The organism is Nitrospina gracilis 3/211 (genome assembly GCF_000341545.2).
GTDB lineage: Bacteria > Nitrospinota > Nitrospinia > Nitrospinales > Nitrospinaceae > Nitrospina > Nitrospina gracilis.
Genome location: NZ_HG422173.1, coordinates 1,458,978 through 1,499,398 on the forward strand (window position 1 = coordinate 1,458,978; position 40,421 = coordinate 1,499,398).

The following is a 40,421-nucleotide window of genomic DNA, read 5'->3' on the forward strand; positions in this document are numbered from 1 at the left end:
AGCGGCAGCACGATGAATCCCGTCAGCTTGGTGGCGAAGGCGCAGCCGGAAAACAGGCACAGGAGCCCGAACCAGAATCCGTGCCCCGTCTCGCGCCAGCGTTCCCAGGAATAAAACGCGAAGAAAACAAAGCCCGCCAGGGGCAGATCCACATAGGCGGAACCGGCGATTTCCGTGAAGGTCGGCACCGAAAAGAAGACGGCGGGCACGAGCCAGCCGTAGCGGCTCCCCAGGTAGCGTCGGTAATAAGCTACCAGCCCCACCGCCAGCGTCGCCGCCTGCCCCACACCCAGAAGCGCGGGCAGACCTTCAATCCCGAGCGTCAACCCGAACAGGTACACCATCTCGAACAGCAGGGGAAAAAAGGAATACATGTTGTTGGGCAGGTTCACCACACCGTGGTGTTCCAGGTAGGCCTGGGGAATGGCAAGGTGGTAAACCAGCGCATCGGTGCGGACCGGCGGGGCCCAGGCCAGGGTAATCGCAAATACGGCCAGCCCTCCCAGCGCCAAAATGGATAAGATTTCCAACTCGAACCGGTTTCTCCAGAACGGCCACATGGAAGGGTTTCGCAAAACTTTCCACAAGGCGGCGAGAAAAGGAGGAACGCGGTTCCGTGCCAGGAGGAAAAGGAAAAACAGCATCGCCCAGCCGGTGACCGGATGGAGAGCCCCGAGAAAGGCAAGGGCCATCATCAACCAGGCGGTGAGGGTCATCCCGAGTGTAACGGAGACGGCCGCCGCTTCATGCGGGGACGCCCATCGAACGCCAAAAATGGCAGCGATCCGGGCGCCGGCGAGGCCCCAGGTAATAACCGTTAAGATGGTGAGAATGAGGGCCATGCAACCACCCGTGCAAAACCGAAGACCGTAGAACGCCCCCGGTCCACTTTAAAGCCTGCTGTTGTAAGGTTTTGATTGTAAAACGGTTTACTGGGATTACCGAGCCCCGGGCGGGAGAACGGTGGACACGCAGGGCGCTCCCCGAAAGGGTAATTTTTTATTGACACTGAACCAAGATGGAATATAATTTGGTCCTCATTTTTGCCAATGTTCAGAGTGCCCGCTGAACCGCCAAGCATTGGTACTATAACAGATTTTTCCCGGTAACTTGTTTGCCGTCTTATTATTCATTTGGATGCCTGTTAAATTCCCTTCAGAAAGGATCATTTCAATGAAAAAATCACTGATTGCATTGGTTGTAGCCGTATTGACCATGTTTGTGGCAAACGCGGCTTTCGCAGGTGGTGACTGCCCGCAGAAACGCAAAACCAAAAAAGCTCCGGGTTCGGTTTATTCCAAAGATAAGACCGCAAAAGCCGATGCAAAAAAAGGCAAAGCGTTGTACACCAAAAAGGCCAAGCCGATGGCCTGCCAGATGTGTCATGGTAAAAAAGGAGCTGGCGACGGTCAGCTGGGTAAAGCGCTGAAACCCGCTCCGCGCAACTTCACCTGTGCCAAGACCATGAAAGACGTGACCCCCGGTCAGATGTTCCACATCATCAAGAACGGTTCTCCGGGAACCGGTATGGCTCCGTTTGGAAAAACGCTGAGCGACAAGGACATCTGGAACGTCGTCAAGTACATCCGCGAAGAACTGATGAAGTAAACCGGTTCTTTGGGTTATAGTTTTAAGAGGGCAGGGCGCTACCGGCGCCCTGCCCTTTTTTTATTTCTCAAACCGCCTCCTCATCCCGGTATGGTATGGTGACTTGACTTTGGAGGAGTGGCCCGACCATGTTCCGAGCGGTTTCCATTTTGATTTTCAGTTCATTTTTCTGGGCCGGTACCGCCCAGGCAGATGAGCCGGGAAGCGCCGACCGGCCCCTCACCATGATGTTCGTGCCCTCCGGTGAAGCGCAGGTGATCCTGAAAGGCGGCGAGGAGATCGCACGTCGCCTCACGGCCGTCACCGGCCTTCACTTCAAAGCGTCCATCGCCACCAGCTACGCCGCCGTGGTCGAAGCCATGGGCGCTGGCAAGGTGGACATCGGCTGGCTCACCCCCTTTGCCTATGTGCTTGCGAAAGAGCGTTACGGAGTGGAGCTCCTGCTCATCGTCCAGCGTTTCGGCAGTCCCTTTTACCGGGGCCAGATCGTGACCCGCACCGACAGCGGCATCCGAACGCTCGAAGACCTGAAAGGAAAACGCTTCGCTTTTGTCGATCCGGCCAGTACCTCGGGTCACCTCTACATCAAGACGTTGCTCAAGTCCCGCGGCCTTTCCCCGGAAAACCATTTAGGAAAAACGGTGTTTGCCGGGTCGCACAACGCCGTGGTGCTTTCCGTGCTGAAAGGCGAGGTGGACGCCGGGGCCACGTACGACGACGCCCGCGCCGAACTGGTCAAATCGTTCCCCGACATATTCGAGAAAATCCGCGTCATTGCCCACACGAAGGATATTCCCAACGATACCGTCTCTGTGCGCAAACAACTCCCGGCTGAAATCAGAGAGCGCATCAAGGAAGGGTTGATCCACCTCACCAAAATCCGGGAAGGCTCGAAGGTTCTGAAACGAACTTACGGCGTGAGCGGTTTCCTGGATTTCGACGGATTGTACGATCCCGTGCGCGAGGCCGGACGCCTGCTCAACATCGATCCCACCCGGGTGGAAGGAAAGTGAGGCGTTGCCATGCTGATCCTCGACCGCGTATCCAAAACGTATGGCGACGACACCGAGGCGGTGAGGGAGGTATCGTTCGAGCTTCAGCCCGGAGAGTTTGCGGTGGTGCTGGGCCAGAGCGGGGCGGGCAAGTCGACGCTTCTCCGTTGCATCAATCGGCTGGTGGAGCCGACGGCGGGCCGCATCGCACTGGACGGAGAGGACATCACCGGCGCGCCGCCGGACCGGTTGCGGACCCTTCGCCGCCGGATCGGTATGATTTTCCAGAATTACAACCTGGTGGGAAGAAACAGTGTGCTGACAAACGTGCTGGCCGGGAGGCTGGGCTATACGCCGCCGTCCTACGCTCTTCTCAATCACTTTTCCCCGCAGGATGTGGAGGAGGCGCATGCCACACTTTCGCGGCTGGGCATTGCTGACAAGACGCATCGCCGTGCTGACAGCCTGAGCGGCGGTCAACAGCAGCGCGTCGGCATCGCCCGGGCCCTCATGCAACGTCCCAGAGTCATTCTGGCCGATGAGCCGGTGGCCAGCCTCGACCCCGCCACCGTGGAGTCCATCCTGGAAACCCTGCTGGATATCAACCGGAAAGACGGCGTCACCATTTTATGCAATCTGCACGTCCCGGAACTGGCGCGCCGTTTCGGCAGACGGATTCTCGGAATGAAGGCCGGCGACCTGGTGTTCGACACAACTCCGGATGCCCTCGAAGCGGCCCAGATTGATGTGCTTTACGACATGCCCGTCTCTTTGTAGATTTTCCTTGTCTCAGACCCCGTTCAGTTATACATAATAAGAGCGGCCCAACCTTATTGAGTTGCCTGAATCGCTCCGACGGACTCTCACTCCAGGAATGCATGAACAGTTACCTGCGCAGCGGCATCGACACCGAATCCACCATCGCTTACTTCAGCATGGAAATCGGCATCGCCTCGGACATCCCGACCTACAGTGGAGGACTGGGTGTTCTGGCTGGCGACACGTTGAAGTCGTGTGCCGACCTGGGTTTGCCGGTGGTCGGCATCACCCTCCTTTACCGCAAGGGCTATTTCCGGCAGGAAATCACCGGGCAGGGTGAGCAGAAGGAGCACCCCGTCGACTGGCGGCCGGAAGACCACCTGCAAAGACTGCCTGGCAAGATCGTGCTGGATGAGATTGAAGGCCGTTCGATCATAACGCAGGCGTGGCTGTATATTTACACCGGCACCACCGGCAAACCAGTGCCCATTTTGTTTCTCGACACGGACCTGGAGGAAAATGAGGAGCCCGACCGCCGCCTTACCGATTCTCTTTATGCCGGTGACTCGGAGTTCCGCCTCAAGCAGGAGATACTGCTCGGCATCGGTGGCGTCAAGTACCTGCGGGAACTCGGGTTCAACCGCATCCACACCTACCACATGAACGAGGGGCATTCGTCCCTGCTCACACTGGAACTGTTGCGTGAGCACCAGCGCACGGTGTTCGAAACGTGGGACGAGGAAACCGTGTGGGACGTGGAGAAGGTGAAGAGCCTGTGCGTGTTCACCACCCACACCCCCGTCTCGGCAGGGCACGACCGGTTCGGCTTCGACCTGGTTGAGCGCGTGCTCAAGACCGGCATCTCGATGAATGTGATCCGCAGGCTGAGTGGCGAGGACTGCCTCAACATGACGACGCTAGGACTCAACCTGAGCCGCTTCGCCAACGGCGTGGCGTACCAGCACGGCGACGTGTCGAGCGGCATGTTCCCCCATCACCAGATCGATTTCATCACCAACGGCATTCACACATACACCTGGGTGCACGAATCGTTTCGCAAACTGTTCGACCGACACGCCCGTTTGTGGAAGAACGATCCCAAGTACCTGCGCGAAGCGATGTCCATTCCACGCGATGAAGTGTGGCAGGCACATCTGGAATGCAAGAACGAACTGTTCGACCGCGTCTCCAAAATGATGAGCGAAACCTTCGATCCGAATATCCTGACCTTGGGATTTGCCCGCCGCGCGGCGGCCTACAAGCGGGCGTCGCTGATGTTTCGTCACCTCGACCGGCTGATCGAAATTGCCGAGAGCAGTCCCGGTTTGCAGATCGTCTATGCCGGTAAGTCTCACCCGAAAGACGAAGCGGGCAAACGCCTGATCCGGGAAATTCACGAGTTTCAGAAGAAAATCGAACAACGCACCAAAAAACTCAAGCTGGTGTACATACCCAACTACAACATGGATTTGGGGTACTACATCACTGGCGGGGTGGACGTGTGGGTGAACACCCCGATCCGCCCCCACGAGGCCTCCGGCACCAGTGGCATGAAGGCGGCGCTCAACGGAGTACTCAACCTGAGCATCCTTGATGGCTGGTGGGTGGAGGGTTGCATCGAGGGCGTCACCGGCTGGGCGATCGGCGACCTCGACCCCCGCCTCGACCTGTCTCCCGACGACCGCGACGACCTCGACTGCAAAAACCTTCACGACACGCTGGAGTCGAAGGTGATCCCGAAATATTATGAAGACCGCACAGGCTGGGCCGATATGCAGTGCCAGGCCATCGCCATCAACGGGTCTTTGTTCAACACCCACCGGCAGATGGAGCAGTACGTCACCAAGGCCTATTTTTCCTGCCGCTGAGTTCCCATTTGCGCCCAATCAGGCGGTTTCTTCCCCGTCTATCCTTGAGTTTCATTGGTTAGGGAATTGTGATACCTTAACTTGGAATAAAATTTACAAAGGTGCAGGGTGCAAGACAGGCAAGGGGGCTCCTGCAAGGGAGTGTGCATGTGGCATCGAGCCAAAATCTGGATGGCGGGAGCGGCCCTGATTCCTGTATTGCTGGTGGTCACCTCGTCGGCACGGGCGCAAACGTTTGAGAATCCGGGATTCCGTCCAACGGTGGACAATCCCATCCCGATTGAACCGGGGTGGAAGGACCCAACCTACCGTGGTTGGGAACTGCTCAGTGTGCCCGGTCTCATTGCCACTTATTACGACCTGGACTTGGATGGCACGCTGGACTACCAGGTCATCCGGAAAATCATTCGCAAAGCGGCGAGTGAAGAATTAACTATTAAAGAAGCCATCCAGAACGCCCGGATCGATAATTTGAGCGTTTATGTTTCCTACCCGGTCATTTACTTCACCTCGAAGTATCCCCTGTTTTACTGCCTGGGCGTGGACTTCCGCAAAAATTGTCTCAACATCTGGGTCGATATCGCCGAGGACGGTTTGAACGGCAATGAAACCAAATACACGTTATCCGATCCCAAACCCCTGTTCCGCTAGCAAGTCCATCTTCGCGCTGGGTCTGATTCTCGCGGTGACGCTTCTCGGCTGGCGCGGCGAACCCACTTCCGTCCTCGCCCATGGCGGGGAAACGCACAAGGAACAACCGAAGGCGATGCCCAAGGAGGTAAAGCAGGATCCATCCGGGCACTCCCATTCCGGCTCCGCTGAAAGCGGTCATTCCCATTCGCATGGCCAGGGGCGCAGTGTGACCGTCGGCGCTACGGTGTACAAGCACATGTGCATTTTCTGTCACGGGGAAGACGGCAACGGCGGCGGCAAAGCGATGGCGTACCTTTATCCGTGGCCGCGCGATTTCCGAAAGGGCGTGTTCAAACACCGTTCCACTCCCACCGGGTCGTTGCCTCTCGACAAAGACATCTTCGATACCATCACCAAAGGCATTCCGGGTACGGCCATGCCGGCCTGGGAAAATGCGTTGACGGAAGACGAAACCTGGTCGGTGGTGGAATACCTCAAAACCTTTTCCAACCGGTTTAAAAACGAAACCCCGCAAAAACCCGTCACACCCGGGCCGGTGCCGCCCTCCACCAAGGAGAGTATCGAAGCGGGCCACCAGATTTTTCAGGAAATGCGATGTGCGCGTTGTCACGGGACGGATCTCAAGGGAGACGGGCCCATCGCCGACAGCCTGTACGACATTTGGGACCACCGTGTGTTCGTTTATGACCTGACCAATCCCAACACGTTCAAGTTCGGTTTCGATAAAGAAGACATATTCATGACTCTCAGCACGGGGATCGACGGCACCCCGATGAAGGCGTACAATCACCTCACTTCGAAAGAACGGTGGGACCTGGCGTCGTTCGTGCATTCCCGAATCCAGACGGACCGCTACCGCAAAGCCAAATATGAGGTCACGCTGAAATCCGAAATGGTGGAAGGTGACATCGGCATCGATCCGTATAGCGAGTTGTGGGACCCGGTCCCTGCCACCAACGTGCATCTGATTGTGCTCAATGCCCGGCGCGATCCCATTACCCGCGTGCAGTTTCAGTCCGTGACCAACGGCAAGCAGATTGCCTTCCGTGTGCAGTGGGAAGACCCGGTTCCGAACCGGTCATCCAGCCGCCACCAGGATTTCAAGGACGCGGTAGCGCTGGAGTTTGCGCTGGGCGATGTGCTCCTGCACACGCACGGGCACAACGAACCCTTTTTTGGAATGGGTAACCGTGAAAAGCCGGTGAACATCTGGCAATGGCGCGCGGACTGGCAAAAAGAGATTGAGACCAAGGAAGAACTCGAACAGGCCACGGAAGGCCAGGGCATGGATATGGACGTGATGATCTTCGGTGGCGAGGTCAACCCTGTGGAATCGCTGAACCCGTTTCGTGAAGTTCCCATTGAAGAAATGAATGCAGAGGGCTTCGGCACGCTCACACCCCAGCCGAAAACCAAGCAGAATATCCGCGGCAAGGGGCTGTGGAAAGACGGCAAATGGACCGTGGTGTTTATTCGGGATATCGAATCCCTCAATAAATGGGACATCCAGTTCAATAAAAAACAACCCATTCTCATTGGTTTTGCGGTGTGGGACGGCCTGCACAAGGACCGCAACGGCCGTAAAACGGTTTCCATGTGGCAGAGGTTGATTTTGCCTTGAACAATGGGTTGGTATAGGATATGTATTTAAGAAAAAGCCTGATAATTGAACCGTTTGAGATGCGCTGCCGGAAGGCAATCCGGCGCCGGGGATCCTACGGAGATCGTTTGAATTTTGGGAGGTGGTTCCATGTCTGACGACCAGACCAGAAAAGAGGAAGAAGCCCGGGAGAAGGAAGAATCTCTGGAGGTGGCGGAATCCGATGTCGATGAGATTGAAGAAGAGGAAATCGATGAAGACGTCCTGACCGAAGACGAACTGGAAGAGGTGGATGAGGTCGAGGAGGTCGATGAAGGCCAGAAGGAAGTCGGCGCGATCATGGTCCTGGGCCAGAGCGGGTTTGAAGAAGGTCAATCCAACCGGGGCGCGGACGACCCCAGCGACAACACCCTGTCCGAACCGCAATTTGTCATGAAGTTTGGCGAAATGCTTTTCGTGGCAGACCGTGGCAATCATCGCGTGCTGGGCTGGAACACGTTTCCAGAAGAAAACGGCGAACCTGCCAGCTTCGTGCTGGGGCAGGAAGACTTTTCCGACTGCCTGGAAAACCGCGGTATCACCACCACCCTGGACGAAATGACCTCCGGGCTGGGTGACGAAAGCCTGGACGGATTCACCATCAGTAAACCGGAAGAAGATACTTTGTCCCAGCCTGCGGGCATGGAAGTGATCGACGGCAAGCTGTACGTTGCAGACAGCGGCAACCATCGTGTCCTGCGCTGGAATGGGTTGCCCTCGGACGATGGGGAGGCGCCGGGCCTGGTGCTGGGACAGGACAACCTGGAATGCGGAGAGGCCAATCGGCGCGGGCTGGTTGGTTCCGGTTCGTTGTTTTTCCCGTTCGGGGTGCGTTCGGGCGATGATCAGCATGTGTTCGTGGCCGACAAGGACAACCACCGCGTCCTCATCTGGAAAAAGATCCCCTTCAACAACGGCTGGAACGCGGATATCTGCCTCGGCCAGTCCGATATGGACGAACGCGAACCCAATCGCGGCGATTTCGATAACGTCACCCCCGATTCGATGAGCTTTCCCACCGGCGTGTTTTACCACGCGGAAACGGGAAAAATTTTCGTTGTGGACCAGGGCAACAACCGTGTCCTGATCTGGAACAAGATGCCCTCGCACAACGGCGTTCCGGCGGACCTGGTGCTTGGTCAGCCGAATTTTTACAGTCGCGATGTGAACGCGGGGCAGGGCGGTTACCGCTGTGACGCGGTGGGTATGTATTTCCCAACCGACGTGGTGTACGGACGAAAAGGCCTGTTCGTTTCCGATTCCGGTAATAATCGTGTGCTGGGGTGGAAGGAACTGCCTACGGAAAACGGCCAGCCTGCCGACTTTGTAATCGGACAGAAATCGTTTTACGAAAACAAGTTCAACCGCAACAGCGATCCTTCTCACTGCTCGCTCAACGACCCGTATGGCCTCTTCCTGGAAGAAGATCCCGAGGACGAGGACGATCCGGGTCGCCTTTACATCTGCGACCGTGGCAACGCGCGGGTGGTGATCTGGGAAGAACTGCCGATTGCGGAAGTGGAAATGCCCGAAGAGGACGAGGACCAGTTGCACGCTGAGGTCGAGGACCCGGAACTGCTCATGGGTGAGGACGAGGACTTCTTCGAGGAAGACGAAATGCCGCCGGAAGAACTGGAAGAAGAGACGGCATAACGGTATATTTCCAAACACACAATCCAAAAACCCCCTTGCCCGTCCGGGCGAGGGGGTTTTTTCGTTGAGCGGGATACGGGTGCGGCGGTCTCAGCGCAGGGTCAGGCGGCAGAACTGGATGGGTGCATCGTTTAAGGAAAAACTCCGCTGAATGTCTTTTTCCCGGTAGCCCAGTTTGCGCAGGGGCTTTTCCACGGCGCGCACCTCGCTTTCCGTCACGTACGCCACCGTATCGGGCACGCCACGCGTACTCAGGTTTTTCACCAGTTGAGCGATGAGCTTGCGCTGTTTCTTGGGCGTACCGGGAAGCGTCGGGTAATCCATCTTGCTGGTGTAAGGGCTGCGGTAGTGCGTGTTGAGTGCCTGAAGGGTTTCCAGCATCAGCACATCCACATCCCAGGGAGCCATCTCCCCCACTTTCGGATGGTTCTGCACCAGTTCCAGGAGACTGATCAGCGGTTCTTCCAGGCTGCGGCCCACGTATGCATGCTGGGGTTCCAGTTCGATTTGCGAAAAGCCCGCGGCCTGACCGACCTCGGCGAGCAGAGGGAAGTTGACCATCGACGTGTACTGCCCACCGTAAAGCTTGAAATACGGCCGCCCCACCCGGTTGAGATGCGCCGTGGACAGCATGCCGTAATCGAACCCGGTGTAGCCCGCTGAATGCTGGGGATGGAGAAGCCGGTGCGCTTTCTCCAGCGTGCCGAACGCGCCCACGTTGACGGGCGTCGGGATGTCGTCGTCGATCGATTCCATGTGCTTGTTCACCACGTCCCCGAACGGCCAGTCGCCGACATCCGTGCGCTGGAATGCACGTTCCCAGACGATCTGGTCGAGAAACGGCGGGTGCGTTTTCAGGACGTCCAGGTCCGCGTTCTGGAATTGCCGGACGAAGGTGTCGAAGTCCCCCTGGATGACAGCGGGTTCGATCAGCGGTTGCAGGTATTCCTCGAACAGCATGCCCTGGCTTTTGATCAGAACGCGCGTGGCGAGGTCGTCCCAGATTTCATTGGACAGCACCCAGGTAAGCGAGCCTGGTTCCGCGCCTTCAGGATCGCGTGCGTCGATGAGCGCGGTGGCATAGCGCCCTGCGTGCGCCTGCAAATCCGGGTTTGCCTCGACGCCGTTTAAAATTTCCTGTGAATAGTCACAGAGCGTGTACGAAAGTCGCGGGTACACTCGGCCTTCCGTGTCGATTTCCTTCAGCCGGTCGAGCATGCGGGCTGCGAGGTTGCCGTTGCCGACTCCCCATTCCTGCACGAGCAGAGGCACCTCGGTGGGAAGGGTTTCGCAGTGTTTAAAGAAATGGTCGGCCAGGGCGTAGGCCAGACGATGATCGCGGCTGACGTAGGTCTGGAAATGCTGGTGGATGCCGGGACCTTTGGTCCCGTAGAAGATATGGTTGACGTGCACCTGCCAAACATCGGCGGGCTGGAAATCGCCGAGTGAGGCCAGTTCGGAATGGCCGGAATTCATCCTCAGTCAGACCCGGAGAAAGGCTATTGTTTTTCCGCGGCGGTTTTCCCTGTGGTGGCCACGCCACCGGGAATGCCGGACATTTCTGTTCCACCGGGGCCCTGCGGGCGGATGAGTTCCTGGTACTTGTCGTGAGCTTTCGTGGCCTCTTCGTGACGGCCGATTTCCTTGAAGCATTGGTACAGGTTGAGCCATGCGGTGGCGTCGCCTTCGTTCAGGCTGACGGCTGTCTTGAATTCCTTGATGGCGCTCTCGACACGGTTGACCGAGGCATAGAGGCTTCCCAGGTTGGTGTGCGGCAGGGAGAACTCCGGGTCCAGTTCCATCGCTTTTTTGAACGCGTCGATGGCTTCATCCACCATGTTTTTGGCGGAGAAGGCGCTGCCGAGGTTGCACCAGGCCTGCGGGTCTTTTTCGTCCAGATCCACCACGCACTGGTGGGTGGTGAGCGATTCGTCGAAGTCGCCGTTGGCGAAGTACGCATTGCCCAGTGCAGCTCGCAGTTCCTTGTTTTCCGGGTCGAACATCAAAACCTTTTTGAGCGTACGGATTTCGTTCAGGTGGTCCTTCAGCATGTTCAAACCCGCAGCCAGGTTGGCGTAGGAGGTGGTATCCGTCGGGTCCAGCTCGATGCAACGCTGGAAAGCGCGTACGGCGTTTTCGAAATAGTCCTTCAACATGTAGGCGCCGCCCAGGTTGAAGAACACTTCCGGATCTTCCGGTATCAATTCCGCCGCGCGGTTCAATTCGCGGATGGCTTCGTCTTCCTGCGCGGACAGGGCGTACGCGGTACCCAGCACCTTGTAGGCCCGGCCGAATTTCGGGTCTTTGTTGAGGACCGCCCTCAGTTCTTTGATGGCGTCCTCATAGTTGCCCCCGTCAATGTACAGTGTGGCCAGCTCCACCTTTTTTTCCAGGTTGTCCGGGTCGTTGCGCAGTTCCTTTTTGATTTGCCGGGTTTTCTTCATGATGGCGGTTTCCAGCTTGATCTGCTCCGGATCGCGCACCCCCAGCTCTTCAAAAATCTCCGGGTGGATTTTCATGGTCATCCAGTTGGACTCTTTTTTGCCCTGCTGGCGCTTGCGAAACTCCTCAACATCAAAGTCTTCGTTGACATCTATGTCTGCCATGAATGGAACCTCTATGCGAACGGTTGCTGTTGACCCCACCGCCATAGGCGGCACTGCCTGAAAGCTGATTTAATTGAATTTTAGGTTATCGGGCGTGGGGGTGTCAAACCCTAAACCCGGGGAGCGGGGGCGGAAGGCGTTGTGGAGTCAGGCCTCCACTGCTTCTGTCAGGGCTTCGTCCTGCGCCATGCGCAGGATTTCCTCGCGGCCGAATCGGTCGAGATAAAGCAGGAAGTGCTCGCGCGAGAGGTATTTCCAGATTTTGCGGGATGGGAAGCAATCATCGAGGACGGCGTCAAACTGTTCATACACGTCCATGACCTCGTCGCGGGTCATGCCTTTCTGGATATCGAAGTCGAAGACGATGGCCATGTCGCGTTCCGGGTCCTGGACAATGCGATCGATGGAGAACTTCTTCGGGTTGTGGAAGATGGCGGAGTCTTTTTCCAGCGAAAAGGTGGACTGGCCGACGGAATGAACGATCCCGCTGCCGCGCTCGCTGTTTTCCACGGTGAAGCGGATGGTCTCCTCCGCTTCTGCCAGCTCTTCCGTGGGAAAGCCGAAGAACAGGTAGAGGTGGTTCCAGATACCCGCGCGGGCGCTGTTGGTGAGAACGCGGTGCTCGGTTTTCTGGTCGCATCCCTTGTCAATGATCGACAACACGCGGTCGTTCGCGCTCTCCAGGCCATAGAACAGCATGATGAATCCCGCCCGGCAGATTTCGCGGAACAGGTCTTCGGTTTCCACCGTGTCCGCCTCGAACTTGAGCATGCCGAGGGCGCGCATGTCTACGTTGTTCTTGAGTATGGCGGCGGCCATACGCTTGAAGGCGTTGGGCGAGATGGCTTCGTCCGAGAACGTGAAGTATTTCGTGTTGTGCCGTTTGCCGAGGTAATCGATGTCTTCGGCCACGCGGGCTTCGTTTTCCTTGCGGTAGAAAGAATCATAGATGTGGCTGTGGGTGCAGAAGGTGCACTTGCCCCAGTAACAGCCGCGGCTCGCCATGTAGGGCAGGACGGGATACGGCATCAGGTATTTTTCCAGCGGCATGTCGTCAAAATCCGGCCGCGCCAGCTGGTCGTAGGGCAGCGATTCCGCTTTGGGATTGTGAACCACTTTGCCGTCCTGCAGGTGGATCAGGTTCGGCACTTCGCTGAGCGATCCCCCGGATTGCAATTGTTCCAGCAGGCGGCGGAGGGGAAGTTCCCCTTCAAACAGAATGATGCTGTGAAAAAATTCATCGAACAGGATCTGCTTGTCGTCGAGGATGTCGATGTGCCGGGTGAACACGCTTCCGCCGATGACGATGTGCAGGTGCGGGTGTTGTTTTCGTAGCAGACGGGCCAGGCTGAGCCCGGCGATCACCTGCCCGACGTGGATGATGGAAATGCCCACCACGCCGTATTCGTTCCAGTCCACCCGCGGCAGAAGGTGGTCTTCGAACAGCCGCAGGTAGGGGTTGGCTACAGGGTCGGCGGTGGCCCCCAGGATGCCATTTAAATTTTCTTCCGGGTTGCCCGGCATGAAGAACGATTCCAGGTCCACCTGGCTCGGAAAGTGCGCGAACGAGATCAGTTTCATCGCGATCTTGAGCGTGGTGTAGGCCCGCTTGTACACCGGGAACTGGAAGAACAATTCCTCCGTTCGCAGGACCTCCTTCGCTTCTTCAACACCGGAGTAAATCGATTCCAGATAGTCCGGGTCGGACAGGATGTCGCGGTACACGTTTTTGACCTGGTTTTCTTCCGGCGTGTAGGCCGGGCGGGACAGGCGCTCGCGGATGATTTCGACGCACTCTTCCAGGTACGAACGCGACAGGAAAGTTTCGTAGCCCTCGATATTGAAGTCGTACTGGTCCACTTCGTGGCCGTGCGACTTCAGATATCCGGCGAGCGTGGGCAATGCCAGGTAGGGCTGACTCGGAAACCACTGTGGTGGAAATATGAGGGCCGTCTTCATTTAAATTCCTAATTCCATTAAGAATAGGTACCGTCATCATAGAGAACCGAAGAACCTGCTGTCAATGCGGGATGAGTATTTTCCGTCAACTGGCCGAATGGCCTGAAACGGGAGATCCGGGAAGGAGGGCAAGGCGGATACAAGTGCCCATTTGACCGGGTTTTTAGGAGAGGCAATTGTCTTGACACCCTTTTTCCTATGTATATATAATGCGTAAAACCCAGAAAGGCCGTAAACTTTTATATTTTTGATGGTTACGACCATTTCCCGATTTGAACCGTTTGTTTTGAAGGAGATCAGGTTTTGAGCGAACACGATACCCAAACCAATCCTGAAGATACCGAGGCCCCGGAAGATGGTCAGGAGATGAGCCAACGGACAGACGACCCGATGTCCGATCTTTCGGAACTTGAAAAGATAAAAAAAGAACTCGAGGCGGAAAAGGCAAAGGCTGCCAAGGAACTGGAAGAAGGCGAGGAGGAGGACGAGGATTTACGCGAGGTCGATTACCTGCAGAAGGTCATCGATCTGGCCGTGAAGTTCGACCACCACGTCGGCGTGTACCTCATGGCGGGCTACATTGATTGCGGCCTGAAATACAATCACCAGTTGGCCGACAGTTACATGAAGCACCTGGCGACGATTCAAGGCTTCCTGCGTCTTCTGGAAAAAGTGGATGGCGTCACCCGCGAAATGGTGACCAAGGATTGCATCGTTCGCATGCGCAATGTCATTCAGGAGATCCACAAGCACCTGGTCAAGCCGGTTTACAAGGAAGTGTCCCTGATGAAAAAGAAACCGAACATGGAAAACCTGGACAACTTCCAGCGCGAATGGAACGAACGGTTGAATGAACTCCAGAATGCCTGCGATTTCGAGTACCAGATTCTGGACGTCAAAAAGTTTATGGTGAACTGACACCGGTCTGGCCGGTTCCGGCTGACCGGTACGCCGAACGGGTTTTTTCTTGCCGGGGTGCGTCCCGCCCCAGAGTCCGAATGCCTGAAGGAAGCCCACACGATGTGGGAGTCCGCTCTTGCCCGGTCCTCCAAAGGAATCCACACCCAGTTGTCCCGTAGCCGACCCCCAACAGACCGAATGGAAATTACAATGCTGTCACCGTTTTGAACGTTGACTGATTGAGGATGTGGCATGGCACAAGACAATGAAGCGGTAGAAGAAGTCGAGACCCAGGAGGTCGTCGGCGAATCGACCGCCATCGAGGTTCAGGATCCCGCGACGCTTCCGGAGGAGAGGCCGAAATGGGCGGACGTCGACCACACGCAGTTGTACGTGTGGGTGGCGGATGCGGGCAACGACCGCATCCAGAAGTTTGACGGCAACGGCAGGTTTCTGTTCGAGTTCGGAAAGCCCGCTGGCACCCGGCCCCCCTACCGGCCGGGGTTGTTCAAAGGGCCGTTCGGCGTGGCGGTGGACAAGGAAGGCAACATCTGGGTGGCGGACACGGGGTGTCACCGCATCCAGAAATTCGACCCGGAAGGTGATTTCATCCTGGAGTTCGGCGGCGAGGGTTACGGACAGAGCAAGTTTTACTGGCCGGAGGCTATCTGTGTCGAGCCGATGGGCACGGTGCTGGTGGCGGACACGCACAACCACTGCCTGAAACGATACGATGAAGACGGTGAGTTCCTGCTCGGGTTCGGTTTCGCCGGCAACTTCGACGGGTTCATGAAATTCCCCACCGGTCTCGCCACCGACGCCGAAGGCAATATCTACGTCGCCGACCGGGATAACCAGCGCGTTCAGATTTTCAACGAAGAGGGCCAGTTCCTCACCAAGTTCGGCGAATATGGGTTCGAGGAAGGCCGGTTCAACTTTCCCTCCGACCTCACCGTGCGCACCGACGGCACCCTGCTGGTTGCGGAAAAAAGCCAGAACCGGCTGCAGCAGTTTGACCGCGACGGCAATTTCATCGCCTCCTTTTGTGAATACGGGAAACGCGACGGGCAATTCAACTGCCCCATGGCCATCGCGGAAGACCCTTACGGATTCGTCTTTGTGGTGGATACGTTGAACAACCGCATTCAGAAATTCGACCCGGAAATGAATTTCGTCAGCAAATGGGGCACCATCGGGCGCGAGGAAAAGCAGTTTCAGAATCCCAGCGGCATCTGGCTTTCCTGGGAGCCGGATTGGGAGCCGAAAGATGAGTGAGTGGCGGGTGCGTACCGTGGCTGTGGTGGCGAATTGGGTGGTGACCACCACCATCCTGTTTCTCCTTCCCGCAATAGCATGGGCCGTAGATGAAAAAACGCAGACGTCCGACCCGGAGTTTGGGGGCCAGATCCTCACCCTCACGGAGCCGTCCAAGGCGGAATTCAAAACCGACGATCCGCGTTTCCGGGACAATGAAAACGGCACTGTGACCGACATTCAGGAAAAACTCGTGTGGGAACAGATGGATTCCTACCAGTCCCTCAAACAGTGGCTGAACTGGAACGACGCCCAGCATTACATCCGCAAGATGAACGAAAGCGAATTCGGCGGGGCGTCCAACTGGCGTCTTCCCACTCGAGAGGAACTGAAAAGCCTTTATGATGAGTCCAAGTCGGTGCCGTGGAATTATTACTGGACGAAGAACGAAGTGCACATCGACCCCATTTTCGGCAACAGCAACTGCTGTTACTGGTCTGTGGAAGAGGTGAGTGAGGAAATGGCGTGGGGATTCAACTTCATCCGCGGCAAAGCCTACCCCAGCATGAAGGGCGGCATCCAGAAATCCCTCACCGTCATCCGCGCAGTCCGCGACCTCAAGGGGAGCGAAAAAGTCAGCTTGAAGTGATTCCATCAATGCCTTTTTCGTCGGAATCGAATTGCGGCGGGTACGAGTCTGCTAAAATAAAGCTGGGTTAATTTGGGAAGGATAACCGGGTATGAATTCCGAAGAAGAAAAGAATCCGGACGAATTGGAAGAAGAGGGTGCCCAGGGCGGGGATGTGCCGGAGGGGGAGGATGACCTGAGCAGTAACTTCCGGGTGCGGGAAGACGACCCTTACGAGCGAGCTCAGAAAGAGGGGGGTGAAGAAGCCGAGTTCGATCTGGAATCGCAGATCGAGGAGTTTCGTGCCCAGATTGAGGAAGAGCCCGACAACTGCATCCACCACTACAATCTGGCTGAAGCTCTGGAGGAACTGGGTCAGCACAAGGAGGCGCGCGAGGAATACGAACTGGCGCTGGAACTGGACAAGGAAAAGGATTTCCACTCGATCATCCATTTCGGCCTGGCCAACATGCAGTTTCAGATGTTGTTGTCCGGAATCCAGTCGGTGGTGGTGAAAAGCTCTATCGGCCTGCACTCGGCGCACAAGGCTGGCGACTCCATCACCCAGGTCAACGACGACGATTATAAGGACCCGATCTACAATTTTGAAAAGTCCATGGAGTTTCTGCCGCAGTTGAAAGCGGACGAAGACCTGGTGGATTACATCTCGAAAGAAGCGCCCTCCCAGCTGGCCAATCTTTATTACAAGTGGGCGTCCGACCTGATCGACAAAAGCCGGCAGATCGACCTGTACGGCGAGGAGATTCAGGATGTGGAAAAAGCCCTCAAGCTTTTGAAAAAATCGATGGATATCGACCCCAATCACGCCCAGGCCAAGATGATGGTCACCTACGCCAAAAAGATGCTGGCCGAGGGGTGGAAGACCTATGATGAATACGGGTTCGAGGCTAAGACCATCGAAGGCCGGGGTTGACGGGACCGGGGGCTTCTTTATTGCACCTGACTTTATAAGTGAATGGAGAGAAAAGAAATCGATGGCAGACATTCGGCGACTGATCAAGGACGGTTTGAGCAAGGACGGGCAGATACTGAACCTGAAAGCGAAGTTCATCCGTGAAGTGGGAGCGAAGGAACTGGCCAAATGCGAAGAGTTGTCAAACGTCCGGTCCATGGACCTGTCGCAAAACGATATCGGTGACGAAGGGGTGAAAGCCATTGCGGAGTCGCCTGTATTCTCGAATCTCAGAAGCATCAATTTGAAGTCCAACCGCATCGGCGACGAAGGGGCCCGGGCGCTGGCCAATTCGACCACGCTCATCAACCTGCGAAGTCTGCAGCTGGTTGTCAACGACATCAGCGAAGAAGGGGAACGGGCTCTCATGAATTCGGTGCATTTGGTAAACCTCACCACCCTCCGGTTCCGGGTGTGAGCCGGGTGGCCGGCGATGCGGCGGAGAGTTTATTAAGTCTTCGAATTTAAAGGGATTTCTTGGGTTCTGACGGCGTAGAAGATAAAAGCTTGACTTAGTTTGAGGGTTCTGATATTTTTGCCACATCCTGAAGTAGCCTTAGTCTGCGCAAGACAAGGCTTTAGGGAGAATCTCCCTCAACCGGTGAGGGACGCCCGCAAGGGCTGATGTGAAATGGATTTTCCAAGTCGAAAAGGCTTTGCAGTTTAATAGTTTTATCCACATCACCTTTATTGAAAGGGGGAGCAAATGGTAAGAAAAATGGTTGCCATCGCGGCTACGGTCCTGGCTTTCGTTGCCGTCTCCACCATGGCGAGTGCCAACGAAACGGTTCTTGAAAAGGGAGAGAGCTCTGTCTGTGAAAACGCTTCCTGGATTGTTTACAACACCAGTGAAACGGAAGAGACCACTCTCGAGTTCGATATCGGGCCCTACGCTTATGCATGGGAAAAAGTGTTTACCCGGGAGATCGCTCCGGGCGGTTACCAGACCAATGCCATCGCGGCACGCAGCACCTTCACCAACAAGGGCCCGGGCTCTGTTATTGTGAACTGCCAGCGTCAGCGTTTCGATCGGCATGACTGGAAAATCGATGCCGGTGCGGGCAAAACCTATCAGTCCGACTACCATCTGGACCATGTTCGCCCGATGACTTACATCGAGCCGGGTCTGGGTATGCCGCAGGGTACGGAGCGCGGCATCACGGGTGTTACCGGTCACAAACCCGAAGCATATCGTTAAGCTTTACAGTTGTCTGAAAAAGCCGGAAGGTTTCGACCTTCCGGCTTTTTCTGTTTTCCCCATCCCGCGCCAGGCGGGGGTCACCCCTTTGTGATCAATCCCTCATTATCAGGAGTGTGATGTATGGTTGAAGGACGTTTCGTGGACAATGGCGATGGCACTGTCACCGACACGCATTCCAGGTTGATGTGGATGCAAAAGGATTCCTACCTGGAATTCAAAGACAATATCACCTACGCCAAAGCCAAAAAATACCTCAAAAGGAGGAACGAAGAGGCCTTTGCCGGCCATTCCGACTGGCGCCTTCCCAGCAAGGACGAGGCTCACAGCCTGTATTTGAGAGAAAAGGAGGCCTCCATTCTGGACCGGTATGAGATGCTGATCTACATCGACCCGGTATTCACCGAAGGGTGCGGCTTCAATACATGGACCTCCAATACGATGGGAAGCATCAACGCCTATGTGTTCTCCTTTGCCAGTGGCACCGGGGGGCATACCGACGTGGACGACATTCTTCATACCAGTGTCCGACTGGTCCGTGGGACCATGGACCCGGAGTTCAAAAAGAAACTGGGAAAAATCCCACCCCGAAAAGGACTCTACACTTCCGAACAACGCTGAAGTCCAAAAAGGCCGAAAACCTTTATATATACTGGATTTATGCCGGGGCGATTGATATTGAAAAATAGCGGTTACAGTGATATTTTAAGCGTATATTCGATTTAAATTTCTGAAATTAAACGTCTAGCAACCCCTCGTCCCAAAAAACGGGCATGGAGACTTTGAATTCAAGGGGGTGGCTTTTGAAAGTTGGCTCGATCATGTCGGATTGGAAGGAACAGTTTAAGGAAAACAACAACACGATTTCTCAATTGGATGAAGACCTGGTCTGGGCGAAGAAAGACTCCCGCCAGGAGTTGGGCAAATGGCTCAACTGGGATGAAGCGGTTGCCTACCGGGATGCCTGCAACGAGCAGAATTACCTGGGTTTCAACGATTGGCGGATCCCGACCAAAAGCGAGTTGCGCAATCTCCTCAAGAACACGGACGCCTACTGGGAACTCTTCATGAATTTGCCCTCCAAGAAAAAAAGGAACGTGTCCAATTACCAGGCGGGAGGAGAATGGAGTTTCTGGACCTCGGACACGCGTTACGACACCTATGCATGGAAGTGTTATTTCCCCTCCTGTAAGGAGGTGTGTGTGGACCAGCAGGTATCCACCACAGGAACTTCGGTTCGCCTGGTCCGTGATGAATGAAAAGATTAGATATTGAACCGGGCCGTGCCGAGCCCGCTGGGAGGAAATAAGCTGTGTCTGACGAAGATATGAAAAAACAAATCGAAGAAGACGAAGACACTGAAAACCTTTCCGACGATTTCCTTGAGGATCTCCAGGACGAAGACTTCGACGTCGATTGGATTGGCGAAGAAGACTGGGATGAAATTGAAAGTGAGGAAGATGACGAGGAAATTCCGCTCGGTCCCCAGTTTGTGGACAACGGAAACGAGACCGTGAGTGACGCCCACAACAATCTCATGTGGAAGAAAAGCGATTCTTTCGCGGAATACGGTTACGGAATCAACTGGTTTGAAGCCAACGACTACATTGAAGAATTGAACGAGAAAAAGTTCGCCGGCTTCGATGACTGGCGTCTCTGCAGTTTTGAGGAGGCCAAGCGAATGTTTTCCTTCACCGTTTCCAATTCGGACAAAGACGGTGCGGAAATACACATTGACCCTCTGTTTGCACAAGGGGGTGGACACAACACATGGACCTACGAGGAAAAACCGGATTACCAGCAGTACGCCATGATCTTCAGCTACGTGACCGGAAATGAAAAATGGGAACGCAAGGACAATGAATATTGCCACGTGCGTGCGGTTCGCGATGAAGTCAAGGAGGAGTGGGAGCCCACCTGGCGAAAGGATACCAAGAAATTCGATGGCTGAGGTTGAGGAGCGACCGGCCATCCTGATTCAGGTGCTTTGATGAGCAGTCATTACATGATTTTCGGCAAGGACGATTGTCCTTATACCCAAAAGGCCCGGACGGATTTCAAGAAACAATGCAAGCCGTTCATTTATGTCAATGTGGACAACAATCCGCACGGCCTGGAAAAGATGCTTGAGTATTCGGAAGGGCAGTACATCGTTCCGGTGATAGTGGATGTGGATAAAGGCGACGTGGTCATCGGGTACACCGATTGATTCATACAGGAGACGACATGGCAGAAGAGGAAGCGAGCAGGAAAGCGGAAGACAAAGAGGAATTGAAGCCCGCTCTCCGTGAAGATGGCGGGGAACAGCTCGAGGTTTCTGAGGACGAGGGTCCTAAACGGTTTGTAGCCATGGGACCGCACGTGGTGCAGGATACGGTGACGGGCCTTTATTGGATGAAAAAAGATTCCTGGCAGGACCGTGGCAAGTATTACAACTGGCATGAAAGCCGGGAGTACGCGGACCTCAAGAACATCCGCAAGATCGGAGGGTTCACGGACTGGCGCCTGCCCACCATGGACGAGGTGGCCACCCTGTACGATCCCGAACTCTCCAATACCGCCAAAGGGGGAGCCACCATCCACATCGACCCCGTGTTTCCGGAGGGGTCCTTCAAGCTTCACTGGACCATGTCGGACACATCCACGCGCCGTCCGCGTTTTGATTATACGGAAGGCAAGATCTTCCATGTGGATGAATATGCGTTCGGTGCGGTGCGGCTGGTTCGCAAGGAACCGATCAACCGGGGCGACAGCCGTCGTGCCCGGCCCAACAACCCGAGGCGTTAAACGGGAGCTAGCCGATGGCCGAAACCAAAACCAAAGTGAGATTCGTGGACAATGGCGACGGCACTGTCACCGACACCCGCAAAAACCGCATGTGGCTCAAGGACGACTCCTGGGTCGAAAAAGGGCACCTTATTTCCTGGTGGCAGAGCCAGGAATTCCTGACGGAAAAAAACGAACAGAAATTCGCCGGCTACAATGACTGGCGCATCCCCAACGCTCACGAAGCAAAAGAGCTGTTTGACCCGGAGCTCAGCAATACGGATATGGAAGGGTGCGAAGTGCACATCGACCCGGTCTTCACCTCCGGCTGTGGTTACACCACATGGACAACGGAAACCCGCGGGGCCAAAGCGGCAATGGGGTACGACTTCCGGGCCGATTATGAGTACTGGCTGGCAAAGGAAAACATCGGGTTTCCCAGTGCGGTCCGACTGGTGCGTCTGGTTGGGGACGCCAATCAGATGTCGGACGAGGACCGTTTTGTGGACAACGGCAACGGCACCGTCACCGATCTGGACATGAAGGTCATCTGGAAAAAGGACGACTCGTATCTGGACCTGGACAAATGGGTCAGTTGGGACGAGGCCAAGACCTTCGTTCTGGAATTGAACAAGGAGGAATTCGCCGGCCATACCCACTGGCGCCTGCCCACACGAAAGGAAGCCCAAAGCATACACAGGCCGAATAACCCGGTCACGGACACTTACGGCGATACCATCTACATACCATCCGTTTTTTCTCCCGGGGCGGGCCAAACCACTTGGACCAAGACCCTGCACAAAACGGACCCCTCGGTAGCCATTCGCTTCAATTATTTCAGCGGGGACTACAAGTTCCATAAAAAAGGGTTGCGCAGTCACGGTGTCCGCCCGGTCTGTGACCTGAAAGAGGAAGACCAGTAAAGCATGAGCGAAGCATCCGCCGCCCCCCAGAATACGCAGAACAATTCGCGTTTCGTCGAAAACGACGATGATACCATCATTGACATGAAACGCAGGTTGATCTGGTGCCGCCAGGACAGTTGGCAGTTGACGGACAAGTGGTTGAGCTGGGTGCAGGCAAGGGATTATGCCCAGGAGCTCAACAAAAAGGCTCACGGGGGTTACAAAGACTGGCGCATGCCGACTACAGACGAGGTCCGAAGCCTGTTCGACAAGTCGCAGGAAAACACGGACCACATGGGGCAAAAAGCGTTTCTGGTAAAATTGTTTCCTCCGGGCTTCGGTTTTTTGTGCTGGACCAAGGAAACACGGACAAAAACCCAGGCCGTTCGATTCAATTTCCGCAAGGGCGGCATCACGTTTGACGATGTGTACCGCACTTCCCGCGGTGCTACGCGTTATTGCAGGGATATCCCCAAATCCGAACTGTGACGGCGAGTGAAATTGTGAACCCTGTTTTGAGCAAGGAGAAGCAGCATAATAATGGCCAAGCGCTTTAAGGACAACGGTGACGGTACCGTCATCGATACCGAAACGAATCTGATGTGGAAACAAACCGATGCCTTTCAGGACGAAAGCCAGTTTCACGACTGGTTTCAGGCTGAAACTTACATCCGGAAACTCAACGACGGCAAGTTTGCAGGCTTTCGCGACTGGCGCATGCCGACCCATCAGGAAGCGGAAAGTATTTTCACCGAGGACACCTCCATTCGCGACCGCGACCGGTTTGAATTGTTCATCGATCCCGCATTTTCACCGGGGGGTGCCTACTCCACGTGGACTTCCACGCTCAAACCGCACAACGGTGCGGTGATTTTTTATTACCGGTACGGCCACGCCAACGTCAACAATCGGGACGATCCCTGCAAGGATTCCGTTCGCGCCGTACGAAACATTACCGATAACGATAAGAAGTGACAGGAGGCGTACCATCGAAGCGTACAACGTCATCAATTATCAGGAAAGCACGAATGCGGTTCTCACTTTCCGGTTTGAAGCGGAGGACTTCCGGAACCTGTACATTCTGGAAGACTACTACTGCACCAACCCGTTCTGCGATTGCAACCATGTTACCGTGGGTCTGAACGACAAGGAGAACGATGCCAACCGGTTTTCCTTCATCGTGCATTTCAATAAAACCACGGCGCTGTTGCCCAATCATCCCGCTCTCACGGAAAAACAGAAAAAAATTCTGGAAGAATTCAAGGGAGAGCTGACGGATGAAATGATCCTTCATTTCAAACAGCGTTATATGGAAGCAAAAGCTTACGGGGAAAAGAATCCCATGTCCTATCTGGTGTTCGAACCCGGGCAGTATGTCAATTACATGGAGCTGTTTCCTCGTTCAAGCAAACTTCTGGATTTTTCATACAAGGACCAGAAACATTTCGCCGAGGACTCATACGAACTCGATCCGAGAAACGATAACAAAAGCGTCCGTTTGACGTTTTTCAAGTTCGAGGAGGGCCAGCAGGACAAGGTGCCGCCGCTTTTCAACTACACGTACTATTTCAATGAAACCCTCCGTGAGGAGGAAGACGGAAAGCTGGACCCCAAGAATGCCGCTCTGTTGTTGGGTTTTCATCAGTTCATTCCCAATCTCCACGAAATTCTGAAGGACCGGTACAAGGAAGCGAAGAAGATCGGTGAGGATTTGATGAAAACAACGCCGGACGTCAAACTGGAAAGTCACAAACCCCAGCGCAACGAACTGTGCCCGTGCGGATCCGGTAAAAAATACAAGAAATGCTGTGCTCTCAAAGTGAATTGAGACAGGATTTTGAGCTTTTCCACAGACGACAGGAGGGGGAAATCACGCAGGGCCCAAGGGCCGGCGCTGTGACTGCATCAACCACATCCAAGGGTGATACGATATGAGTGCCAAGGAAAAGAAGGTCAAAAAAGTTCAGGCGCGGCACATCCTGGTGGCCACAAAGGAAGAGGCCGAGGATCTGAAAAAAAGAATCGACGAAGGCGAGGAATTCGTCAAGCTGGCGGAGCAGTACAGCCAGTGCCCGTCCAAAAAACGCGGCGGCGACCTGGGCTGGTTCGGCAAGGGTGCCATGGTCCGCCCCTTCGAGGTGGCCGCCTTCAGTGCTGAAGAAGGCGACATCGTCGGCCCCGTCAAAACCGAGTTCGGCTGGCATTTGATTTATGTTTACGAGATCAAGGACGACGTCAACCCGGACGACGGTCCTCCCACCGGGGACGAAGACGCGGACGACAAAACCCTGCTTCTGGTTGCGGAAAACTATGCGCACGAGTTCATGATGCTGGGTTATTCGAGCAAGAAGGTATTCAGCCTGTTCACCAGCCCGCACTTCAAGTCCGCCAATGCGGTTTATAACATTCTCGGTGAAGAGGAAATTTTGAAAGTGATCGCCAACGTGTACGGACAGAAATACGAGCCACCGGAGAAGAAGGAATCATCGCCTTCCGGTGAGGGGGAAGCGGGGGGCGACAAGCAGGAGTGATTTCGCACCAAATAAGATAAAAACCCGAATCCGGTTTTTCGGATTCGGGTTTTGTTTTTGCGGAAGACTTTTCTAGATCACCACCGAATACACTTCCAGCACGTTGGAGGTTTCCCGCAATTCACGCAGGGCCTCGCTGGTCGGTGGGCTGTCAATGTTGATCACGGAGACCGCATTGCCGTTTTCGCCGATGCGGCCGAGATGGAACCCGGCGATGTTGATATTGTGCTTGCCGAGGGCGTTGCCCAGGTTGCCGATGACCCCTGGGACGTCCTTGTTGCTCAGGATCAACATGTGCTTGGAAATCACTGCCTCGAAATAGTAGTCGTCGATCTTGACGATGCGCGGATCGCCCTTGCCGAAAATACTTCCCGTGATTTCGCGTGTGCCCTCCTTGGTGGTGACGTGCACCTGGATCGTGCTGGTGTAGTCCTTGATCTCGTTGGTTTTCATTTCCTGTACTTCGATGTTCCGCTCTTTCGCCAGGAAAGGGGCGTTGACCATGTTGATGCCGTCGATCGCACGTTCCAGCAGACCTTTCAACACCGAGATGGTGATCGGTTTGACGTCCGTTTCCGCGACTTCGCCGTTGTACTGGACCTTGACCTGCGTGACGGGTCCTGCCGCTAACTGAGACGCGATCTTGCCCAGGTCCTCGCCCAGCTCCAGAAACGGTTTGATCTTGCGGAGAGTCTCTTCATCGATGGAAGGCATGTTGACCGCATTGCGGATGCTTCCGTATTTCAGGTAGTCGATGATCTGGTCGCAGATGGCGATAGCGACCTTGTCCTGCGCCTCTTCGGTCGAAGCCCCCAGGTGTGGCGTGCATATGATTTCGTTCACCTCCAAAAGGGGACTGTCCGCTGGCAGGGGTTCCTGCGAGTACACATCCAGCGCCGCCTGCGCCACCTTGCCGTCCTTGATGGCCTGCACCAGCGCGGCCTCGTCGATCAACCCGCCGCGCGCGCAGTTGATGATGCGCAGGCCCGGTTTGACGATGTTGAACTCTTCTTTGCCCAGAAGGTACTTGCCGTCGATCTTCGGCGTGTGCAGGCTGAGGAAGTCCGCACGTTGCAGAAGCTCTTTGAGTTCCACCAGTTCGACCCCGATTTTTTCCGCATGTTCCTTGTTGACGAACGGATCGTAGGCGATGACCTTCATGGCAAAGCCCTTGGCGCGCTCCGCCACCACGGAGCCGATGCGGCCCATGCCGACGATGCCCAGCGTTTTGCCATAAAGCTCGACGCCCATGAACGTTTTTGGAGACCATTTCTTTTCCTGCTTGAGCGAGTTGGCCGCCTGTGGAATGTTGCGGGACATGCTCATCATCAGCGCCATGGCGTGCTCGGCGGTGGTGATCATGTTGCCGTCCGGCGCGTTCATGACAATGATGCCTTTTTTGCCTGCGGCATCCAGGTCGATGTTGTCCACGCCGACCCCGGCGCGGCCGATGACCCGCAAGTTGCTGGCGGCTTCAATGACATCCGCGGTCACCTTGGTGGCGCTCCGCACCACCAGGCCGTCGTAGTTCGGGATGATTTTGATCAGCTCTTCCTTGGACAGTCCCGTGTTGACATCCACTTCAAAGCCGTCTTCTTTTTTTAGAATATCAACCCCCAGAGAAGAGAGGTTGTCACTGACAAGAATTTTCATAATTCAAACTCCGAGGAAAACCGGTGTTTCCAGAGAAGGATTCAGATCAAGAGCCGAAACCGGGCCGCAACGCGACCCGGTATTCGATTGGTTATTTACAGTAAGCTTCCAGCAGGATTTCCTGCGCGGCGGCCACGCCTTTGCCCATTTGCACGTTGGCGCCGAATTTATTGAGCGCCATCTCGAGGGCGGCGATCGCCACAACGGTGTCGAAGGTGTCGACGTAACCCAGGTGGGCAATGCGGACGACCTTGCCTTTCCATTTGTCCTGACCGCCTGCGAGGGTGACGCCAAACTCATCGCGCAGGCTTTTAACCAGCTTGCCGCCGTCCACTCCCTCCGGAATGAACATGCCGGTGGCGCTGTCCGCCGGGGAGTCCGGTGCGACCGGCTGCATGCCGAGCGCCTTCACCGCGGCGCGGGTGGCTCGGGCCAAGCGGTTGTGCCGCTTGTGCACGTTCTCCAAGCCTTCCTCCTTGATGTTTTTCAGCACTTCGCGGAGCCCGATGACCAGCGACACTGCGGGTGTGTAGGCGGTGGTTTTGTCGGCGAGGTTCTTGCGTTCCTTGGCCAGATCGAAGTAGAAATGCGGGCACTTGGCCTTTTCCGCCTGCTTCCAGGCTTTTTCGCTGAGAGAAACCAGGGCGAGCCCGGGAGGCAGTTGGAGAGCTTTTTGTGAACCCGTGATCACCGCGTCGATGCCCCACTCGTCCATCGGCAGGGGATACACGCCGACGGCGGTGATGCCGTCCACCACCAGCAAAAGGTCGTCGCGCTGGCGGGTGAGTTTGGAAATTTCCTCGATCGGATGAGAGACGGTGGTGGAGGTTTCACTGGCCTGCACCAGCACGCCCCGGATATCCGGATTCTTGTCCAGCTCGGCCTTCACATCCGCTACTTTAACCGCCTGACCCCACTCCACGTTAATCCAGACCGGTTCCAGTCCGTAGGTCTGGGAAATCTTGCCCCAGCGTTCGCCGAATTTACCGCCGTTGATCACCAGCACCTTGTCCCCCGGGGAGAACAGGTTGGTGATGCAGGCTTCCATGCCGCCGGTGCCGGTGGAGGCCAGGATCATGACATCCTGTTTGGTTTGAAACAGGTACTTGGCGTCTTCCGCCGCTTCCCCGAAGATTTTGCTGAACTGCGGAGTGCGATGGTGGATCATCGGTGCCGCCATTTCCAGATTCACTTTTTCCGGAACTGGGGTCGGTCCGGGTGCGAGCAAATACGTCTTATTCATAATCCTCTTTTCCTGTTATCGATATCCGTTGCAGTTAGGGTTTTATCAAACAATAAAGACCCGCGTTTCCGCAATCCTGTCATGCAGAGCCTGTTGACGCGGGTCCGTCAGGGCCAGCAGAAATCCAAGCCCCAAAGTGACGGTGGACAGCAGGTAGCCGGGAATGGAACGGATTGCCGCCGCCCGCAGGTTCGCAGGTTGCCCGTTTTCCATCCGGACCTGTATCTTCATCAACTTTTTTCCGGGGGTTTGACCGGAAACGCCGGTAAACACCACGAAGTAGGCACAAACCAAAATCATTTGCAGGAAACCACCGACGATCAGCAGCGGTAACGTGTTCCCCTCGTGGACCCGGCCCATTGCCACTTTTATGAGCATGGACCCCATATCCATTCCAGCCTGATTGAGAAAGGTCCGGCTCAGCAATAAACCTAGAATTTCCAAAACGGTGATATCCAGCAGTAATGCGATGTAACGCCGGCGGAAACCGGCTGGCTTCATGGAGGATATCAAAGGATATGGCAAAGAGGGAAAACGCGGTATGGTTCTGGAAAACAGCCCGCCAGTCTCCACCCGGCTCCCGGGTAGAGCGGGTGCTTCCCACAAATTGAATTTGTACTACAATTTATAATGGAAAACGGGCTGAAAATCCAATTTTTTTAGGGCAATGCGGACAAACGGAAAGAAAAGAGGAGGTTGGTCGTTTGGGGAACCATTCCATGTAGTTGAAGCTTTACTTGAAGGGATGTTGTGAAGGGAATGAAGCAGAGAAAGGATTATTTGTCGTCGTCGGGGTCGGTATCCAAGTCGAGCTCCAAGCCGTCGAGGTCGAGGTCGTCCAAGCCAAGATCGGAATCCGAAGGGGGGGTGGATTCGGAATCGTCATCCAGATCGACCACCGGTTCAGCGGAAACATCATCCAAATCGAGATCCAGCCCGATACTGCTGTCGTCGTCTGCATCGAACGTGGCGGTATCGCTGTCATCATCCAGGCCTTCCACCTGAGGTTCATCGTCGAGGTCGAGGTCCAGCCCGGTGTCCGAGTCCGTGTCCTCACCCAGATCCAGTTGAACATCCGGTTCGTCATCACCCAGATCCAGCTGGACATCCGGCTCGTCACCGCCGAGATCCAGGTCCAAGTCGGTGTCCGTATCCGAGTCGTCTCCCAAGTCGACACCCAGGTCCAAGTCAGTGTCCGTATCCAAGTCTTCTCCCAAGTCGAGATCAAACCCGGTGTCTGCCTCCGAATCGTCGCCCAGGTCCAAGTCCAATTCTGTATCGGTGCCCGAATCGTCGTCACCCAAATCCAGATCGGCCGTTTCGCCGAGATCGAGATCGTCCGTGTCCAAATCGACCCCGGTATCGCTCTCTTCATCCAGTCCAAAGCCCACGCCCTCGATTTCCGAATCGTCGAATCCTTCCGGATTGTCGAGGTCAAAGTTCACATCCGTTTCGGTAGCCGTGTCAAACTCTTCCATGGGAGGGGGTTCGTACGCGCCGGGCTCGATGGAGTCGGCGGCATAGTCGGCCGCTCCGGCCATACCCACACCCGCCATGCCAGCAGCGGCGGCTTCTCCGAAGCCGGTTCCTTCTCCTGCATAACCGGCTTCAATGGCTTCGGACAAGTCCAGCTCGAAATCGTCCGGACCGATGTCTGTGAACACGCCGTCGGCGGAGACGGACATGGCCTCTTCGCCCTCCGTGTACATGGACTCGTCTTCGCCCAGATCGGCTGCGCCGTAGTCGTCGTAAGTGGAAGCGGAACCGACTTCGGCCGGGGCGTACCCCTCGCCTTCGAAAATGGCGAACATTTTCTCCTGAGCCTGCTCCAGATGCGTCTTGGTCTGCCGCACATTGGTTCCGCAACTGGGACAGCGCTTCGATTTGGTGAAATATGTGTACCCACAATCTGGACAATGCATGAGATTATTATAGCCAATAAAAGAATAACGTCAAGAAAAATAATGCATTACGGGGGGTGGGTGGTTTTTGGGGATTTGGTCGGCTTGGCCCTGATTCCCAGACCGGTTGGTTGGACGGGGATAATACGCATTTTTGGGGGGAAGGTTGGAGCCTGGTTTTTCTGCTGGAAACGGAAGGAGGACTTATAAGAGGGTCGCATTCATCCGCCATCAGGAATCTGGATGGACCTTCTTCTTTGTGGGGTGTCTGGGGTGTGAATTGCAAAAGCGAATGAATCCGTTACAATGCCAACGCGGTCGATTTCGTTGTAAGGGCGAAACGGGGCCGCTGTTTTATTTTTTGGAAGGCCACCGTGCTCAAGCGACAGGACATTGAAAAACTGGAAGAACAGTATCTCGCTCCTTATGCGGTGAAAAGCGGTGCCAGCCTGGGCCGCCGCATCCGGGAGAAGGAACACGCCTACCGCACGCGCTTTCAGCGCGACCGCGACCGGGTGATCCATTCCTCTGCGTTCCGCAAGCTCGAATACAAGACGCAGGTGTTCGTTTATCATGAAGGCGACTACTACCGCACACGCCTCACGCACTCTTTGGAAGTAGCGCAGATCACGCGCTCCATCTGCAAGTCGCTTCGTTTGAACGAAGACCTGGCTGAAGCCATCGCGCTGGCGCACGATCTGGGGCATCCCCCGTTCGGCCATACGGGTCAGCGCGTGCTCAACCAGTTGATGAAGGACCACGGCGGCTTTGAGCATAACCGGCAGAGCCTGCGCATCGTCACCGTCCTGGAAAAGCGCTACCCGGATTTTGAAGGTCTGAACCTGACGTGGGAGGTGCAGGAGGGGATCAGCAAACACAGCCGCGACGGGGACAACCCGATCCTCAAAAACAAGCAGTTCAAGTACCCGACGCTGGAGGGTCAGGTTGCGGATTTCTCGGACGGCATCGCTTACAACGCGCACGATCTGGATGACGGCATCACTTCCAACCTGCTGGACCCCGGCGAGCTTGGTAGTGTGACGTTGTGGAAGGAAAATGAAAAAGTGTTGGAACAGCGATACGCCAACCTCGACCTGGAACTGAAGAAGTACCAGATCGTTCGCGCCATCATCAACGACCTGGTCACCGATTTCCGCAAGACCACACTCAGGAACGTGCGCAAATATGGGATAGAGACGGTGGATGATGTTCGGTCGTGTAAGGCGCGGGTGGCCGGATTCAGCAAGGAGTGCAACGAGAAGAATCTGGAGTTGAAACGGTTCCTTTTCAAAAACATGTACCATCACCGCAAGGTGCGACGCATGGAATTCAAGGCGGAGTTGTATTTGACAAAACTATTTGAGGCGTTTTCGCGGTATCCCGAACTGCTTCCGGAAACGGCACACAAAGAAGGGTCGAAGGATTCAATGGAGCGTAGAATCTGTGACACCATTTCCGGAATGACGGACCGGTCTTCCATCGACGAATACAAAAAGCTGTACAGTCCCGATGAGGGATTGGGTACCCTGATTTGAGTCGGGTTCCAAAAGCAGAAAGGGCCATCCCTCAAGGATGACCCTTCGCCCGTATCTTTGGAAAGCGCCGCAATATTTATTCGAGGTTTTTCCCGAACAGATACATGAACGCGATCGCAGCCAGTATCGCCACGCCGGCGATCAGAAACCTTCCGCTCTCACCGATTTCAATCCATTCCATGGTCCACTCCTCCTTGGAGGGGTTTGGGTTGGAGCCCTTTGCTCCAACCAGGCAATTACCTTTATGCATTTAAATATGGGCAGGGGGCTAAAATCTGTCAAGGTACCTAAATCTTTGATAATCAAGGATAATAATTTTTATTTTGTTGGCCTGCCGAAAGGCAGGCTGTATTTCCACTCAGAAGGCCGGATAGCATTGCCCAAGGAGCGGCATTGGATCGGCCTCTGGAAAGGTGGTTTGCCACGATGAACGCGATCCGGTCGATTTGTGTATTCTGCGCATCGAGCACCCGTGTGGATCCGGTTTACCTGGACGCGGCGGACGACCTGGGCCGGCGCATGGGCCGTGCGGGGGTGGAGTTGATTTACGGGGGCGCCTCCATCGGTCTCATGGGCGCGGTTGCGCGCGGCATTCACAAGGAGGGCGGCAAGGTGGTGGGGGTTCTCCCCAAATTTTTCATGAAAAAAGGAATCAAGTACGACGAGGCGGACGAGTTGATCGTCACCCGGGACATGCGGGAGCGCAAGGCCACCATGGATGAGCGTGCCGATGCCTTCGTGGTGCTTCCGGGGGGTGTGGGCACCCTGGAGGAGGCCATGGAAATTTTTTCCATGGTCCAGTTGGGGCTCACGCACAAGCCGCTGGTGTTTATCAATACCGGCGGATTTTACGATGGCTTATTCGCTCATTTCCAAAAAATGGTGGAGTTGAATTTCGCCAAGAAGGAGACGATGGAGATGCTTGAGCTGGTTCAAACACCGGAACAGGCGATGTTGTACCTGGAATCGTTTTCGCCGCCGGAACTGCCCAGCAAGTGGTTTTGAATCAGACGAGGGAGGCGTTGTCGGCTTCCACTTTGAGGTCCTGGCTCAGCGTGTTCTGAAGAAAGTTCTCGATGTACTGAAGGGTGCCGGTGGTGGAACTGGGACAACTGCCGCATGCGCCCTGATAGTGCACATGGACAACCTTGCCCTTGACGTCCAGCAGGGTGATGCCACCGCCATCGTTCGCCAGGGCGGGGCGGATCGCGTGGTCGAGCAGGGCGTCGATGACTTCCTTCTTTTTCTTGTCGGGCAGGTTCGGAAAATCCTCGACTTCCACTTCTTCCAAAATGTTTTTGGCGGCGGATTCGGGTTTCTGATCCTCGTCGCTGGTCTCATAGAATGTCATGTTCTTTTCCAGCGTGTTCTGCACTGGTTCCATCAGGGTGGTCCACCCCACCACAGGGGATTTGGTGATGGTGACGAAGTTTTCCTTGATGAACACGTTTTCCACACCGTAGATATTGAACAACGCTTCGGCCAGGGCGTCACCCCGCGCACTGTCGGGTGAGCTGAAGGTGCGTGTGCCTCGGGCTATGACGTCGCCGCTCATGATGAACTGCGCCGCCTCCGGATTGGGTGTGTGGTGAAAGGTCATGACTTTGAACCCGGATTTCATGGCCGGTCCCCCCAGTGAAAGGTAAGGTGTGAGGATTAAATCGCCCCATTATACGGGGAAATCACGAACTTTCCTAAAAAATCAGCCCTCGGCCATCGAAGAAAGTTGTTTTTCAAAGATTTCAAGGCTCTTGGCGTCGAACAGCACAAACCGCACCCGGTGCAGGCCGGTTTTTCCGGACAGGTAGCCTCCCACGGCGGAAAGCATTATTCTGGCACAATCCTCGATGGGAAAGCCGAACACACCGGTGCTGATGGCGGGAAAAGAGACCGAGGTGAGCAGGTGGTCATCCGCCAGGCGCAGACTGCTCAAGGTGGCGTTCTGGAGTTTCTCGTTCTCGTCACCTTCGCCGAACCGGGGGCCCACGGCGTGGATCACGTAGTTGGCTTTCAGGTTGCCGCCGGAGGTGATGACCGCCTCTCCTACCGGGCAATGGCCGATGAGTTTGCATTCCTCATGAATCAGCGGACCGCCTTTGGTACGGATGGCCCCGGCCACGCCCGCACCGAGAGTCAGGCTGGAGTTGGCGGGATTGACGATGGCATCGGTTTCGCTTTCGGTAATGTCGCCTTTTTGCAGTTCGATTTCAGATTGATTGATCTTGAGCTTCATACCAACCAAACAGAAAACCAGAGTTGGAAATCAGCCGCTGGAACCAAAGCCGTTGGCCCCGCGGGCCGTCTCATCCAATTCTTCAACCGGGACAAAATCCACCCGTTCCACCTTTTGTACCAGAAGTTGGGCGATGCGGTCGCCTTTTTTTACGGCCACATCCTCGTCAGAATGATTGAACAGGAGGACCCGCACCTCGCCGCGGTACTGGGAGTCGATGACCCCGGCGCCGCAGTCGATTCCGTTTTTGACAGCCAGTCCGCTCCGCGGCCAGATCAATCCAGCGTGCCCGGCGGGCAGGGCAATGCGAATGCCGGTGCCTATCAGCTTCCGGCCACGCGCGGGAATGACGTCGTCCGCCGCCGCGAACAAATCCGCCCCGGCGTCTCCCGGGTGGGTGTAAACGGGCAAGGGCTCGCCCTGAACCCGGCATGTGGGTATTAAGTCTGTCATCGTGTGCTCCCTGGGGCGAATATGAAAACCCCACCGGCACGGCAACCCGAAATCAGCATAACAGAGGTGTTTTGTCTGTCCTTGGCAAAACCCGCAAATCCGAATTGGAACCCAATACAGGGTCAACGTGCCGGTGGGGTGAAAAAGCGAGGTGGTGGCGGGTTACTTTTGGATTCTGAATCCCGAAGGACCCGAATCCCAAAAAACGATTCCAATCGACGCCGTTTGGATAGGGCTTCGTAACCGAATGAATACTCAGGAGATTCCGGCCGGCGCTCAATACATTTGGGGAAGTGGGAAGGGCCTTTTCGCGAATTCCGGGCAAGCCGGAATTCACTGGATAATTGGAAAACGCCTTTAAAGTAACCCGCCTTTCAGGGCAGGAAATTGGGTGACTCGCGTCTTGGTCTTTAAAACTGTGTTTTTTCATACCGAACCGTGTTCCGGTTTGTCTTGATGCAACCCAGTTTCCGCGTGTACAACATCCTTTATCTTGTATTGGTTCCGGAGGATACCACTATATATTGTAGGCAGTCAAGAGATTTATCTAGAAAGTTAAGTTCTATTTTATAACTCATTTTAATTCAAATATTTATGGGTTAGTAAATTTCAGGGCGCGGGGTCTTTGAGTGGTTTTACCACCAGATATTGGGTCCAAAATTGGACGATTTTCCATATAAAGTGGTTGATGCGTTGGGTTAGGAAGAAGGATATGTCCAGACGGTAAAGGCATGCGGTCAGGCGGAAACCGTTCAAAAGGCTTCCCGTGTTGGAGGGGGTTGGATCAGGGTGCTTTGCCCCGGAAGCGATCCATGTTTCCCGGGATCTCCTCCAGAAACCGGGTTTTGATGGTGTACCAGCCGGGGGTCCCCTCCACCCGTGCGTAAAGCCTGTTTTTCCCGGTCAGCGGGGCGCCGACCGTCAGACGGGCCAGCGGTTTCTCTTCTGCAGATTCCACCGTGACCCGAAGGGAAGGGGATTCCCATCCCATTTGATTATTTGCCTTTTCAGACGTATTTATGGATTCATATTCGAGGTTGTTGAGAGTCCACACAATCCCCCGGCCAATGTGATTGGGAACCGACTCGATTCTCTCCGGCCTCGTGAGCGACCACGTCTCATCTTTGCGGACCAGTTCAAACGCCCGGTCAGGATACTCGAGGACGATGCGCCCGACCTTTTCGGCATCTATGGAAAACAGTTTGCGGTCGCGCAGGTCGTGCAGGCTGCGGAAAATTTTTCCCACATCCTCCGCATTCAAGGCGAACATGGCGTTGTCAGAGGTTCGTTGAGCAAAATAAAGGTTCTTTTGCATGTTGGAGTTGCCGAGGCGGATCGAAACGGTTTGTCCGCCCTCCGCCTGCACCGTCACTACCTGCGCCGGATTTCCCAGGCCGAACAGGTCGAGGCGGTCGGCCTCGACAAACTCTTTCACCCGCACGTCCTTCAGGTCGAACAGAAGGCTGTTGATGGCGGCGGGATTCACCGCTTCATTTTCCGGTTGAACCAGCACCCAGGCATTTCCACCGCTGTCTTTTTTTCCATCCTGACGTTGCAGGATGACGGTTTCCCCCTGGTTTTTTAATGTGATCGAGGCGATTTCTTTTTCCTCGAAGGTCAGGAGTTTTTTATCGAGGAAGGTGACGGCATTGCGTGAAAGGGTGGTGACCAGGGGCTGACCGAGAGTGAACACGTTCCCGGTTTCACTCCATTGTGCGTAGTGCTGGCCTTTTTTATGTTCGTTGCCCACGCGCAGGGTGAGAGTCCGTTCTTCTTTTCCCCCCAGCAGCACGGTGAACACGATGCGTGGCGAATCCAGGCCGTAAATGTCCAGTGCGTCCGGCGTCTCGTCGATGAACTCCACGGCGTCCGCCGATTGCACGGAACTCAGGAAATTCACGACTTCGTCGGAGTCCGCGAGCCCGTTGACCTTTCCCGAAAGCCGCCAGAGGTCATTTTTTTTCGTGACGGTTTGCGTTTCCTCCTGGTAGTGCAGGCTATAGCCCTTTACGTCGGCGGTCTGGAACTCGAAAAGACTGCGGTCGCGCAGGTCGTTGGCGGATTTGTCGATGATGCGGGCATCGAGGCCGGACAGGTACACCGCCTTTGAGTCTCCCATCCGCACATAATGCGAATGACCGATGGGGCTGGCGTTGCCGAGCTCAAGGGACAACGTTTTGCCGCCTTTCAAATGAACTGTGACGATCAACCGAGGCGAGTCCAGGCCAAAGGGTGCGATGTCGGCGGGGTTGTCTTCGACGATGCGGCTGTGCCGCGCCGTCTCCAGTTCATAGATCAACTGATCGACGGCGCTCCGGCTGGCTTTGGCTTGGACCGGTTCTTCAATCTGCCAGGAATTTTTGTCCAGGCGCCGGATCCGGGTGACGGCCTTGCCGCGTTGAAGAGTCAGCTTTTCGACGTCGCTTTCCTGGAACAGCAGAAGTTTTTCGGCCCGGTCTTTTTGTTCCTGCTCTTTTTTTTCGGAGGGGAGTTCGACCAAACCGACATAGGCCGCCAGTGCGGCGAAGACGGCGATCCAGATGAGTGTGCCACGGAACTTCATAGCGAACGACGTTTCCACCAGATGCGAACCCCCAGCACCGCGGTCAGCATTGGCAGAATCACCATTCCCGTTACCAGTACGAGATTCCGTTGCGGACGGGTGAGGGTCAGGGGACTGTATTTTCTTTCATGCGGCCGGATGGAGATGAGTTCCTCTTCCTCCATCAGCCATGAAGCCGTGTTGAGGAAAAAGTCGCTGTTGCCGTACGTGGAAAACGTGGTGTTGGCCACGAAATCGGAATCGCCCACCACAACCAGCCGGGGCTCCCGGGCAGGGGGTTCTTTCCCGGGTTGGCTCGAATCGGGTCCGCTTTCCTTCGTTCCCGGGTCCGGTTTGGTCACGACAACAGCCACCGGAACGTTGCCTTTCAAATCTTCACCGGGATCGTATTCCACGTTTTCGCCTTTGTAATTCACCTCGCTCCAACTGGAGTCGGAGGCGAAGGCGAGTTGCGTCACAGTCAATCCTTCCGTCTCGATAGGGGAGATGGAGCGCACCAGGGGAAAGATGACCGGCATGGTGAAGTCCTGTGTGATGGCGTGCTTGACGAAGCGTTGGACAATGGGAATGGCGAGATTCAGCGAATTGGGATCAACCACGATGTCGTCCTTCAATGCCACGCCCCAGCGCCCGAGCATGTCCTTGAGACCCGCGTCGAATTGGGGATCGAGCAAAAGAAACACCGATCCTCCCCGGCTGAGGTACGTTTCCAGCGCCTGCAATTCTTTTTCCTGAAGTTTCTTTTTGGGGCCGGGAAGGACCACGAGGTCGGCGTCTTCCGGAATGGATTCGGTTTGAAGCAGGAACAGGCTGCCGACCTTGAAATTGTTTTTCTCCAGTCCCTCGCGCACCTTGGAGAAGCCCGCTTTCTCCTGGTCCTCAATGTCTTTTTCCCCGTGGCCGCCGATGAAATAGACTTTTTTCTGTCCGTCGCGGGTGACGCTCAGAATGCCGTTCAGCAAACTCTCTTCAGTGACGTTTTCGATTTTATCCTGTTGCGGTCCGCTTTGCAGGACCACCGTGCGGTCGGTTTTAAGACCATACTGGTTGGAGAGCGTCGGGCTTTGGATGGGGTCGATGAATTCGATTTCGATGTGATCCGAGAGTTGCCGGAACCCGTCCACCAGTTGCACGAACTCTTTTTTGACGGGATCGTCCACCTGGTAAAAAGCCATGATCTTGACCGGGCGGGTGAGGCCGGACAACACCTTCTCAGTCTGAGGAGCCAGCGTGTAGTAACCCGTCTCCGTCAAATCCACCCGTGCCTTGTGGCGGTGTGCGAGGATGTTGAGGAAAATGAGGATTCCGGTGAACACGAGGATCAACACCGCCGCGTTCATACCGTACATGACTTGCCGTGTGTTCATCGCCTTCCGGATGTTTTTGCGGTCCACAATGACGAAGGTGGCCAGGTTCAGCGCGGACAGGATGAAAAACGTCATCGGCCACACCGGAAACTGCGGGATCACGATATAAAGCAGGAGCGCGACGAACCCGAAGGTGATACCGATCCATGCAAGATAGGGAGTCGTTCGCTTCATAACCTCAGCTCCACCTCCGCGATTCCACCACCCGGTACGTCAGGAACAGGCCGAAGGCGATGAACGACAGGTAATAGGCCACGTCGCTGGAATCGATCACGCCCTGCAGAAACGACTCCATGTGGCTGACCAGCGAAATGTAATTGAGCAGTTCTCCCAGCTCCGGACCCGCGGACTGCGCGGCCCAGCCGATGATCCACATGAACAGGATGAATCCAAAGCTGATCACCGCGGCGATGATCTGGTTGTCGGTCAGCGAGGAAGCGAAGATGCCGAGCGAGATGTAACACGCCGCCATCAGAAGGATGCCCAGGTAGCCGGAGAGGATCGGGCCGATCTCCGGCGAGCCCATGAAGAGGATGAAGATCACCGAGTAAGAGGACAACAGCAACATCACTGCAACGACGCACAGGCATCCCAGAAACTTGCCCGCGATGATCTCGCGCATGTGTACCGGCGAGGACAGAAGAAGGGGAAAGGTCTTGTTCTTTTTTCTTCGGCCAATGCGCGCATGGTGATGAGCGGAATGATGAAAAGCAGGATCACCGACATGTTGGCCAGCGACGGTTCGATCACGAACTGGTTGACGTTGAGGATCTGGCCCATTTGCTGGAACTGCGGCGCTTGGAAGCTCTGGGCCCCGAACAGGGCCAGGAGGCTGTAAAACATCCAGCTGTACAGCGCGAGGAACACGGTCGTCACCACGTAGAATATGGGCGACTGGAAAAACGCGTTCAGTTCCCGTTTGGCGATCCACAGCGATTGTTTCATGACGGCGTATCCAGTTTTTCCTCGGTGGTCAGTTTCAGGAAAATATCTTCCAGCGTCATCGACACCGGCTTCAATTCCTCAAGCCCCCATCCCTGCTCCAGCACCATCCGTGCCACATCGTCCTGCGCCGGCTGGTTGGACTCAATGTCGATGATAAACCGGTTGACTCCATCCGGGTGCACGGCGGAGACCTTGTCCAGCGCTTCCAGCTTGGGAGTGATGCCGGTGTCGGCGTTTCGCACCTTCAACTCCAGCCGGTTGCTGTGGCGCAGCGACGCGTTCAAACCGTCGAGGGTGTCCATCGCCGCGATGCGGCCCTCGTGAATGATGATGACGCGCTGGCAGATCTGCGTCACTTCGGGAAGGATGTGCGAGCTCAAAAGAATCGTATGCGACTTGCCCAGCTCCTGAATGAGCTTGCGGATTTCGATGATCTGGATGGGGTCGAGGCCGATGGTCGGTTCGTCGAGGATGAGGATCTCCGGATCGTGGATCATCGCCTGCGCCAGCCCGATGCGCTGCTGGTAGCCTTTCGAGAGGCGGCCGATGATGCGGTCTTGGACGTCCCGGATATGGCACTGGCCGAGAACCCGGTCCACGGCGGAGGGGATCTGTTTTTTCGGCACCCCGCGCAGCCCCGCGGCGAACGCAAGATATTTCGACACCACCATGTCCTGGTACAGGGGCGGCGTCTCCGGCAGGTAGCCGATGCGCTTGCGGATTTCGTAGGATTGCTCGAAGATGTCGAAACCGCACACCCGCGCCGTGCCGCTGGAGGCGGGAAGAATACAGCAGAGAATATTCATCGTGGTGGTTTTACCGGCGCCGTTGGGTCCCAGAAAACCGACCACTTCTCCCTGGTTGACTTGAAATGTGAGGCCTTGAATGGCTGACCGGGGACCGTACGATTTGGCCAGATTTTGAACCTCTATCATGAAATCCTCGGATACGCAGCAACAGGTGGGATGGTTTGCGTAAAGAAATTAGATTTTATTTTCCAATAACTTCCCTCCGCAGGGGTCACTCAAAAAAATTATCACAGGCCCCTGCAGGAATCCATTAAAAATTTTTAATTTTCAGGAAGGGAAAATCGACGGACTGAGATGCCAACGGAGGAAAGGGGAAAGGATTGGGGCGGGTGGTTGTTTTCAAGTGAAACAAAAAATGCTCCCGTAAAGCGGGAGCATTAAACAAGGTGGCCCCGCAAAAGCGGGGCCATATTTTAAGGAATTACTGGAGCAGCTGCAGAACGCTCTGCGGAATCAGGTTTGCCTGACCGACCATCGCCGTCGAGGCCTGAACCAGGATCTGGTTTCGCGTCAGGTTGGCGATCTCCTGGGCGATGTCCGCGTCGCGGATCTGCGACTCGGCGGCCTGCACGTTCTCGATGGTGACGGACAGGTTGTTGATGGTCCGCACCAGCCGGTTCTGAACCGCACCGACTCTGCCGCGTGCATTGGAAAGGGTTTCAAGCGCAGTGGTGATCGCCTCCAGGGTGGTCAAAGCCAACGCTGCCGAGGTTATACTCTGGTCGTGAATCCCTAGCGTGGTGGTACTCATCGCGGTCAGATTCATTTCGAAATTCAAGTTGAAACGGCTGTCGACTGTGGAATCGGCGCCGATCTGGATCACGAT

The 40,421-nt window shown here is 55.4% G+C and carries 42 protein-coding genes (1 of these 42 only partly in view); 25 read left to right on the forward strand and 17 right to left on the reverse strand.

Features of this window, described 5'->3' with window-relative positions; all coding sequences use genetic code 11:
• Positions 1-842 carry the 5' end (the start) of an ArnT family glycosyltransferase gene (locus TX82_RS06915; RefSeq protein WP_005008573.1) on the reverse strand. The gene continues 1,057 nt to the left of window position 1, outside the view, so 842 of the gene's 1,899 nt are visible here — the first part of the coding sequence; it begins with the start codon at positions 840-842; the stop codon falls past the left edge of the window.
• Positions 843-1,173: 331 nt separating this feature from the next.
• On the opposite strand from TX82_RS06915, the gene TX82_RS06920 reads away from it, so the two are divergent.
• The 7 genes from TX82_RS06920 (at position 1,174) to TX82_RS06950 (ending at position 9,173) form a co-directional block, all read left to right on the forward strand.
• Positions 1,174-1,608 carry a c-type cytochrome gene (locus TX82_RS06920; RefSeq protein WP_005008579.1) on the forward strand — a complete coding sequence of 145 codons (435 nt, stop codon included), beginning with the start codon at positions 1,174-1,176 and terminating at the stop codon, positions 1,606-1,608.
• A 128-nt stretch (positions 1,609-1,736) separates the two neighbouring features.
• Positions 1,737-2,621: a phosphate/phosphite/phosphonate ABC transporter substrate-binding protein gene (locus TX82_RS06925; RefSeq protein ID WP_005008581.1), complete on the forward strand. Its 885-nt coding sequence runs from the start codon at positions 1,737-1,739 to the stop codon at positions 2,619-2,621.
• Between the two features lie 9 nt (positions 2,622-2,630).
• Complete coding sequence (phnC, locus tag TX82_RS06930) at positions 2,631-3,377, forward strand: phosphonate ABC transporter ATP-binding protein (RefSeq protein ID WP_005008584.1); 747 nt, start codon at positions 2,631-2,633, stop codon at positions 3,375-3,377.
• 101 nt (positions 3,378-3,478) lie between these two features.
• Positions 3,479-5,227 (forward strand): alpha-glucan family phosphorylase, encoded by a 1,749-nt coding sequence (gene glgP, locus TX82_RS06935; RefSeq protein WP_005008587.1) that lies wholly within the window; start codon positions 3,479-3,481, stop codon positions 5,225-5,227.
• A gap of 147 nt (positions 5,228-5,374) precedes the next feature.
• Positions 5,375-5,878, forward strand: coding sequence for a hypothetical protein (locus tag TX82_RS06940; RefSeq protein ID WP_005008592.1), 504 nt, complete (start codon positions 5,375-5,377; stop codon positions 5,876-5,878).
• Entirely contained in the window at positions 5,832-7,502 is a 1,671-nt protein-coding gene (locus tag TX82_RS06945; RefSeq protein ID WP_005008595.1) for an ethylbenzene dehydrogenase-related protein, read from the forward strand. The genes TX82_RS06940 and TX82_RS06945 overlap by 47 nt, the downstream gene beginning before the upstream one ends.
• Positions 7,503-7,631: 129 nt before the next feature.
• On the forward strand, positions 7,632-9,173 hold the full coding sequence (locus tag TX82_RS06950) for an NHL repeat-containing protein (protein ID WP_005008596.1): 1,542 nt from the start codon (positions 7,632-7,634) through the stop codon (positions 9,171-9,173).
• Between the two features lie 90 nt (positions 9,174-9,263).
• Here the strand turns inward: TX82_RS06950 and TX82_RS16675 are convergent, their stop codons facing one another.
• The 3 genes from TX82_RS16675 to TX82_RS06965 all read right to left on the reverse strand — a co-directional run bounded on the left by TX82_RS16675 (position 9,264) and on the right by TX82_RS06965 (position 13,738).
• Complete coding sequence (locus TX82_RS16675) at positions 9,264-10,649, reverse strand: hypothetical protein (RefSeq protein ID WP_005008599.1); 1,386 nt, start codon at positions 10,647-10,649, stop codon at positions 9,264-9,266.
• Between the two features lie 23 nt (positions 10,650-10,672).
• Positions 10,673-11,779, reverse strand: coding sequence for a tetratricopeptide repeat protein (locus TX82_RS06960; RefSeq protein WP_005008602.1), 1,107 nt, complete (start codon positions 11,777-11,779; stop codon positions 10,673-10,675).
• 147 nt (positions 11,780-11,926) lie between these two features.
• The gene (locus TX82_RS06965) at positions 11,927-13,738 is read right to left on the reverse strand and encodes a B12-binding domain-containing radical SAM protein (RefSeq protein ID WP_005008603.1); all 1,812 of its coding nucleotides are present in this window, start codon (positions 13,736-13,738) and stop codon (positions 11,927-11,929) included.
• A gap of 303 nt (positions 13,739-14,041) precedes the next feature.
• Here TX82_RS06965 and TX82_RS06970 point away from each other — a divergent pair, with 303 nt between their 5' ends.
• The 16 genes from TX82_RS06970 to TX82_RS07045 all read left to right on the forward strand — a co-directional run bounded on the left by TX82_RS06970 (position 14,042) and on the right by TX82_RS07045 (position 24,893).
• Entirely contained in the window at positions 14,042-14,656 is a 615-nt protein-coding gene (locus tag TX82_RS06970; protein WP_005008606.1) for a hypothetical protein, read from the forward strand.
• 234 nt (positions 14,657-14,890) lie between these two features.
• Positions 14,891-15,913: an NHL repeat-containing protein gene (locus TX82_RS06975; protein ID WP_005008608.1), complete on the forward strand. Its 1,023-nt coding sequence runs from the start codon at positions 14,891-14,893 to the stop codon at positions 15,911-15,913.
• Positions 15,906-16,541: an Lcl C-terminal domain-containing protein gene (locus tag TX82_RS15175; RefSeq protein WP_005008610.1), complete on the forward strand. Its 636-nt coding sequence runs from the start codon at positions 15,906-15,908 to the stop codon at positions 16,539-16,541. Before TX82_RS06975 ends, TX82_RS15175 begins: the two co-directional genes overlap by 8 nt.
• A gap of 91 nt (positions 16,542-16,632) precedes the next feature.
• The gene (locus TX82_RS06985; RefSeq protein WP_005008612.1) at positions 16,633-17,454 is read left to right on the forward strand and encodes a tetratricopeptide repeat protein; all 822 of its coding nucleotides are present in this window, start codon (positions 16,633-16,635) and stop codon (positions 17,452-17,454) included.
• Between the two features lie 61 nt (positions 17,455-17,515).
• Positions 17,516-17,911 (forward strand): leucine-rich repeat domain-containing protein, encoded by a 396-nt coding sequence (locus TX82_RS06990; protein WP_005008613.1) that lies wholly within the window; start codon positions 17,516-17,518, stop codon positions 17,909-17,911.
• 288 nt (positions 17,912-18,199) lie between these two features.
• Entirely contained in the window at positions 18,200-18,691 is a 492-nt protein-coding gene (locus tag TX82_RS06995) for a hypothetical protein (protein WP_005008617.1), read from the forward strand.
• A gap of 123 nt (positions 18,692-18,814) precedes the next feature.
• Positions 18,815-19,312 (forward strand): Lcl C-terminal domain-containing protein, encoded by a 498-nt coding sequence (locus tag TX82_RS07000; RefSeq protein ID WP_005008618.1) that lies wholly within the window; start codon positions 18,815-18,817, stop codon positions 19,310-19,312.
• A 182-nt stretch (positions 19,313-19,494) separates the two neighbouring features.
• Positions 19,495-19,950, forward strand: coding sequence for an Lcl C-terminal domain-containing protein (locus tag TX82_RS07005; RefSeq protein WP_237100637.1), 456 nt, complete (start codon positions 19,495-19,497; stop codon positions 19,948-19,950).
• Between the two features lie 53 nt (positions 19,951-20,003).
• Entirely contained in the window at positions 20,004-20,642 is a 639-nt protein-coding gene (locus tag TX82_RS07010; RefSeq protein WP_005008621.1) for an Lcl C-terminal domain-containing protein, read from the forward strand.
• A gap of 39 nt (positions 20,643-20,681) precedes the next feature.
• Positions 20,682-20,900 (forward strand): UXX-star selenoprotein family 1, encoded by a 219-nt coding sequence (gene uxx1 / locus TX82_RS07015; protein WP_005008622.1) that lies wholly within the window; start codon positions 20,682-20,684, stop codon positions 20,898-20,900.
• A gap of 17 nt (positions 20,901-20,917) precedes the next feature.
• Positions 20,918-21,478: an Lcl C-terminal domain-containing protein gene (locus TX82_RS07020; RefSeq protein ID WP_005008625.1), complete on the forward strand. Its 561-nt coding sequence runs from the start codon at positions 20,918-20,920 to the stop codon at positions 21,476-21,478.
• A 14-nt stretch (positions 21,479-21,492) separates the two neighbouring features.
• A complete protein-coding gene (locus tag TX82_RS07025; RefSeq protein WP_005008627.1) occupies positions 21,493-22,380 on the forward strand; it encodes an Lcl C-terminal domain-containing protein in 888 nt (295 codons plus the stop codon).
• A gap of 3 nt (positions 22,381-22,383) precedes the next feature.
• The gene (locus TX82_RS07030; RefSeq protein ID WP_005008629.1) at positions 22,384-22,851 is read left to right on the forward strand and encodes an Lcl C-terminal domain-containing protein; all 468 of its coding nucleotides are present in this window, start codon (positions 22,384-22,386) and stop codon (positions 22,849-22,851) included.
• Between the two features lie 51 nt (positions 22,852-22,902).
• Positions 22,903-23,337: an Lcl C-terminal domain-containing protein gene (locus tag TX82_RS07035; RefSeq protein ID WP_005008631.1), complete on the forward strand. Its 435-nt coding sequence runs from the start codon at positions 22,903-22,905 to the stop codon at positions 23,335-23,337.
• A gap of 157 nt (positions 23,338-23,494) precedes the next feature.
• Positions 23,495-24,190 carry a YecA family protein gene (locus tag TX82_RS07040; RefSeq protein ID WP_005008633.1) on the forward strand — a complete coding sequence of 232 codons (696 nt, stop codon included), beginning with the start codon at positions 23,495-23,497 and terminating at the stop codon, positions 24,188-24,190.
• Between the two features lie 103 nt (positions 24,191-24,293).
• Positions 24,294-24,893, forward strand: coding sequence for a peptidylprolyl isomerase (locus TX82_RS07045; protein ID WP_005008635.1), 600 nt, complete (start codon positions 24,294-24,296; stop codon positions 24,891-24,893).
• A gap of 72 nt (positions 24,894-24,965) precedes the next feature.
• Here TX82_RS07045 and serA read toward each other — a convergent pair whose 3' ends face one another.
• The 4 genes from serA to TX82_RS15180 all read right to left on the reverse strand — a co-directional run bounded on the left by serA (position 24,966) and on the right by TX82_RS15180 (position 29,642).
• Positions 24,966-26,546: a phosphoglycerate dehydrogenase gene (serA, locus tag TX82_RS07050; RefSeq protein ID WP_005008637.1), complete on the reverse strand. Its 1,581-nt coding sequence runs from the start codon at positions 26,544-26,546 to the stop codon at positions 24,966-24,968.
• Between the two features lie 91 nt (positions 26,547-26,637).
• Positions 26,638-27,789: a pyridoxal-phosphate-dependent aminotransferase family protein gene (locus TX82_RS07055; protein ID WP_005008640.1), complete on the reverse strand. Its 1,152-nt coding sequence runs from the start codon at positions 27,787-27,789 to the stop codon at positions 26,638-26,640.
• A 45-nt stretch (positions 27,790-27,834) separates the two neighbouring features.
• On the reverse strand, positions 27,835-28,290 hold the full coding sequence (locus TX82_RS07060; RefSeq protein ID WP_005008642.1) for an RDD family protein: 456 nt from the start codon (positions 28,288-28,290) through the stop codon (positions 27,835-27,837).
• 275 nt (positions 28,291-28,565) lie between these two features.
• Positions 28,566-29,642 (reverse strand): hypothetical protein, encoded by a 1,077-nt coding sequence (locus TX82_RS15180; protein WP_052338218.1) that lies wholly within the window; start codon positions 29,640-29,642, stop codon positions 28,566-28,568.
• A gap of 422 nt (positions 29,643-30,064) precedes the next feature.
• Here TX82_RS15180 and TX82_RS07070 point away from each other — a divergent pair, with 422 nt between their 5' ends.
• Positions 30,065-31,225 carry a deoxyguanosinetriphosphate triphosphohydrolase gene (locus tag TX82_RS07070; protein ID WP_005008648.1) on the forward strand — a complete coding sequence of 387 codons (1,161 nt, stop codon included), beginning with the start codon at positions 30,065-30,067 and terminating at the stop codon, positions 31,223-31,225.
• Between the two features lie 426 nt (positions 31,226-31,651).
• Complete coding sequence (locus TX82_RS07075) at positions 31,652-32,230, forward strand: LOG family protein (RefSeq protein WP_144079117.1); 579 nt, start codon at positions 31,652-31,654, stop codon at positions 32,228-32,230.
• A gap of 1 nt (position 32,231) precedes the next feature.
• Here the strand turns inward: TX82_RS07075 and TX82_RS07080 are convergent, their stop codons facing one another.
• From TX82_RS07080 to TX82_RS07115, 9 genes are all read right to left on the reverse strand, one after another.
• Complete coding sequence (locus TX82_RS07080; RefSeq protein ID WP_005008655.1) at positions 32,232-32,846, reverse strand: NifU family protein; 615 nt, start codon at positions 32,844-32,846, stop codon at positions 32,232-32,234.
• An 81-nt stretch (positions 32,847-32,927) separates the two neighbouring features.
• Positions 32,928-33,458, reverse strand: coding sequence for a macro domain-containing protein (locus TX82_RS07085; RefSeq protein WP_005008664.1), 531 nt, complete (start codon positions 33,456-33,458; stop codon positions 32,928-32,930).
• 30 nt (positions 33,459-33,488) lie between these two features.
• Complete coding sequence (gene dut / locus TX82_RS07090; RefSeq protein WP_005008667.1) at positions 33,489-33,911, reverse strand: dUTP diphosphatase; 423 nt, start codon at positions 33,909-33,911, stop codon at positions 33,489-33,491.
• 784 nt (positions 33,912-34,695) lie between these two features.
• Complete coding sequence (locus TX82_RS07095) at positions 34,696-36,474, reverse strand: DUF4340 domain-containing protein (protein WP_042250779.1); 1,779 nt, start codon at positions 36,472-36,474, stop codon at positions 34,696-34,698.
• Positions 36,471-38,015: a GldG family protein gene (locus tag TX82_RS07100; RefSeq protein ID WP_005008672.1), complete on the reverse strand. Its 1,545-nt coding sequence runs from the start codon at positions 38,013-38,015 to the stop codon at positions 36,471-36,473. The genes TX82_RS07095 and TX82_RS07100 overlap by 4 nt, the downstream gene beginning before the upstream one ends.
• A gap of 4 nt (positions 38,016-38,019) precedes the next feature.
• Complete coding sequence (locus TX82_RS16680) at positions 38,020-38,463, reverse strand: ABC transporter permease (RefSeq protein ID WP_244875006.1); 444 nt, start codon at positions 38,461-38,463, stop codon at positions 38,020-38,022.
• The gene (locus tag TX82_RS16685) at positions 38,409-38,786 is read right to left on the reverse strand and encodes an ABC transporter permease (protein WP_244875007.1); all 378 of its coding nucleotides are present in this window, start codon (positions 38,784-38,786) and stop codon (positions 38,409-38,411) included. The genes TX82_RS16680 and TX82_RS16685 overlap by 55 nt, the downstream gene beginning before the upstream one ends.
• Entirely contained in the window at positions 38,783-39,721 is a 939-nt protein-coding gene (locus tag TX82_RS07110) for an ABC transporter ATP-binding protein (RefSeq protein ID WP_005008674.1), read from the reverse strand. The genes TX82_RS16685 and TX82_RS07110 overlap by 4 nt, the downstream gene beginning before the upstream one ends.
• Before the next feature lie 295 nt (positions 39,722-40,016).
• Positions 40,017-40,421 (reverse strand): flagellin (locus tag TX82_RS07115; RefSeq protein ID WP_275450576.1); only part of this gene is annotated, 405 nt, incomplete at its 5' end.

Coding starts and splice junctions, on each gene's coding strand:
- TX82_RS06985 (WP_005008612.1), top strand. CDS start 16,633: ATGAATTCCGAAGAAGAAAAGAATCCGGACGAATTGGAAGAAGAGGGT.
- TX82_RS07000 (WP_005008618.1), top strand. CDS start 18,815: ATGGTTGAAGGACGTTTCGTGGACAATGGCGATGGCACTGTCACCGAC.
- TX82_RS06940 (WP_005008592.1), top strand. CDS start 5,375: ATGTGGCATCGAGCCAAAATCTGGATGGCGGGAGCGGCCCTGATTCCT.
- TX82_RS06990 (WP_005008613.1), top strand. CDS start 17,516: ATGGCAGACATTCGGCGACTGATCAAGGACGGTTTGAGCAAGGACGGG.
- TX82_RS06945 (WP_005008595.1), top strand. CDS start 5,832: ATGAAACCAAATACACGTTATCCGATCCCAAACCCCTGTTCCGCTAGC.
- TX82_RS16675 (WP_005008599.1), bottom strand. CDS start 10,649: ATGAATTCCGGCCATTCCGAACTGGCCTCACTCGGCGATTTCCAGCCC.
- TX82_RS07025 (WP_005008627.1), top strand. CDS start 21,493: ATGGCCGAAACCAAAACCAAAGTGAGATTCGTGGACAATGGCGACGGC.
- TX82_RS06975 (WP_005008608.1), top strand. CDS start 14,891: ATGGCACAAGACAATGAAGCGGTAGAAGAAGTCGAGACCCAGGAGGTC.
- TX82_RS06960 (WP_005008602.1), bottom strand. CDS start 11,779: ATGGCAGACATAGATGTCAACGAAGACTTTGATGTTGAGGAGTTTCGC.
- TX82_RS07095 (WP_042250779.1), bottom strand. CDS start 36,474: ATGAAGTTCCGTGGCACACTCATCTGGATCGCCGTCTTCGCCGCACTG.
- TX82_RS07100 (WP_005008672.1), bottom strand. CDS start 38,015: ATGAAGCGAACGACTCCCTATCTTGCATGGATCGGTATCACCTTCGGG.
- uxx1 (WP_005008622.1), top strand. CDS start 20,682: ATGAGCAGTCATTACATGATTTTCGGCAAGGACGATTGTCCTTATACC.
- TX82_RS07035 (WP_005008631.1), top strand. CDS start 22,903: ATGGCCAAGCGCTTTAAGGACAACGGTGACGGTACCGTCATCGATACC.
- TX82_RS16685 (WP_244875007.1), bottom strand. CDS start 38,786: ATGAAACAATCGCTGTGGATCGCCAAACGGGAACTGAACGCGTTTTTC.
- phnC (WP_005008584.1), top strand. CDS start 2,631: ATGCTGATCCTCGACCGCGTATCCAAAACGTATGGCGACGACACCGAG.
- TX82_RS07045 (WP_005008635.1), top strand. CDS start 24,294: ATGAGTGCCAAGGAAAAGAAGGTCAAAAAAGTTCAGGCGCGGCACATC.
- TX82_RS06995 (WP_005008617.1), top strand. CDS start 18,200: ATGGTAAGAAAAATGGTTGCCATCGCGGCTACGGTCCTGGCTTTCGTT.
- TX82_RS07030 (WP_005008629.1), top strand. CDS start 22,384: ATGAGCGAAGCATCCGCCGCCCCCCAGAATACGCAGAACAATTCGCGT.
- TX82_RS06920 (WP_005008579.1), top strand. CDS start 1,174: ATGAAAAAATCACTGATTGCATTGGTTGTAGCCGTATTGACCATGTTT.
- glgP (WP_005008587.1), top strand. CDS start 3,479: ATGAACAGTTACCTGCGCAGCGGCATCGACACCGAATCCACCATCGCT.
- TX82_RS06950 (WP_005008596.1), top strand. CDS start 7,632: ATGTCTGACGACCAGACCAGAAAAGAGGAAGAAGCCCGGGAGAAGGAA.
- TX82_RS07075 (WP_144079117.1), top strand. CDS start 31,652: ATGAACGCGATCCGGTCGATTTGTGTATTCTGCGCATCGAGCACCCGT.
- dut (WP_005008667.1), bottom strand. CDS start 33,911: ATGACAGACTTAATACCCACATGCCGGGTTCAGGGCGAGCCCTTGCCC.
- TX82_RS06965 (WP_005008603.1), bottom strand. CDS start 13,738: ATGAAGACGGCCCTCATATTTCCACCACAGTGGTTTCCGAGTCAGCCC.
- TX82_RS07080 (WP_005008655.1), bottom strand. CDS start 32,846: ATGAAATCCGGGTTCAAAGTCATGACCTTTCACCACACACCCAATCCG.
- TX82_RS15175 (WP_005008610.1), top strand. CDS start 15,906: ATGAGTGAGTGGCGGGTGCGTACCGTGGCTGTGGTGGCGAATTGGGTG.
- serA (WP_005008637.1), bottom strand. CDS start 26,546: ATGAAAATTCTTGTCAGTGACAACCTCTCTTCTCTGGGGGTTGATATT.
- TX82_RS16680 (WP_244875006.1), bottom strand. CDS start 38,463: ATGCGCGAGATCATCGCGGGCAAGTTTCTGGGATGCCTGTGCGTCGTT.
- TX82_RS07060 (WP_005008642.1), bottom strand. CDS start 28,290: ATGAAGCCAGCCGGTTTCCGCCGGCGTTACATCGCATTACTGCTGGAT.
- TX82_RS07055 (WP_005008640.1), bottom strand. CDS start 27,789: ATGAATAAGACGTATTTGCTCGCACCCGGACCGACCCCAGTTCCGGAA.
- TX82_RS07110 (WP_005008674.1), bottom strand. CDS start 39,721: ATGATAGAGGTTCAAAATCTGGCCAAATCGTACGGTCCCCGGTCAGCC.
- TX82_RS07020 (WP_005008625.1), top strand. CDS start 20,918: ATGGCAGAAGAGGAAGCGAGCAGGAAAGCGGAAGACAAAGAGGAATTG.
- TX82_RS07085 (WP_005008664.1), bottom strand. CDS start 33,458: ATGAAGCTCAAGATCAATCAATCTGAAATCGAACTGCAAAAAGGCGAC.
- TX82_RS06925 (WP_005008581.1), top strand. CDS start 1,737: ATGTTCCGAGCGGTTTCCATTTTGATTTTCAGTTCATTTTTCTGGGCC.